This window comes from Pseudovibrio sp. JE062 (genome assembly GCF_000156235.1).
GTDB lineage: Bacteria > Pseudomonadota > Alphaproteobacteria > Rhizobiales > Stappiaceae > Pseudovibrio.
This window is the reverse complement of record NZ_DS996809.1, coordinates 225,614-282,245: the sequence shown is the minus strand read 5'-3', so window position 1 is coordinate 282,245 and position 56,632 is coordinate 225,614. Positions and strand designations below refer to the sequence as shown.

Genomic DNA, 56,632 nt, shown 5'->3' with positions numbered 1-56,632 from the left:
TTTTTCCAGGTGAAGATCAGAGACCACAAGGGTCCGCTCTTCTGGCCACCACAGGGCTCCACTGTCGTGAAGGCCAACAAGTTCTCTTGCGAGAGACAAGTCGTGGCATACAGGAATAGGTTGACGATAACTCGGTTCTACTCGTGGCTGCAACTGACTGTTAAGTCTCACAATTGGGCCTCCAGTATCAAATCATCTGCTGCGTCCGCCAGCAGCGCTTCTGTCGCACTTCCAAATATAGGCTCTTTACCAATCTCAAGAAGAACCGGAACAGCCAATGGGGAAACACGACCCAAAGCACTATGCGTGATTCTTTTGTCGAAACGAGAAAGAAAGTGACCTAAACGAGAGATATCCAAAAGTCCTGTTGCTGCATCCGTCCATGTTGCTTGTAAAAGCAGATGGTCCGGCTCGTGTTCGTGCAGTACGTTATAAATAAGATCCGTATTTATAGTTATCTGCCGCCCGGTTTTCTCTTTACCGGGGTGGCGTCTTTCCACAAGACCAGAGATCATGGCACAATTTCTAAAGGTACGTTTCATCAAACTACTTTCAGCAAGCCACGCTTCAAGGTCGTCTCCAAGCATATCTTCTTCAAACAGCTCATCCAGCCGCAGGCGCCCGCTTTTAATCGCCAGCCCCATATCCCGCAGGCCCCAAAGGGCCAGTGAGTACTCCGTGGCCACAAACCCCAGCGGGTGCAGGCCAGCGCGCTCAAGGCGGCGTGTCAGCAGCATACCAAGCGTTTGGTGAGCCAATCTGCCTTCAAACGGATAGCACACCAGATAGTGTTTATCGTTCCGCGGAAAGGTCTCTACCAGTAGACGTTCATAATCTGGTAACTGTGATTTATCTTTTTGTAGCTCCAACCATTCGCGAACCTGACCGGGTAACGAAGACCAAGTGTTAGGATCAGAGGCAAAATGTCGAACGCCTTCAGCTAGATAAGTACTGAGGGGGAATTTGCCCCCCTGATAGCTGGGGATCTTCGGATCCTGTGAGGAACTGCGAGACACATAGGCCTCACTTTCCTTAAGGCCTTCAAACTTCAGCACTTGCCCGGCAAACACGAATGTATCACCCACCGCAAGCTGCTCAATGAACCACTCTTCAATCTCACCCAGCATCTTGCCGCCAAATCCCAAGGGGCGTTTGCTGTTGGGGCCACGCGGCTTCACCTGCCGCACTTTAAGCGTGGCCGCATCCAGAATTGTGCCGGAGTTAAGCCGGTACTGCTGGGCAAACTGTGGGTGAGAAACGCGAAACAGCCCCTCCTTGGTCGGGCGCAGCTTGGCGTATCTGTCGTAAGCCTTCAGCGCATAACCGCCAGTGGCCACAAACTCCACCGCCTTCACAAACAGATCATAGTCCAGATAGCGATAGGACTGACTGCTGATCACTTCCTCATAGAGCTTTTCAGGTTCAAACGGAGCTGCACAGGCAACGCACATGATGTGCTGGGCCAGAACATCCAGCCCGCCCTGCCGGAGGGGAGGGGTATCCTGCTCTCCAGCCTCTGAAGCTTCCAGCGCAGCCTGACACTCCAGAACCTCAAACCGGTTGGACGGCACGAGGATCGCCTTGGAGGCCTCATTCATACGGTGATTGGCGCGGCCAATGCGTTGTGCCAGACGACTGGCACCCTTGGGCGCGCCCACATTGATCACCAGATCGATATCACCCCAGTCAATGCCTAGGTCCAGCGAGGAGGTACAGACAACCGCCTTCAGCTGACCCGCTGCCATATGCGCTTCCACCTTGCGGCGCTGACCCACATCCAGCGAGCCATGGTGAAGAGCAATCGGCAGCGTCTCTTCATTGATGCGCCAAAGCTCCTGAAACAACCGCTCAGCCTGAGAGCGCGTGTTTACGAACACCAGCGTGGTGTTGTGGGCTTTGATCTCCTCATAGATCTCCGGCAGGGCATAAATGCAGGAGTGACCAGACCACGGCAAACGCTCCTGCGTTTCCAAAATGCTGATATGCGGCTTGGCTCCACCCTTGGCCTGCACAATCTCCGCGTGGTGGACCTGCTGCGACAGCGGTTGCTCCACCAGATAGGCCCGCAGATCATCCGGGTGTGCGATGGTTGCGGAAAGTCCGATACAGCGCAGGTTCGGCGCCAGCTTGCGCAAGCGGGTCAAAGCCAACGCCAACAGATCGCCGCGCTTGGAGGTCACCAACTCATGCAGCTCATCCAGAATGACATACTGCAGATCAGCAAACAGCCGCTCTGCGTTCTTGTCAGACAGCAGAAGCGAGATTTGCTCTGGCGTGGTCAGCAAGATGTCCGGCGGAATACGCTTCTGCCGCTGCTTCTTATGGCTTGGTGTATCACCGGAGCGGGTCTCCAGCTTGATGGAAAGACCCATCTCCTCAATCGGCACTTCCAGGTTCCGGTGAATGTCTGTCGCCAAAGCTTTGAGGGGAGACATGTAAAGCGTGTGCAATCCGCCTGAACCTGAGGACACAGCTGCCCCCGGCTTTCGCTTGTCAGCCTTCGTGCGCTGGTGCAGATCCACCAGACTAGGCAGAAAACCCGCAAGGGTCTTGCCGCCACCGGTGGGCGCGATCAAAAGCGCTGAGTTGCCAGAGGTCACCTTCTCAAACAACTCCAGCTGGTGCGCACGTGGCGCCCAGCCACGGCTGTCAAACCAGTTGGTGAAGACGGAAGGAAGGTGAGAGGTATCTGCCAACAACGAAATGTCCGATCCTGAAAACAGTTGAGCGCACTTTGCCACCAATGATCACATGTGCCAATCAGAAATGGGGCAAACCAAGAACATATTCAGTGTATCTCCGAAAAGTGGGCACCGGTTTTCGGATAAAGATACGCGTGAAACAACAGCTAAAGCAGCTCAAATGGTTAGGTTTTAAGGAGAGCTACTTTAGCGCAAGCCCGCGGGGAGGGGGATAAATCGATCCTGCTCAACTTAGGACTGTCAAACCATGAGATTTATTCTGTGATGTGGTTGGGAAACCGGCATAAAAAGCGGAAAATACCCATGAATTTTGTTTCCTTCTGAAAAAAGGACTGGCAAACTAAGCCCTATCCACGGCATATAAGGGAAAACGGGCTCCAGAGCCCGACCTACGTGAAAAATGCTGGCACATCAATAAGCTGGGAAAAGGGGCAGTCACTATGAGTGTTCAGGACGAAACAGAACTAATGCTCTCCGAGTTGTTTGATAGCTATGCAGATGCCTATGAGGACTATGACGCCGGGCAGATCGCAGATTGCTTCGCATTTCCATGCGTGATCTGGCAGCTGGAAGAAGGCCACGTCTTCAACGACAAGGCCGAACTCTGCGAGAACATCGAAGCGCTCCTTGAAGTGCACCGCGAGCATTATGTGACCTCTTCCATCTACGAAGTGGTGTCCTCTCATATCTCCGGTTCCACCGCGAGCGTCAGCCTCGATTGGCAGCAGGAAGATGACGAAGGCGAAACCATCTTCGATTTCACCTGCCATTACCTGCTCATCAACATCGAAGGCCAGTGGAAGATCGCAAGCATCGTGAACGAGCCTGCCTGATTGAATTCCTCTCAGGAATGAAGAATGAAGCTCCCATCCTTCAGGTTTGGGGGCTTTTTTGCATTTGAACGCACCAAAACCATAAAGAACGCAAACCAACGCACAAAAGAACGCAAACGGGATTAGGAGTGTGCAAACGGATATTTGCAGGCCTCATACGTAATGCGCGTTTTTGTGAACGCTTGTGCAGGGCTTACCCATTGAAATCCGGCTTTTTTTGCAACAGGATAAGCTCGACTGTATACAGTGGGGAACAATCATGACAGCACAGATCGATTACTTTTACACGCACCTGTCACCATGGGCATTTCTGGGTCATCAGGAGTTCCTGCGCATTGCGGAAAAGTATGATGTCACCGTGACCTTTCGCCCGGTCAACCTTGCTGTGTTGTTCCCGCTCACCGGTGGCCTGCCACTGGGCAAGCGTCATCCTGCCCGCCAGAAGTACCGCTTCATCGAGCTTCAGCGCTGGGCGGAAAAGCGTGGCGTGACAATGAATTATAAGCCAGCCCATTTCCCAACGGACATCGCATTGGCAGACGCCATCGCAATTCTGTTGCAGGAGCAGGGCGGCCCGGTTGGCGCTTATTCCCAGAAAGTGTTCGAAGCCGTCTGGCAAAAAGACCTTGATGCTGCCGGGGAGAACGTGCTCTCTGACATCCTCAAAGAGCTTGGCCTTGACGCGGATAACTTACTCGAAGGGGCCAAGTCCGCTGATATGCTCGAAGCCTACACCGTCAACTCCCGCATGGCAGAAAAGGCAAATGCCGTCGGTTCCCCAACCTATCTGCTCAACTCCGAGCCATTTTGGGGACAGGATCGTCTCGAACTTCTGGAAGATGCGTTGAAAAGTGGTCGCGGCCCTTACGAAAGCCTCGAGTAGTCCCCATTTCACTCCTATGTCTGATCGGATGGTCAAGGCGCTCTGATTGCTGCTAAACTGAAAGCCATACCTGCCAGCAGGTGTAGCACTGCAAGCATCTGACACCTTAACTCATTGATTTGAAACAGAGATGGGAAGAAGTCGTGAAACAGTCTTATCTGGCCAGTGGAATACTCGCCCTCGCAATCGCGACGGGTGCACCAAGCGCATTTGCCGAAAGTGAGCCGGAAGTCCCCGTTCGCTTCGAAATGCAGGAGACGGATAAAGGACTGCTGCGGCTCGACACCCGCACGGGGATAGTTTCCCTATGCTCCAACAAAGGCGCCAAGCTTGTCTGTCAGCCCTCCATAGATGGCATCAAGGTTTATGAGGACGAAATTACCCGTCTGGAATCCGAAAACGACAAGATGCGTCAGGAGCTTAGACGCATCTCTGAAGCACTTGCTACCCTGACCGAAGACGCCAGCATCGCCGCTATCAAACCCGAAGCCGGCCTCGACCTCTCCCTCGCCAAACCCCAGGAAGAAGGTTGGTTCGGTAAAGAGGAAGAGCAAAAGCTCAATGAAGCGCTGGAGTTCACCGAAAACGCCATGCGCCGTTTCTTCTCTGTTGTCGAAGAAATGAAGGATGATTTCCAAAAAAATGAGCAATCCGGCTCTGCCAACTGAGCGGGCATAAAAAAACCGCCTTCACAAGAAGGCGGTTTCTAATTCCTTGATCACAAAGCTTATTGGCTCTGCAATGCCACCAAAGCAGTGCGGAAATCTTCAGTCAGCGGAACAGTCTTGCGGCTGTTCAGGTCCATGCTGATGGACACCTGATCACACACCGCAGCCAGTCGCTTAGTCCGCGCTTCAAACAAATGATGACGGATTGTAAACGTGTTTTCCTGCACGCTGGTCAGCGTAGAAATCACCTGCACCATATCACCCAGCTTCAACGGGCTGATCCAGGAAAGCTTCTGCTCCAGCGCAACACGGCCATATTCGTTCTCATCCAGCCACGCCGTATTCATCGGCGTCCGCTCCCAAACATGGGCAGCAGCATCAGAGAAGCAAGAAAGTGCAAACGCATCTTCCGCTTTCTGCTCAGCGTTCAGATGACGCGGCAGAACAGTAGAGCGACCAGTAATCATCGCACCGCTTTTCAGCAAATCATCAATGGTCGGCTTCCCGGAAAATGGGCTAGGAGAGATACCACGTGGAACCGCTGGCTTGGAGATATTCTCTTCAACATCTTTAAAGCGAGCACGAAGCTGCTTTGCAGAGGAAGGGTTTGGCGTGTAGCCGTCAATCGCGGTCGCGCAGATTTCCCCGGTTGAGCCTTCAATCATTTCATGCACAACGGAGAGCATGTGAGGACCATCGAAAGCCACGTATGACTTAACTGTAATCAACGATGCAGCAACCAACTCTGCATGATAACGCACATGCCGAACCCGGCGTGCACCAACCAGTGCTTCGCTAAATCCGGTCAGCATTCTAAATTGACGGTCAGCTTCTTCAAACTTGGAGAAGTAAAACTGCACGTTCAGATGGTCGTTCTCGTCGCATTCCCATGTATTCACAAACGAGAGAAGTGTTTCTAAGCTTGCCATATCCAACCCTTTGTGCAGCCTCGGTCCATAAGCGCTACTGCGATACCCCACTAATTATTAACAATTAGCTCAGGTCGAACCGAATTTCGTCCGAAAAAAACTATCTATCCTTTGGGTGCTCAGCTTGGCAAGAGCAAGATCAAAACTTTGAAAAACATGACATCCATGGGGATAAACCTCAAGTGAGGCGTCCACTCCAGCCGATTTCAACCTAGACGCGAGAAAACAAGTATCATCCAGTAGGGGATCTTCTGTACCTACACTTAACAGCGTCGGCGGCATTCCTTCCAGCCGGGCATAGAGCGGGGAAATCTGAGGATCTTCAGGGCTTTCCTCTCCCATCAAGAAGTGCTTTCCAAACATCCGCATATCACGCGTGGTCGGAAATAGAACTTCATTTCCCCACAAACGAGCAGAGGGTGTGAGGCCGATATCATACCATCCTGCTAGTAAAACCAATGCTTTAAAGGGAACCATACCGTGTTTATCACGCAGTCGCAATGCGGTTATCAGAGCCAGAGTTGCTCCCGCACTTTCTCCTGTCAGGCCAAAGCTACTCCATCCAAATCTGCTTGCCCCTTCATTCAAAATCCAATGACAAGCTGCCTCACAGTCATCCGGTCCCTGCGGAAAAGGACACTCCGGTGCAAGCCGATACTCAACGGAAACCACGTCTAAACCTGTGTTTTTTGCCATCTCTTCAAGATAGGGATCCTGAAAAGCGGCTGAACCAAAAACAAATCCGCCACCATGGAAATGAACAACAACGCCCTTTGATGAATTTTCGTCAGCTCTGAACAAGCGCAGTGAGATTGGCCCGTGCGGTCCTTCAATCTCCAGCTCCTCTGCATTCTCAGAGTAGGTGGGAATCGGAAAGGCGCCCAGCCCTTGCAGGCGGCGCTCACGGGTAACAGAAGGGGGAAAACTCCATTGATCAGGGAGCGCTCTCAGCTGCTCCGTCATTTCCTTGTTAAATGCCTTTGCTTCTGCGGCAGCCTCTTGACTTATCGACAGAGGGGCGAAATTCTCAGCCATGTAGTTTCTCCGGAATCGACAATAAACAGTTGCCAATATGTTTGTTATAGAAGTTGTCGCGCAATCTCGCGTCAAAGACAACGACACGATCTTAATTAACTAATAATAAGGGGATGGGTTTCCAGCATGTCGGGTTGGTCGAAAACAAAGAATAGCTGCGAAGTCTGGACCATTGACAGCGGCCAGACGCAACTCTCCCAGTCCATGGGAAGACTGGTCTTCATGACACAAGGTCTCGGCTTTTATGAAGTTACCAACGAGATCCGCGAGTGGGCGAAGTCCGTCCAGCTCAAGGATGGCCTGCTCACCTTGTTTGTCCGCCACACCTCTGCATCCGTCACCATACAGGAAAACGCCGACCCAACCGTCTTGCAGGACCTGCAAAAGGCCCTTGCAAACGTGGCTCCGGAGAATGGTGGCTGGCTTCATTCCTATGAAGGCCCAGATGATATGCCCGCCCACATCAAAACCATGCTGACCGGAGTTTCCTTGCAAATTCCAGTGGTTGATGGGGATCTGGATCTGGGCACCTGGCAGGGTATTTATCTCATCGAGCATAGAAGAGCGCCACACAGACGCTCAATGACCCTGCATTATCATGGCTCATAACCCCAGTTTCAGATCAATCTGAGAAACTGGCAACAACGCTGACAAACCAAAGCCCCAAAGCAACCACCATCGCGCGCTTGGAATACTCATGGTAGGCCGTGCGCAATGCATCGCTGTGCAGTCTGTTGGGGTCTTGGCTGCTGTTGTCCTGGCTTTTGATCAGAGCCCACGCATCATCGCCATCATTCTTGTTGAACGGCATGTTCCAGGCTTTATAAACAAGAGCAGCACTCAAAGCGATTGCAAGCATGGCGCCTGCGCGAAATGAACTGGCCGGATCAAAGCTGAGCGCAGCCATAATGAAAAGCACGCCAAGGCAGTAAAATCCGCAAATACGGGCAACGCTGGCACGGGCAGCACGTTGTAAAGCGTCCATAGGTTTCTCCTAGGCTTCTATTGGAGATAAACTATAAACGCAGCTCTATTGAATTCGACTTATCGCAAGTTGCAAACTGGAATTGGCGTAAATGGACTGCAAACGCCCTCTAGTAGTTGTAATGGTTTGATTAGAACTTTCTGAAAATTACGTCTTAATCTCTATGAGTTCTTCTGGTTCATCCTCGTCAGAATTGTCAGGGATATCTATCGTAAGATCTCGCTCATCTGGTTGCTCAAGCAAACTTGCCAGATGAAAATGGCGTTCATCTTCAGAAAAAGTGACGTAACTAAGCGAAATGCCAACCACAAAACTTAAGAAGGCAGCAAGCAAACCGCCCATCTCCGCTGGGAAGCCAAACCAGAACCCTGTCGATCCGCTCTTAACTGCAATTGCATAAAGCACAGTCGCCAGACTACCTGCCAGCATTGCACTGTAAGCCGCGGTCGCATGGAAGCGGCTCCACCAGCATGAGAGGATCAGAACCGGGAAGAAGGTCGCGGCTGCAAGTGACAACGCAAAAGCCAACATATCCAGGAAGAGTAGGCTTTGGCTGTACGTAAGATAGGTGACAATGGCACAGACACCCAGCACCACAAGGCGCGCCAGCACGATTTTCTGGCTCAATGAAGCTTTTGGCAAAGCAAAGGTTTCAATCAGATCTCTGGAGATGCTGGTGGACAGAGCCATCAGCAACGCAGAACTGGCTGCCAATGCCGCCGCGACAATGCCAGATCGGATCAAAGCTGCGATCAGACCGCTCTGACTGCCTTGATCAAGCGCATTGGGACCAAGCAGGCTTTGCAACCGTTCATCAGCCAAAAGCAGGAAGTAGGCCGAGCCGATCACCATCAGCAGAAGGAGGAAAGAAAGGGAATATCCGGCAGCTCTCCTCGAGTCCGATGAGCTCTCCGTACCCTGAAACTTGCTGAGCAGATGCGGTAAGCTCGCCATTCCAACAGCAAAGAACAGCGCTGTACCGATCAGAGGCCACAAGCCACCTGCATAGGGGCCTTGGGTCAAAAACCAACCAATACTGGTGTTTTCTATGTCAATAATTGCAGCGAGTTGAGTGTTCAGCGATGTTCCAACGACACTCGTAAACTCAGCCCCCTCCGCCACAAGAGGAGCGGTGAGCTGATCCAGAACAAGCAGGATGACAGGGGACAGGCAGGCAAACACCATCAGCACGCCCTGAAGTGCCTGTGTCCACACAGCGGCGCTAACACCACCCAAGACCACTGAGATCAGTAGCACAGCTGCAAAGAGGAGAATGCCGGTTGTTGCTGTTGCTCCAAGAGAGGTGGCAAGCACTTGGCCCCCGATAAGCATTTCAGCACATAGTAAAGGAACAGCCACCAGAACAAGCAGTCCACTTGCAACCAATCGAACCAGATTGCTTTGCAAGCGTACACCCAGAAACTCAGGAATGGTCGCAGAACCAAACTTTCTGAGCGGCGATGCAAACAAGATCGCGCACAGAACCAGACTGCTCACCCACCCGAGAATGATTGGAAAGCTCACATATTCCGGCAAGAAAATCAGGGAGAGAAAGAGCGGAAAGAAACTCCCACCAACAAAACAAGCTGCCAAAGTAATGCCGGTCAGCCCTGCGGGTACATTTTTACCACCCCAGTGAAACTCAGTGAGCTTCATGGTTCTGGCAAGGATACCAACCATGGCAAACACCAGCAAAGGCAGCAGGGCCATAAACGCTTCGATTAGCACCACGACAACACCAGCCTTCTCCATCACGGCGAGAAGACCTGTCAGCAGGAACAGGGCCAGAGCAAAAAGGGAAAGTGCAAGCGGAATGCCTTTGTATTGCGAGGGGTGAGGATCAAGACTTGAAAGACTCATGACTTGCCTCCAGGACGTTTGGAAGCGCCGGTGCTGTCTTCAGCAAGCCGATCTTGTGCACCACAGAACCAGGAGATCAGAATGCTGGCGACGAAAAACAGGATGCATCCCCACACATAGCTGTTTGAGAGAGAACCAAAAAGTCCATTCAAAGCCTCTTGAGATGCACCTTGCCCCAAAGATGGAGCGCCGTAGTAAATCGCCAGACAGAAGAAGATGAGCCAGAGTGTGAGGGTTGCGGCCATGAGCGCACGGGTTTTGGTCCAATAGGCGACTCTATTTGGTGTACGCACTCCCACCTCCAGTAATGCTTACTCAACGTATACATACTCTACAGTGCCCAAAGCGAACCGCTAGACTAAAATTCTACTACCTAATACTAATCCCCAATCCTCGAAGCACTGAAAGCAGAAAAACATCGACAATTTGCGACCCATACTTTGGGCGCAACTATTGAGATCTGTGCATGCCTTCTTGCAATATCTTAATGATTACTGGTTGTTTTGTCGTAAAAGTGCATGAGATGGGTGAAAACAATCAACTTCATGCTTGCCAGCACCTCCTTGTTTCGCATAATGCTTTTGTATAGGGGGTTGCGATCAATGAGACTCTGCGGAGTTCACTGGTTGTGAAAAATCTATCGTGGCGTTTTGGGAGAGCTGCGAAATTCTCGCTCATGCTCCTGAGGCGTCGAAAACTGTATGTCTGATGATCGTATTTCGATGAGACGGATCGAAGACCATTGGAAACAGTCCACGACAAGAAATGGAGGAGCACAGCGTGCACAACGCGGTCCACCGCTTTATTATCGCTGATGACCACCCGCTGTTCCGTGGTGCAATGCGTCAAACAATCGAGAAGCAATTCGCGTCGGTAAAGATTATTGAGGCTGGGAGCCTTGATGAAGTTACCGCAGCTCTCGATCGGGAGGAAGACGTAGACATGATCCTTCTGGATCTGTCCATGCCGGGCATGCGAGGGTTCTCTGGTTTAATGTACTTGCGTGCTCAATATGTGGGTGTGCCAATTGTCGTCGTTTCAGGAACAGAAGATCCGACCACAATTCGCAGTGCCATTGAGTTTGGTGCGTCCGGGTATATTCCAAAGTCACTTGGTATTGATGTTATTCAGGATGGTGTTTCTGTTGTTCTGGAGGGAGGCGTTTGGATTCCACCGGACATCGACCTGAACACCGTTGATGAAGCAACCAAAATGGCTCAGCGTCTTGCATCGCTGACACCGCAGCAGGTGCGCGTGTTGATGATGCTTTCGCAAGGTTTGCTTAACAAGCAGATCGCCTACGAACTGTCCGTATCTGAAGCGACTGTCAAAGCACACGTTTCTGCGATCTTGCAGAAGCTGGGCGTTGAAAGCCGTACGCAGGCAGTGATCGCAGCGGCGAAGATTGAAGCTGGTCAGTGGCAAAGTATTGCTGGCTAATCAGGCTTTGATATGAATTACGAAAAAAGGCGCTCCCCGGAGCGCCTTTTTTGTTGAGCCAATGATAGAAACGATCACGGATCAGCTATCCCCAAGCGCCGCTTTACAGCGCATTAGATGAGCTCGAAGCACTGCAGGTTTTAATGGCTTATGGATCATCTCCATATCCTTGTCAGTTGCTTCTGCGCGAACCTCGGCTGTTCTGTCTGCTGTGATCAGCATAGCAGGGAAGTGGACACCAAACTTCCAGCGCAAATGCACCACTGCTTCAATACCGGTGCCTTGATCCAGATGGTAATCCGCCAAAATGATGTCCGGCTGTGTTTTGCTGGAGTAGATCACCTTAGCTGCTTCTTGCGCATTCGGAGCCGTAACCACGTTACACTTCCACGTACGCAGCAAGGACTCCATGCCCTCCAGAATCTGCGGTTCATTGTCGATAGCCAGAACATTGAGCCCGGCCAGCTGGCTGACGATAGCCCGCGGCTGTGCCTGCTTCTCAGCCACCGGTACGCTCATTGCTTCTTTTATGGCGACAGAGAAACGGGAGCCTTTGCCATCTTGTGACTTGAGCGCAACGTTCAAACCCAGCACCTTGCTGATCCGCTCAACAATAGAGAGGCCAAGGCCGAGGCCGGATGCAATGCGAGCACCATCATCAAGACGGCGGAATTCCTTAAAGATCAGCTCCTGCTGTTTCTCCGGAATACCGATGCCGCTGTCATAGACCTCGATGTTGGCCATGTTGTTCTTGGTCTTGCGAACTCCAACGACTACGCCACCTTTCGTGGAGTACTTCAAGCCGTTGGAGATCAGGTTCTGCAACAAACGACGCAACAGGCGTCGATCAGAGCGGACACAGACATCCGTACTTCTGATCTTGAGCTTCAGGCCCTTCTCTTTCGCAATTGGCGTAAATTCGACCCGCAGCGGATTGAGAATGTCATCAAGACGGAAAGTCGAAATCTCTGGTTTGAACGCCCGCGTATCAAGCCGCGAGATATCCAGCACAGCACCGATGATCTCTTCCACGGACTCAAGAGAGGCCTCAATATTGCTGACCAGTTTCCGGTCTTCTGGATCACCATCTGTAAACCGATCAGTGAGGGTCGAAGAGTAAAGCCGTGCAGCATTGAGCGGTTGCAGAATGTCGTGGCTGGCAGAAGCGAGGAAGCGAGTTTTATCCTGATAGGCCAGCTCCGCAGTTTTCTTGGCTGCTTCCAACTGCTCATTCACCTTGGTCAGCTCTTCGGTACGATCCCGAACGCGCTGCTCCAGGTTCTCATTTGCCCGTGCTAGAGCTTCTTCCGCCAACACGCGCTCTGTGATGTCCGTGTAGCTGGTCACCAAGCCGCCGTAGGGCATTGGGCTTGTCCGAACTTCCAGAACGGTACCAGCACTGACCAGATGCTCCTGATAGGTCTCCTGCCGGTTGATGAAGTTGTGCATGCGCAGGCCGACAATTTCATCGACATCACCGTCCCCAAACTCTCCAGCCTCGGCGATATGCCGGATCATTTCCTCAAGCGAGGTGCCCACTTGCCCAAATTTGGCTGGCAACATAAGCATCTCACGATACTGCCGGTTCCAGCAGATCAGGCGGAGATCCTTGTCATAAACGGAGATACCCTGACGCACCTGATCTAGTGCGATCTGGAGAAGGTCACGGTTATATTGAATGGCTTCAGTCGCATCATCGAGCAGTTTGATCGCTTCCTGAGTGCCCGGATCACGGCGTTTAAGCAGCAAGGACAAGACAAGGCGGGCAGAGGCAGACCCAATCGCACTGGCCAGCAACTGCTCGGAGAACCTAAGAATGACAGCATCCGCTTCTTCTTTACTGTCGATCGTGATGCGGTGTTCAGCGGCGTATGTATCAAAGGAGCGCTGCGTCCGTTCTTCGCCCACATAGCGGGAGATAGTCGCCTGAAGGTCACCAACAGTGATAGTCGTGCGTAGCTTCCGCAGGGCAGGGGCCTGTGTGATGCCGGTTGGCACAAAAGTATTCGCCTGAATGCGCTCAATGGCGGTTGGCTGACGGGTCAGAGAGAAGACCACATAAAATACAAGACCAGCGACAAGGCTCCACAGCACACCGTGAACGAATGGATCTACATCCAGATAAAGCAGCGCTTCAGGTTTGAGGATCTCTATACCAAACGGTCCATTGTTCAAAATGGCAGCGCCAAAGATGTTCTCCCGAGCAAACACCGGCAGCAGCAAGGTGTAAAACCAAACTGTGAAGCCAGCGATCATGCTCGCAATTGCTCCACGCGCATTTGCTCTGCGCCAGATCAGTCCACCAATGAAAGAAGGCGCAAACTGCGCGATGGCTGCGAATGAAAGCAAACCAATGCTGGAAAGAGCAGCACTGTCACCGGCAACGCGGTAGTAGACATAGCTTCCAAGAATGACGAGGAAGATGGACATACGCCGAATGCCCAGCACCAACTGGCTCATATCCTCACCAGAGGTGGAGATGATCTCATCTTCACTGCGCCGCCTTAGAATGATCGGCATCACCAGATCGTTGGAAACCATAATCGACAGTGCAACTGTGGTTACAATCACCATGGCCGTTGCAGCTGACAGACCACCAATGAACACAAGCAAGGTCAGCCAGTCAGCATCATATGCACGAGGCAGAGCCAGCACGAACATGTCCGGATCAACTGTGTTGCCCAGAATGGTCAGGCCAGCAAGAGCGATAGGAACAACAAACAGGTTGATGGCGATCAGGTAGCTTGGAAACAGCCACGTTGCCCGCTTCAATTCCGCTTCGCTGTTGTATTCAGTCACCGTCACATGGAACTGGCGCGGCAGCAGAACTATAGAGAATAAAGAGAGCAGCGTGATCACCGCCCACTTGCTGGCATTGATGTTCGTGAACAGATCCTGAGAGCTGTTGGTGTTGGCAAAAGAAGCGTGCAGCAGATCCCATGGGCCATCAAAGAGCATGAAGGTGACCCAAATACCAATTGCAAGGAAAGCCACCAACTTAACGACCGCTTCTGTCGCAATGGAAAGCATCAGGCCTTCCTGGTGTTCAGTCGCATCAATATGGCGGGTACCAAACAACCAGGTGAACACCGCCATGAAGATGGCGATCATCAGTGTCTCATCGCCAAAGATGGAGATCTCAGCATCATCCAGCGAAAGCAATGGGTGTAGCACTATGGTGCCCACAGAAAGGTCCAGTGCTTTCAGCTGCAACGCGATGTAGGGGATCATGCCGATGAAGGCGATCAGCGTAACGATCGCACCAACCATCGGGTTCTTGCCATAACGAGCAGCGATGAAGTCAGCAACGGAAGTGATCTTCTCCGCCTTTGCCAGCTGGATGACCCGCAGGATCAACGGGTACCCGAAGGCAAACATCAAAATGGGGCCGAGGTAGATGGCAATAAACTCGAAACCATTTCGGGAAGCAGATCCGACGGATCCAAAAAATGTCCATGATGTACAGTAGACCGACAGCGAGAGGGCATAGATCAGTGGCCGCCCTCTGGTCTTCTTAACGCGGGTTTTTGCGACTTTGTCACCGTAGCTCGCGATAACAAATAAGAGCAGTATGTATGCCAAAGCGACAAGGACTACGATCCAACCTTGAAGCATGCTTCCCCCGCCGGACTGGTGCGTCCGTTACTTCCATTAAATGTTTTTTGTCTCTCAATATTGCACAGTTGACCGATCTTTTGCGAAAGGCAAGAGTTCAATACGAGTTATTGCGTCTTTGTAACTGTAGAATTTTCTGACCTCGACGAAAGGCTATGAGTTGGGACAACAACGCAATTCTACAAAAGAGAACAGGCAAGGGGCCTTTGAAAATATTGAGAAAGTTTCTCTCGATAATCCAAGCTGGCTGAAGCGCCTTTACGCGTTCTTCTTTTATAGATCCGACCTTGATACCCTCGATAAATTAAAGGGGTATTTAGGGCGCAGTGCGGCCTACCTCACACATAAGAATGTTCAGGAATATTCACGTTCTCGTGCCGGTGTTCATTGGAAAGCTTTGTTGGACGAGGAAGAGTTCCAACAAGCCTTGGAAAGTTCCCGCTGGAACTCGTTTTCAATCACTGTCGAACTGGTTGGTGAGATGGCACTCATCGTGCTGCGCCAGAAAACCAGAATAGATCCGCAGGATTTGGCTGGAATGATTGGGCAGTTGCTCAAAGAGATCATCGTGGAGCATCAGGAAGTCTCGGCTTGCTCATCGCAGGAGTGGAATGCGGCAGCACTCAACATGCAAACCAAAATGCGAACAGACGCCCTAGTGCCTTCCAGAAACGTTGCGGACATTGCAGCAATGCATGTTTCGAAGGTTTTCTGCAGTCTTCCGATCCATAAACGGCTGCATGGTCATGATGAGCTGCTGCTGCTGAATGGTTTGCGTTTGAACCTGCTACAGCTGCAACATGAGTTTTCTATCCGCGCAAACTGCAAGGCACTTTCAGAACTGGCGAAAAACCACCAGATGCGCTCTCCAGATCCTGATTTATGATCAGCGAAATATTATTTCAAACAGCGCTGACGACTCAAACTACTACCTTCGATACCGTGTGTTTTGGAATGAAAACCGCCTGCATCGGTGGAAAACCTAGGCTTTGGGGAAGATATATCCTGCGACATATACGCGCCGTATAGGTGAACACGCTTACTACTTTTGGTTTACTCTATTTAGTCTTATTCCAAATTTGGCAATGATTTTGCGCGAGCACCTGAGAATTGTAAAATAATATTTTCCGTAAACTAACCTAAGGGTTCTCAGGGTTTTGTAGCGCTTGTAAGGCCAATCGGTAGGCATGCATGCTGTGTTTGAGACCTCTTACAGCTCTAAGTTTGCACGCCTAGGTTTAGAGAACGCATGTCTCCTACTTAATATATCAACAAATTTAAGGGAATTAATCGTTAAATCAGTCGCAGGCTAGGTGATTGACCTAGCTTAGGCCATGGGATAGCTGATTAGTCAAAATACCCATCTAGATACCCGTTTAGATAAGCGTGCGGGTACGCTTACAACAACTAGGAAACTACTATGGTCTCCTCTTCATGCTTGCACAGTGTTCTGGATACAGCCGTTAATGGCATCATTGTCATTGATGATAACGGAACGATCCTGATCTACAACCGTGCTTGCGAGAACATGTTTGGCTACAAGAGCGCCGAAGTGGTTGGCAAGAATGTCAATACGCTGATGCCGAGCGCCGTTGCTGAACAGCATGACCAGTACATCCAGAATTACCTGAAATCCGGTGATGCGAAGGTTGTTGGTATTGGTCGTGAAGTTGTCGGGCGCCATAAGAACGGCACCGAAATTCCAATAGAGCTCTCTGTTGGCGAAGCGCAGACGGAAAGTGGGCACCAGTTCATTGGTGTTCTGAAGGATCTTCGCGCCACGAAAGAATATGAAGAACGCCTTCGCGTGCTTCAGTCCAACCTGGTGACGATGACCCGTGTGAATGCCCTCGATGAAATGGGCGCTGCAATTGCGCACGAAGTCAACCAGCCTCTCACTGCTCTGATGCTCTATCTGCAAACCGCCGCTCGCAGAGCACGCGCAGCAGAGCAGCCAGATGATGCCATGATCAGCTTGATGGATAAGGCAGTCGTTGAAGCGGAGCGGGCTGGGCAGATCATCCAGCGCATGCGTAACTTTGTTGAACGGCAGGCTCCGCAATGCATCGGAACCGGGCTGGCAACACTGATTGATGATTGTCTTGAGTTGGTTCGTGTGGGCCATGAAGCTGATGATGTCGAGTTCATCTCTACTTTCGTGGACTACGATTACCAGCTTGAGTTGGACTCCGTACAAATACAACAGATTCTTGTAAACTTGATCCGAAATGCAGGGGAAGCCGTAAAGGATCAGCCTGTTAAGCAAGTAGTTGTCTCTGTCGAACGCGACGAGGACAATGTGTTTGTTAAGGTTACGGATACTGGACCAGGCCTGGATGAGGAAGCAGTGTCGCACCTTTTCAAGGCCTTTACTGGGACAAAGCGGCGCGGTTTGGGTATTGGACTTGCGATTTCTCGTAGTATAGCCCAAAACCATGGTGGCGATTTACTTGTAGAACCATATGAGGAAGGTAAAGGTGCAACCTTCACTTTGCGGCTCCCGGTAAACTCAAAAGCAACGAGCTGAGCTGAAGCTGTTGTTTAGAACAACAAGAATAAGGACCTGAGCAATCATGACAATGCCGTCTGTGATCCATATTGTTGACGATGACCCAGCGGTTCGCGACGCGCTTTCTCTACTGTTTGAAACAGAAGGGTTTCGCGTAAAATCCTTTGCGAACGCTGAAGAGTTTCTTGGTGGGGTAGAAGAAGAGACGCCAAACTGCGTACTTCTTGATGTTCATATGCCAGGACGGTCAGGTATTGATATTCTGAAAAGCCTGAACGGCGAGAACTTCCCAGCACCGATCTTTATTATTTCCGGTCAGGGCGATATTCCAATGGCTGTTGAGGCGATCAAGTCTGGCGCCTACGACTTTATTGAAAAGCCATTCGACGTAGAATCCATCATCTCTCGCGTTCGTGAAGCAGTTTCCAGAACTGCACAGGCGAGTGGTGCGAACACAATGACCTTCCCGGGTGCAGAAACTCTGACACCTCGTGAGCGTCAGGTTCTGACCGAAATCACAGCAGGATCTTCCAACAAGGAAGCTGGCAGAAACCTCAAGATTTCTCCACGTACTGTTGAAGTTCATCGTGCGCGCATCATGGAAAAACTTGGTGCACGTAATGCTGCGGACCTCGTTCGCATCGTCCTGACTGGTGAGCCTCCAGCTGCTTGATGTAGCGCAAACTAATAGGGAATGACCGGCTATACTTTCGGCCAATCTTGTTATTCCCGCGTGTTACTACGCATTACAAGACCCCGGCGCTTGTTTATGGTGGCTGGTGAGACAAAGTGCTGCACCTATTGTGCTTTGTCTCTCGAGCTACGAGAACAACGCTGGGGTTTGTTGTGATCTATATCGTTGAAGATGATGTATCTGTACGCGATGCAATTGCGGAAATGTTTGAGAGCCTTGATCTCACATGCACCGCGTTTGCAGACGGAGAATCGTTTCTCTCAGATGCATCACCGCGTGTAGATGACACCGTTTTCGTTGACCTGCACCTGCCTGGACTCGCTGGATCTGACCTGATTGAGAAGGTTGCCGCTTTGGATGAGGCGCCACAAATTGTCGCAATCAGCGGTCAGCCACTTTGGAAGATCACGCGGGAACTGCCAAAAATTAGCTCAACGCCAGTTGTTCGTAAGCCATTGAAAGAACAGGATTTATTGGATTACGTGTAAACTTGATCTAACGCAAAAATTCATTTGTTTCAGATCAAATTACTGAAATATGAACCTGCTCCATAAGTTTTAATGCGTATTTAGACGTTGCATTCTAATCAGTAAATCTGCATCAACAGGTCAGGCAAGCAATGACGGATGCTTGTCATGGCCAAGAGGCATTTAGAGAATAAACGAATAGTTCTCGCTACTTGCCCAGGCACGATGTTTGCGGAGGTATCCGCGAGGAGGGATTATGGTATCGGCCACATTGACAAAGCTTAGCGACCTTGATGGCCAGGCACCATTCAACGGTTGTCAGGAAAACTTCAGGCAGCCAGAAGTAATGGAAAAGCACTTGGGTCGTAAGCAGCGCTTGTCCGCGCACGATGTACTTTTCTATGAAGGTGACAAGGCAGAGCGCCTCTATGAAGTCGTTCGTGGAGTGATGATGCTCTACAAACTACTTCCGGATGGTCGCCGCCAGGTGGTCTACATTCTGCGCGAAGGGGATATGCTCGGTTTCTCCAACCGCGACTTCTTTGATTGCACCGCAGAAGCTCTGACCGAAGTTGAGCTTCAGGTCTTTGAAAGCCGTGAGATCTCTACTTCTCCGATGATGCAGCACTACGTAAACCGTTGTCTGCTCTCTCAGATGGAAATCCTCCACGAGCATACCGTTCTGCTGGGCCGTAAGTCCGCACTGGAGCGTGTTTCTACCTTCCTGATGAGCTTGGTGCCAAACCGTGGTGGACACGGCTGCACAGGCCCAAATGAAGAAGGTAAGCCAGATACCAAAACCGTTGCTCTGTCCATGACCCGTCAGGAGATTGCAGATTACCTTGGTCTGACCATCGAAACCGTGAGCCGCGTGATTTCTCAGCTGAAGCGTCGTGGTTTGATCAAAGTCGAAAAGCAGGACAGCATCCACATCACCAACATCTGTGGCATCTGTCAGCTGACCGGTATGCACTAAGCTGAGCTTAGGTGCAGGGCGCTCACCATAGAGCGTCGATAATAAGATAAGGAAACAGGCGCTGCACTCTCAGCGCCTTTTTTGTTGTCAGCATCTCTGCATAAAAGAAAAGCGGCCCGTGAAGGCCGCTTCTTTCATTCTGGTATGTCGTCGCTTTTAAACTGCGACAGAGTGCCGTGCCTGCTGGGTGGCTAGGTAAGTGTCAAACGCGGCAGCAACCACGCGTACATACCGTCGGCCTGCATCTGTCACAGTCACAACAGTGCCTTCCAACGTTGCCACACCGTCTGCAATCATCTCCTGCATGTCCGCTGGGATGCTGGCGAACTCGCTAACTGGCAGGCCATGCTTTTCAGCGGTAGCTGCGTAATCAACCTCATAGTAGGTCATCAGCTGCATAATGATCTCTGCGCGGCACAGATCTACCTTGTCGACAGCAATGCCTTTCTTGATCGGCAGAACATCATCAACCACCATACGCTCCCATTCGCGAGCAGATGGAGTTGTCTGAATGTAGCCCTGTGGCAGGAAGCCAATGGAGCTGCAGCCAAAACCGATCAGAGTGTCAGCAGTATCTGTTGTATAGCCTTGGAAGTTACGGCGCAGACGGCCTTCTTTCAAGGCAATTGCCATTTCGTCAGTTGGCAGAGCAAAGTGGTCCAGACCGATCACTTCATAGCCAGCTTCAACGAGTGCATCGCGGGAAACGTCAGAAAGGCGGATGCGTTCATTTGCACCCGGCAGGTTCTCTTCTTTAATCAGCTGCTGGTGCTTCTTGAACCACGGAACGTGCGCATAACCGAACAGAGCAACACGGCCAGGTGCAAGTTCCTTGGTGTATTCAACTGTCTCGCGGATCGTCTTTTCAGACTGTCCCGGCAGACCATACATCAGGTCGAAGTTGATATCGTGCAGCCCAACATTGCGAAGGGCAGTCACGGCCTTCTTCACTGTGTTGTAAGGCTGGATACGACCGATCTGTTTCTGGACGTCTTCATCGAAGTCCTGAACACCCAGACTGGTGCGTGTGATGCCAGCCATCTTGAGGGTTTCAGCCAGATAGTCGCCAACTGTTCTTGGGTCGAGTTCGATTGCGTGCTCAATATCCTCTGAGAAGACAAAGTTGGCTTTCAGCTTGTCGACGATCTTCAGAAAAGCTTCACGAGGGACAAGGCTTGGTGTGCCGCCACCCCAATGGATATGGTGAACCTCACGACCTGTGCCCAAACGCTTCAGCACAAGGTCAATCTCTTTGAGCATCAACTCCACATACGCAAGCACCGGCGCCATCTTGCGCGTCGCCTTGGTGTTACATCCGCAGTAATGGCACATTTCCTGACAAAACGGCACGTGCAGATACAGCGACAGTGGGGTGTCACGAGGAATACTCTCCAGCCATTCTCCATAAAGAGATGGCGTCACTGCTTCACTGAAGTGAGGGGCAGTTGGGTAGGAGGTATAACGAGGTACGTTCAAAGACGCATATTTTTGCTCTAGATCGGTCATGACGCTACCATACGCAAATGGACTAATTGAACTTTGATCCCTGTCAACATCACTGAGTTTTTAAAAAACTCAAGTCCCTTCAAGCAATTCGCAGCTGTTTGCGAACAGTTCTAAACTCTATGATTGAAATGATATATTGATTGATTGAATCAAGATTGATCATATGAATTTCGCTTTGTACCTCTTCTGTAATGACCCACGCTGAGAGGTAAGCTAGTGAGTAAAAACGACATTCTGACATTACTAGGTGTTTTGGCGCTCGGCGGAGCGGGAGCTGCTGCGTTTGAAGCGCTGTCACTTCCTGCCGGTTTTCTTGCCGGACCGATGGTAACAGTCGTTCTCGCCAAATCTATTTCTCTTCCCTTGCTCAAAGATAATAGCTTCACATTCCCAAGCGGCCTGATCTCTACGAACTTAATCTTCATCGGTGCTGCAATGGGATCTGCTGTCTCACCTGACTTCTGGGCGGGGGCTGCCTTATGGCCGCTCTCCATGTTGGCGCTAGTCGCTGTTGTGAGTGGCATTACGTCCTGCGTTTACCTCTACACCTATAAGAAATGTAGGTGGGGTCGGGATGAAGCCTTCTTTGCAGGTCTGCCCGGTGCGTTAGGAATGACTGCCGCTCTCGCACAGGAGAGGGGAGCGCCTATGGATCGCATCATGATCGTCCAACTCGTGCGCCTTTTTCTCCTGATCGCAGTCCTACCTCTGATCATCTCCAGTGTCGTTGGGGGCAAAGAGGTTATCTTCACGGAGGCGAATGATGCAATGAGCCTGAGAGATGGGCTCTATCTTGTCCTCGCAGTGCTGATCTGCGCAGTCTGCGGGTATGCTGCTCTCAAGCTAAAAGCGCCAGCGGGAATGCTGACCGGTGCCTTTTTCGCCAGTGCCGCTCTCAACTCAACGGGTATGCTAGAGTTCGCGCTTCCGGTATGGCTAGCGACGCCCTGCTATATACTAATGGGCACCAATGTTGGCCTCTACATCGGCAAAATGGATCGCAACACCTTAAAGCCAATGCTCGGCACCTCTCTTGTCGTGTTCGCTATCAGCCTCTCAGTCGCTTTGGGTGGAGCTGTAGTCACCTCTTGGGCCCTCGAGATCTCCTTCGATAAGGTCTTTCTGTCTTTTGCACCCGGTGGCATGGAGGCCATGCTTCTCATCTCGATCCTACTGGATATAGATCCGGTGTTTGTGGCCACCCATCAGTTGGCCCGCTTCATGGGCCTTCTGGCCTTCATGCCGATCGTCACAAGATATGTACTGGGGCCTGTTTCTGCTGGTCAGGCAGATGAGGCGAGGGCGCAGAGTGCGACCTAAGACGCATATCGCAGCGGTGCTTTTGTGCGCTGCAGAATATCGCGAGGAACTTATCCAGCTCACCATGATTCTATGTATGCGTGCCTACGCTGATTTACCTATCAAAATACGCTAATTTATACCGAGCTCGCCAAAACACGCTTCAAGCTGCGCCAAAACAACGCATCTTGGGCTAATTATATGTAATATATGACGAAAACCCCAAAATAAGGGGTGTACTTGCGAATTAGAGTAATTTTATTTTTTTTGTTCGAGTTCTTTTTGACATGTATCAAGGGCGGGGCAATTTGCCACCCATAGAACTACGGTCAGGTAGTCCTATCTGGACGAACTTGTTTACTTTATATGGGGCGAACATCATGGGTGAGCGGAAAGTCAGATATCTGTCGCTCGAGGAAGGCGGATTTTCCCTCCTTCTTCTCGCGGTAGCGATTTTCTGTCTGGTCATTGCAGGGAAAACCTGGGATCAGGTCTTGGCATTTCATACCGCATTGATTGCACTAGCATCATTGGCCGGTATTTTCTTCATTTTTCGCCGATACTTCGACGGAAACAACACGCCTGCACCGCTGGAAATTAACGGTAAGCCAAACTACAATATGGCTCCTGTTAAATTTGCAACGTGGGCATCTGTTTTCTGGGGTATCGCGGGCTTCCTGGTAGGTGTGATCATTGCATCTCAGCTGGCATTCCCAGCTTTGAACTTTGACCTACCATGGATCAATTTCGGGCGTCTTCGTCCGCTGCATACTTCAGCTGTTATTTTTGCATTCGGCGGTAACGTTCTTATCGCGTCTTCATTCTACGTTGTGCAGCGCACCTGTCAGGCCCGTTTGCCTGGTACAATCGCCCCATGGTTTGTAGTCCTCGGTTACAACCTCTTTATCGTTGTTGCAGGTACCGGTTACCTCCTCGGCGTAACTCAGGGTAAAGAATACGCTGAGCCAGAGTGGTATGCAGACTGGCTGCTGACCATCGTTTGGGTCGGCTATCTGCTCACCTTCCTCGGCTCCATCTGGCGTCGTAAAGAGTCCCACATCTATGTGGCGAACTGGTTCTACCTTGCGTTCATCGTAACAATTGCAGTTCTGCACCTGTTCAACAACGCATCCCTGCCAGTAAGCATCTACTCCACTAAGTCTTACATCGTTTGGGCTGGTGTTCAGGATGCGATGGTTCAGTGGTGGTACGGCCACAACGCAGTGGGCTTCTTCCTGACAGCTGGCTTCCTGGCGATCATGTACTACTTCATTCCGAAGCGTGCTGAGCGTCCGGTATACTCTTACCGTCTGTCCATCGTTCACTTCTGGGCACTGATCTTCCTGTACATCTGGGCTGGTCCTCACCACTTGCACTACACCTCACTGCCACAGTGGGCGTCTACTCTTGGTATGACCTTCTCCATCATCCTCTGGATGCCGTCCTGGGGTGGTATGATCAACGGTCTGATGACCCTGTCCGGTGCTTGGGACAAGCTGCGTACTGACCCTGTTCTGCGTATGATGGTTGTGTCTGTAGCGTTCTACGGCATGGCGACCTTCGAAGGTCCTCTCATGTCCATCCGCGCTGTGAACGGCCTGTCACACTACACTGACTGGACTGTTGGTCACGTACACGCTGGTGCGCTCGGCTGGGTTGGCTACATCTCCTTCGGTGCTCTGTATTGCCTGGTTCCTTGGCTCTACAACAAGAAGGCTCTGTACTCTCTGCGTCTCGTTAACTGGCACTTCTGGATCTCTACTCTGGGCATCGTGTTCTACATCTGCTCTATGTGGGTATCCGGTATCATGCAGGGCCTGATGTGGCGTGCCTACGATGAGCTGGGCTTCCTTGAGTACTCCTTCATCGAAACAGTGGATGCGATGTATCCGTTCTACGTCATGCGTGCATTCGGTGGTCTTCTCTTCCTCTCTGGTGCTCTCATCATGGTTTACAACCTCGTGATGACAGTCCGTGCAGGCGAAGAAGTTGAAACCGAAGCTGCAGGCCAGCCTGCAATGGCGCCAGCGGAATAATCGGGAGATCACGAATGTCTGCTTGGAAAAAACACCAAATCTTCGAGAAAAACTCGCTGATCCTGATTATTGGCATCGTCATCATGATCTCAATCGGCGGTCTCGTTGAAATCGTTCCTCTTTACTACCTGAAGAGCACGATCGAAAAAACTGAGGGTATGCGCCCTTACACCCCGCTTGAGCTTGTTGGACGTAACATCTACGTGCGTGAAGGCTGCTACGCTTGTCACTCACAGCAGATCCGTCCAATGCGTGATGAGCTGCAGCGTTACGGCAACTACTCCCTGGCAGCGGAATCCATGTACGATCGCCCATTCCAGTGGGGGTCTAAGCGTACTGGTCCCGACCTCGCTCGCGTAGGTGGCAAGTACTCTGATGAGTGGCAGCGTGATCACCTGGTTGATCCACGTTCCGTATCTCCGACTTCTGTAATGCCTGGCTACCCATTCCTGATGGACGCTAAGCTTTCTACAATCGAGATCGAAAACCACCTCAAAGTGAATGCACTCTACGGTGTTCCTTACACTGAAGAGCAGATCGCAAGCGCTAAAGTAGACCTCATGGCTCAGGCTCAGCCTGACAGCGATGCGGCAGAAGGCTTCGAAGAGCGTTACCCAGGTGCTCTCATCCGTGACTTCGATGGCAATGCTAAAGAAGTGACTGAGATGGACGCACTGGTGGCTTACCTTCAGATGCTTGGCACACTCGTAGACTTTAGCCTCTACGACGAAAAAGCAAACTTGCGCTAAGGAGGCGATGATGGACGCGACTTACACCGCCCTCGCACACTTCGCGCAAACTGGTGGTCTCCTCTATTTCATGGCCATTTTTGCAGGCGTAATTCTTTACGCTTGCTGGCCAAGCAATGGGGAGCGCTTTAACGATGCTTCACAGATCCCGCTTCGGGAGGACGACTAATGGCTGAACATAAAAAGGAAATTGACCAGGTATCGGGTGTCGAAACCACAGGTCACGAATGGGATGGCCTGAAAGAGCTGAACAACCCGCTTCCGAAGTGGTGGCTCTACATGTTCTACGGCAGCATCGTGTGGTCAGTGATCTATTGGGTCCTGATGCCAAGCTGGCCGCTGGTTAACGGTTACACAAAGGGTCTTCTGGATTACAGCCAGCGTGCTGTTGCGACTGAAGAGTTCAATGTAGCTGCTGCAGAACGCGCCGAAACCGGTAAGATGCTTCTTGAAGCGTCTCTGGATGAGATCCTCAACACACCAGAACTGCTCGAGTATGCGAGTGCTCAGGGTAAAGTGGCATTCGGTGACAACTGCGCACCTTGTCATGGCACCGGCGCAACTGGCTTTGAAGGCTATCCAAACCTTCAGGACGACAGCTGGATCTGGGGTGGCGATCTGGACACTCTGGCAACCACCATCTCTTACGGTGTTCGTTCAGAACATGACGAATCCCGCTTTGCAGAAATGCCCGCATTCGGTCGTGATGAACTGCTCGAAAAAGAAGAGATCGTTCAGGTTGCCAACTATGTTGGTTCAGTTGCAGGTCTTCCAACGCAAGACGGCGTAGATCTGGAAGCTGGTAAAGTTATCTATGAAGAGAACTGTGCAGCTTGTCATATGGACAATCTTAAGGGTGATATAGAAACAGGATCTCCAAACCTGACGGCACCTACTTATCTCTATGGCAAATCTGTAGATGACATCATTGCGCAGGTAAATGCACCGCGCCACGGTGTGATGCCTGCATGGATCGATCGTCTGGGTGAAACAACAGTCAAGTCTCTGGCTGTGTACGTTCACTCTCTCGGCGGCGGTCAGTAAACTCTCTTTATTCGCTAAAATAAAAAACAAGCGAGGACGCGCAAGTGCCCTCGCTTCACTTGCACAAATACATCGCCAACTGAGGAAGACGTTATGTCTAGCCAAGTTGAACCCATCGATAACGAAGAGGATGAGTCCTGGTTTGCGTCAGCTGCCAAAGTTTACCCCATGGAGGTAAAAGGCCGTTTTCGTAAAATCAAATGGGCAATTCTCTTTATTACCCTTGGAATTTATTACTTTACCCCCTTCATTCGTTGGGACCGGGGACCTTTGCTCCCGGATCAGGCTGTTCTGGTCGATTTCGAACGTAAAAGAGGTTACTTCTTCTTTCTCGAAATCTGGCCTCAGGAAGTCTATTACCTTGCCGGATTGCTTATCATTGCATCTGTTGCCTTGTTTCTGATGAACGCAATCGCTGGTCGCCTCTGGTGTGGCTACCTCTGCCCACAGACGGTCTGGACCGACCTTTTCTTCCGCGTAGAAAGCATGATTGAAGGCGATCGCCGCAAACGGATCGCACTGGACAAGCAGCCTTGGAATGCTGAAAAGATTCTCAAAAAGGGAACGAAGCATTTTATCTGGCTGATGATTGCCTGGTGGACCGGCGGGGCGTGGGTTCTTTATTTCGCTGACGCACCAACCCTTGTTTATGATCTGGCAACCGGACAGGCAGCGATGTCTGCGTATGTCTGGATCGGCATTCTGACCTTCACCACCTATTCGCTGGCAGGTCACATGCGTGAGCAGGTCTGTGTCTACATGTGCCCTTGGCCACGTATTCAGGCCGCTCTGACTGATGAGCATGCGTTGAACGTAACTTATCGTTACGACCGTGGTGAGCCACGTGGACACCTCAAAGAAAGCAAGAAACGTCTGGCAGAAGGTTTGCCAGCTGGTGACTGTATCGACTGTAACCAGTGCTTCTACGCTTGCCCAACCGGTGTTGACATTCGTAAGGGCGCGCAGCTCGACTGTATTCAGTGTGGCCTGTGTATCGATGCCTGTGACTCGATCATGACCAAGGTTGGCAAGCCAACTGGCCTGATTGCGTATGACACCGACATCAACATTGAGCGCCGTGAGAAAGGTGAAGAAGCAGTCTATCGCCTGATCCGTCCACGTACCGTGATCTACACCGCAATCATTGCTGCGATCGCCGGTGTGATGCTGTACATGCAGCTCAACCGCTCTATGACAGACCTGTCCGTCGTGCACGACCGTAACCCGCTCTACGTTCAGCAGAGTGATGGCGGCTTCAGAAACGGCTATGCACTCCGTCTTCTGAACAAGCACAACAAGGAACAGGCGTTCACTCTAAGCGTTGAAGGCATGCCAGCAGGCACAACACTTGAAGTGGTTGGCATTCATAAGAGTGCTGCAGACCTCACCAAGGACACGCAGATAACCCTGACGGTAGATGCGGACACCACGCGTTCTGTTCGTGCTCTTGTGTTCTCACCTGCAGGTGTTGAACTTCCAGGTTCCAAGCCGATGAGCTTCAAGCTGATCGATAGCGAAACCGGTGAAACCACTGTTGTGAGCGACTTCTTCCGGGCACCGGGCAAATAGAAGTCCTTTGAGGTAAAGCTACCTATTTAAACTTGCGTGATGAGGGGTACGCCCCTTATCACTTAAATGGTCATAATGGCGAGACTCTCCCCATCATTAGAGCCGCCAAGAAGGAGCTAGGATATGACAATGGCTGTAGACCACAAGTCTCCGCGCAAACCTCGGCAGATTACTGGCCGCACGGTTCTGTTCAGCCTCATCGCATTCTTTGGTGCAATTGCTGCTATGAATGCCGTGATGATCTATATCGCGATCGATACATTTCCTGGGCTGGAAGTAGATAGCTCCTACAAAGTAAGCCAACGCTACAACAAAGAAATTGCCAAGGCGAAAGCTCAGGCCGCACTCAACTGGAGCGTAGATGCCGTCATTGAGCGCAATGGTGATGGCTCCGCACACATCCGGGTAATTGCAAAAGACAAGGCTGGCGCACCAATCACTGGCGAAGCCGTCACCGTAAAACTGCATCGCCCAACAATCACCGCTGCTGATCAGGATCTCGTTTTGTCCGAGCGTTCAGCGGGTGAATATGTCGCCAACGCATCTGGTGTAGGCGCTGGCCATTGGAACGTCATCGTAGAAATCGCAGACCGAAATGATAAAGCACTGCCGATTTTCCGTTCCAAAAACAAGACTTTCTTCGCTGAGTAAGGCGGTATTGCTATGTCTGCGCCTGAGAGGGATTGGGCTGCATTCGTCACAAATACGGACGATGGCAAGGCTCATATGGACCTTGCTGTCGACGGTATTACGTGTGCTGCATGTATGTACGAAATTGAACGCGGCCTTCAGAAGCTGGATGGCGTTGAAAAAGCACGCGTAAACCTGTCATCACATCGACTTTCCGTAGATTGGGATGAGGACAAGACCAACCCGTCTCCCATCGTCGATATGCTGCAGAAGCTCGGGTACAAGGCATATCCCTTTGATCCGGCACAGGTAAAATCCCGCGGTGATGCTGTTGGTAAAGAGATCCTGCGAGCCCTCGCGGTCTCCGGCTTTGCTGCAATGAACATCATGTTGCTATCGATCTCCGTCTGGTCCGGCAATGCCTCTGATATCGATCATGAGACCCGCGCTTTCTTCCATTGGATCTCAGCACTGATCGCGCTGCCAACGGTGGTTTACTCCGGACGTATTTTCTTCCGCAGTGCTTATATGGCAATCAAGACCAGCCGCCTGAACATGGACGTGCCGATCACGATCGGAGTGTTGCTCGCAACGGGTCTTTCAGTTTGGCAAACCATTTCAGAAGCCGAGCACGCATACTTCGATAGTGCTGTGATGCTCCTGTTCTTCCTGCTGGTGGGCCGTTACTGCGATCATTTGATGCGCAGAAAAACGCGTTCTTTTGCAGAAAACCTCGCGACTTTGAAAGCAGAGAGTGCTGCGAAGATCCAGGAAGACGGCAGCACGCTCGATGTACCGCTCTCCAAACTGACTGTTGGTGATCGTGTTCTTGTCCGCGCTGGTGAGCGCATCTCCGTAGATGGCCGGATTGCGACAGGCACTTCTGAAGTGGACCAGAGCCTCGTAACAGGTGAAACCTTGCTGCAAGCTGTTGGGGAAGGGGATCTCGTCTACGCAGGTACCATGAACACATATGGTGTTCTGGAGATTGAAGTCACCGCAGCCGCGAAAGGCACATTGCTGGATGAAGTGAACAAACTTCTTGAAACAGCAATGGAAGGCCGTTCCAAGTACGTTCACATTGCAGATCGTGCCTCTCAGCTCTATGCGCCTGTGGTTCATGCAGCCGCATTGTTGACGCTGATCGGCTGGATCATGCTCGGCATGGCATGGCAGCCAGCGCTGGTCATCGCCATCTCGGTTCTGATTATCACATGCCCATGTGCACTCGGCCTTGCGATCCCCGCAGTACAAGTTGTTGCCAGTGGGCTGTTCTTCAATGAACGCGTCTTGCTGAATGCTGGCGACGCCATCGAGCGCCTCGCAAGTGTCGACACCATCGTATTCGACAAGACCGGTACCCTAACCCTTCCAGAAGCATCGCTCTCACAAAAGCATGGGCTCTCAGCGGAGCAGTTGGAGCTAGCTGGACGTCTGGCTCTGTCTTCTTCACATCCGCTGTCTCAAGCTATTGCAAGGGCCACCGGCGCGCAGCAAAGCTTGCCAGATGCGAAGGAGCTTGCGGGTAAAGGTGTTGAAGCACAGATCGACGGCCTGCAAATGAAGCTCGGCTCTCCCGCATTCTGCGGTGTTTCAGAAGAGCAACTCGCTCAGGCGAAAGAGCAACATCCGGATGCATCCTTCGTTGCGTTTCAGATGGGAGATGAAACAGCTCATCTTCTCCCTGTCGGCCAGTTTATGCGGGAAGGGGCAGTTGAGACCATTCAGAAGCTGAAAGACGCTGGCTTTGCGATTGAGATCCTCAGCGGTGACCATGCAGGTGCAGTAAAACATGCTGCTGATCTACTCGATGTTGAGAGCTGGAAAGCAGGTCTGAAGCCTCAGGACAAAATTGACCGCATTGAAGAGCTGAAAGCGCAAGGCAAGAAGGTGCTGATGGTCGGCGACGGCCTTAACGATGCGCCATCCCTGGCAGCTGCAAACGTCTCCATCTCACCGGTATCTGCTGTCCATGTCAGTCAGGCCGCAGCTGATGCTGTGTTCCTGGGGGATAGCCTTGCACCCGTCATGAGTGCTCTGCAAATCTCCCAGAAAGCGCGCTGGGTAATGAACCAGAATCTTGCCATCTCTGTCATCTATAACCTGATTGCAGTGCCGTTTGCGGTGCTAGGTTTTGTCACACCTCTCGTTGCAGCCTTGGCTATGTCGGGTTCTTCGATTATCGTGACGCTAAATGCAGTACGCCTGAGAATGATTGCAGGCACATCATCCCAGCCGAGCCAGGAGGCCTAAGCAGCACTATGGAAGTCTTAATCTACCTTATCCCGGTTGCGTTGGTTCTTGGTGGCGCAGGTTTGGTAGCGTTCCTATGGTCTCTACGAGCAGGGCAATACGATGACATGGAAGGGCCGAAGTGGCGTATTCTGGATGACGGTGATTTGCAGGAAAACAGCACACCTGTGGAAGCCGCCAAGCGCAAGGCCTCCTAACAGTCATCAACTGTATTTAGCAAAAAGAACAGATCAATGAGAGGCTTGTGAGCGATCCGCTTCAGGTCTCTTTTTTATTGGTGGGTGAGGGCAACAAAAAAGGCCGACGAAAGCGCCGGCCTTTTGATGTTTCTATGCGTTGGCGCTTAGCCGCCAGCAAACTGATAAACAGCCTGACCTTGTGCAGCGTCCAGCTCTTCTTCTGCTGGAGCGTCAGTGAATGGCAACTCAAGGGTTTGCCATACATCAACCAGTGCATCGCGCAGATGATCAATCAGGGCATCATTATGGACTGGGCCCGGAGTGATGCGCAGGCGTTCTGTGCCGCGTGGTACGGTTGGATAGTTGATTGGCTGGATGTAGATGCCATGCTTATCGAGCAGAAGGTCGGTTGCCTGCTTACACAGATCTGGATCAGCCACGAGGACTGGAATGATGTGTGTGTCAGAAGGCATCACAGGCAGGCCTGCTGCTTTCAGTACGTCCTTGGTACGCTGTGCTTGACGCTGCTGGCCTTCACGCTCAACACCAGATTCTTTCAGGTGCTTGATGGAAGCTGTTGCAGCTGCAGCAAGTCCTGGAGGAATAGCAGTGGTAAAGATAAAGCCCGGAGCATAAGAGCGAACCGCATCAATGATGGTCTGAGAAGCGGTGATGTAACCACCCATCACACCAAATGCTTTCGCTAGTGTACCTTCGATGATGTCGATGCGATCCATCACACCATCACGCTCAGCAATACCTGCACCGCGTGGGCCGTACATGCCAACAGCATGCACTTCGTCGATGTAAGTCATCGCATTGTACTTGTCGGCAAGGTCACAGATGCGCTCGATCGGTGCGATATCGCCATCCATGGAGTACACGGATTCGAACACGATCAATTTTGCGCGGTCGTTGCCAGCAGCCTTGAGCAGGTCTTCAAGGTGCTCAAGATCGTTGTGGCGCCATACCTTCTTGGACGTACCTGCGCCGCGAACACCCGCAATCATGGAAGCGTGGTTCAGCTGGTCGGACAGGATCAGACAATCAGGCAGCAGTTTTGCAATGGTGGAGATGGATGCTTCGTTGGAAACGAAACCACTTGAGAACACCAGAGCGCCTTCTTTGCCGTGCAGGTCAGCGAGTTCTTCCTCAAGCTGTACCAGAGGGTAGTTCGTGCCCGAGATGTTACGCGTACCGCCTGCGCCTGCTCCCATGCGCTGAACGGTTTCTGTCATGGCTTCAATCACTTTAGGGTGTTGACCCATACCCAGGTAGTCGTTCGAACACCAAATGACGATTTCACGGAGGTTTTGATTTTCTTTACGCCAGAGTGCGTGTGGGTGACGCCCTGCAATGCGCTCGAGATTAGCAAATACGCGGTACCGTTTTTCATCCTTCAAAGAAGCAATCGCCTCATTGAAGATATTTTGGTAGTCCATTTTTTGCCCCTTATATTGCGGCGGTATTATTCGGCGATACTTTAGAGTTAGCCTAAACTTAGCGATAATCCTTATCCCTGTCGAAGGACACATTGACGCGGTCCATGGAATTGCGGATTTATCAAAGGATATTTTCACCTAACGCATATCAGCCTATCTATATCGCAGAGACAGTCTTTGACATAGAACTATAATTGGGCAGTCTTGCAATTTGTTATGTTCTCTGCCACACCTTGTAACTAATAACTGAATTTCTGTTCTAATTAAATTGGGTTGCGTCAAGTGACCGGGGCATGACTGCGTGAGTATAGACCTCTCATCCTTATCATTTCTGGTGGTTGAAGATAGTGCGTACATGCGCACGATTCTGCGGACAATGCTCCAGGGGTTTGGTGCCCGTAAGATCGTAGAGGCGGAAGACGGTGCGTCAGGCCTTGAGGCGATGGATCGCGCGAACCCGGATATCCTGATTCTCGACTGGGTTATGCCAATCCTCGATGGCGCGGATATGGTTCGTATGATCCGTACTCAGAACAATCCATACGCCTATATCCCAATCATTATGGTCACCGCGCACACAGAGCGCAGCCGTATTATTGAAGCCAGAAAACTGGGTATACATGAGTTGCTCTGCAAGCCGATCTCGGCAAAAGCACTCTACCAGCGCATCGCTTCAATCATCCTGCAGCCAAGAGACTTTGTGAAAACAGCTGGTTACTTCGGTCCAGCTCCGCGTGAGATCCGCGGGCATAAGAAAAACTGGGATGGAAACAAAGTTCTGACAGACGCAAACTCTGCAATGGTCTGATCAGCTTTTCCAAGTAATCTATGAGATTGGAGTGCCTCCTCGGAGGCGTCAGCCTGCCTCCAAGGTGGGTAGCCTGTTATGCGATCCATATACCCCTGACAGCAAACTCCGATATTCGGAGAGGGGTAGATGTGCGCTAAGGCCGGATGTGCAGCGCGTATAAAGAAATGAACGCAAAGAGCATTAAAGCGAGGAGAGGACCTCGACTGCCTTTTCCCATTTTTCTGAGGGTAGGCTGGAAACCAGTCGAATAAGTTGCGCGAACTCTGCTTCTTCGAGCTGGTAGCGGAGCATCTGCAGCTCTGCCTCAGTAAACTTGCCGGTTGCAGCTGCGGGAACATCCGCTTCGATGACTGCCTGATCCATTTTCACCTCCTGTAACTCCAACAAAATGAAAATCAGTGGACACTTGCACAAGAGCTCGCGCAAGTGCGCTTGGGAGGCATATCCTCTTCCCCGGTTCCGCAAAACAGATGTTGGAAAACTACCCCAATACGCCCCCAAGACCACAGAAACGTCGCAGGACCGCCGCTATATGTAAACCAACCCCAAGATGAAATTTGGTAGAATTGTGGCACGTTGTATCTGAGACACAGTGCCGTTGAGGCAGTCAGGGTGCAACTGCGTACAGTGGAATTTTATTTCTATACGGTGATATTTAAGTCTCCTGCAAAGTTCAAATATTTCGCAGGGCCTTTGGATTATCGATGGATTAGCGTTGATAAGTGCTAGTGCGTATCTGGAAGACTTATGCGGATAGCAGCATCTGCTCACGGCAGAGTTGCAAGCTGTTCTAAAAATCTGTGATTTTTTAAAATCTGATTTCTCGTTTTGGAGAAATGCAAAATCAAGACGCAGCGACTTTAGCGCGTAAAATCTAACAATGTAGAAGAGAAATGGTGCTGCCGGAGAGATTTGAACTCTCGACCTCTCCCTTACCAAGGGAGTGCTCTACCCCTGAGCTACGGCAGCGCGCCGAATGTGTACATCGCCTTTAGAAGAATGGTGCTGCCGGAGAGATTTGAACTCTCGACCTCTCCCTTACCAAGGGAGTGCTCTACCCCTGAGCTACGGCAGCATCGCATAAATATGAAGCAGTTAAGCGCTTCTTGTATCTTCCAAACCAGCGTTTTTTGCAACGAGGTAAGTGCTCCGTGGGCGCTGCCCTCGGAACGAGGAGGCTTATGTCATAACCTTTTTAAACCTGCAAGAGGTTTTATTGGCAGTTCTGTGGAAACTGAATAACACAGCGAAATGAGAGCATTGCCATGCACTTGTCGTATATTAGGGCACTTGGCTTCATTCCCGACCTCGTGTACCTGTTGCGCATGACAGATTCAAAGAAAACAGAAGGCGAGGATAAGGCGGTAAAGTCTGCATCCAAGCCAAAAAACGATCCGAAGGCTGATCGGTTGGCTGAAGCCTTGCGCGCAAATCTGCGCCGCAGAAAACAAGCTGCAAAGCGAAGCGCTGACGAAGATTGAGCTTGCTCGCCATGCGCGTTGGGGCGTGAAAAAGGGCGTTAAGCAAAAATCTAGCATTTTTCGCTAAATTAGAAATACATGTAAAACTCGTCAGAAACTGAAGGGTTTTGACGAGGTAAGACGCCGCGGAATTCGTATATCCTGCTAATTGCGAAATATCAGTAGGATCTATTGGGGAAAACCGTTGGGGAAGCAGCAGGGCGAAAGTGACGCCTTGTTTATGCCATAGCGCTGATGTTAGTGGGCACAATCAATTCCTCTTCAAATTTGCGTTTCCCTCTGCGGGCTTTATTGGGGTTATGAAATATGGACAAAATTCGTATTGTTGGTGGTAATCAGCTAAATGGTGTTATTCCGATCTCAGGCGCGAAGAATGCTGCGCTGCCTTTGATGATCGCGTCATTGCTCTGCGAAGATACACTGACACTCGAGAATGTGCCCCGCCTGCGCGATGTCGCGCTTCTCACACAGATTCTTTCCAATCATGGCGTTGATTATTCTGTAGATGGCAAGCGCGCTGGTCAGGACACAATGACCGGCCAGACCATTCACCTGAATGCAAGCAACATTGTCGACACCACCGCTCCTTACGAGCTGGTCTCCAAAATGCGTGCAAGCTTCTGGGTCATCGGTCCATTGCTCGCCCGCATGCACAGCGCGCGCGTTTCGCTACCAGGTGGCTGCGCAATCGGTACCCGTCCGGTAGACTTCTTTATCGATGGCCTGAAAGCACTCGGCGCTGATATTGAGATGGACCGCGGTTATGTTCAGGCCGAAGCAAAAGGCGGCCTGAAGGGTGGTCGTGTTGTCTTCCCTAAAGTGTCCGTTGGCGCAACCCACACAGTTATGATGGCTGCGACACTGGCAAAAGGCGAGAGCGTGATCGAAAACGCGGCTCAGGAGCCAGAAGTTACAGATCTAGCAAACTGCCTGATTGGTATGGGCGCTAAGATCGAAGGCGCTGGAACAGACACCATTCATATTCAGGGCGTGGATAGCCTCGGTGCACATCGTCACCCGGTTATTCCTGACCGCATTGAAACAGGCACCTACGCAATGGCTGTTGCGATGACCGGCGGTGAAGTCACGCTGGAAGGTGCGCGCGGCGATCTGCTGGAAAGCGCATTGGACGTTCTGCGTCAGACCGGTACTGAGATCACTGAAACCAACATGGGTCTCAAAGTACGCCGCAACGGTGCAGGCATCAGCCCGGTTGATATCTCCACAGAACCGTTCCCAGGCTTCCCAACGGACCTGCAGGCACAGTTCATGGCGCTCATGACACGCTCCAAAGGCGTGAGCAAGATCACCGAGAATATCTTCGAAAACCGCTTCATGCACGTTCAGGAGCTGGCACGTCTTGGTGCCAAGATCACTCTGGACGGGCAGGTCGCTTCCATCGAGGGCGTAGAAACTCTGCGCGGTGCTCAGGTTATGGCAACCGATCTGCGCGCATCCGTTTCTCTCGTGATCGCAGGCCTAGCTGCTGAAGGTGAGACCACAGTTAGCCGTGTCTATCACCTTGATCGTGGCTTTGAACGTCTGGAAGACAAGCTCTCCCGCTGCGGCGCAGTCATTGAGCGCATCTCTGCTTAAAACTCAGAGCGCAAAAGATGTAAGCCCGGTCTGTTTCAGGCCGGGTTTTTTCATGGAGAATTTCTCAAAGAAGACAGGCCGTACCTTCAAGCTTGAAATCTGCTGCGTTCATTCATAGATGTTTTTCTGTAAATTGTTGTAATAGTAAGGATGTCTCGCGCTTAGTACGGTGTGCGAGCCTAGGAAATTCTGCAAGGGATCGATATGGAACAGGTAAAGCCGATGAAGCTGATGGCACTGGATCAGGAAGACTTGCAAGTCATCTCTTCCATGGTGCAGGACAGTGTTCTGAAACTCGCGGATATCAAGTACTTACCTGGCGAACGTCGTCTGGTTTTCACAATGAATCGGTACCTTTGGGAAACGGACGCAAACAACCAGAAGAGACGTATGCGTGCACGTTCTGTGCTCTCCATCTCTCGTGTTGATGCTGTCAAAGCACAAAAAATCAACCAGACAAACAAAGACATGGTCCTGTCTTTGCTTTGTGTGTTGTTTGAAGAGACAAATGCGCCGGCTGGTCAGTTGAAGCTTGAGTTTTCCGGTGGGGCTGCTATTGCAGCAAACATCGAATGCATCGAAGCACAGCTTGCTGATCTGGGCTCTGTCTGGGAAACCGATAACAGACCCGAACATCATCTGGAAGGCTAGTTGGAAAGCGCGGGATAGTTTCGTAAAATCCCGGCACAACTTAAAGGCTTGGACCGCAATTCGAAAAAAATGGAACATCACCTCAGAGGCAGTAGTTCTCTGAGAACAAAAGTAAATTGGGAACGATAACGTGGCGATAAAGCTCTCCTCAAAGTCTGAAGGTTTCGAAGAAGAAATTCGTGCCCTGCTTGGAAGCAAGCGGGAAACTTCAGAGGATGTGGATCATATCGTGCGCGACATCCTACATGATGTCGAAACGCGCGGTGATGCGGCCGTGCTCGAGTACACCAACAAGTTTGACCGTATGTCGGCCAAATCAATGGACGAGCTAAAAGTAACTGAAGCGGAGATCGAAGCAGCTGTTGCTCAGATCCCTGCTGAAATACTGGAAGCATTGCAGCTTGCCCATGATCGTATTCGTTCCCATCATCAAAAGCAGCTGCCGGAAAGCTACACCTATAAAGACGCAATCGGCGTAGAGCTAGGTGCCATCTGGACTGCAGTGGAAGCTGTTGGCGTGTACGTACCAGGTGGCCTTGCCAGCTATCCATCCTCCGTTCTCATGAACGTTGTTCCTGCAAAGGTAGCGGGCGTTGAGCGGATCGTGATGGTAGTTCCAAGCCCGGACAACGTGCTGAACCCACTTGTGCTGGCTGCTGCCAAAATGTCTGGCGTCTCTGAGATTTACCGCATCGGTGGTGCTCAGGCTGTTGGTGCGCTGGCATATGGCACGGAAACAATCGCGCCGGTCTCCAAGATCGTTGGCCCAGGCAACGCATTCGTTTCCGCAGCAAAGCGTCGTGTGTTCGGCACCGTCGGCATTGATATGATCGCTGGTCCTTCAGAGATCCTCGTGGTTGCAGACAAAGACAACAACCCGGACTGGGTTGCAGTCGATCTGCTGTCTCAGGCTGAACACGATCCGGTCGCGCAGTCCATTCTCATCACAGACAGTGAAGAGCTGGCACAAGCCGTTGAGGAAGCTGTTGAGCGTCAGCTGACCACGCTGCCACGGGCAGATGTGGCCCGTCAGAGCTGGAATGACTTCGGCGCCATCATCACCGTCGATAATCTGGATGATGCCATGGTGCTGTCCAACCGCTTCGCACCAGAGCACCTTGAGCTCTGCGTTGATGATCCGGATGCGCTTCTGCCGAAGATGAGAAACGCTGGCGCTGTGTTTGTTGGTCGTTACACACCTGAAGCAATCGGCGATTATGTCGGCGGCTCCAACCACGTGTTGCCAACGGCACGCTCTGCTCGCTTCTCCTCTGGCCTTTCCACGCTGGAGTTTGTGAAAAGAACATCGCTCCTGCGCTGTAATCCGGAAAATCTGGCGCAGATCGGCCCGGCTGCCGTCACCCTTGCAGAGGTGGAGGGCTTGCAGGCACATGGACGTTCAGTCTCAATTCGCTTAAATCACTAGTCACTTGATCCAGTAGGGAAAAGATCGCTCGATGAACAAGGAAGTCCCTGTAAACGAAGAACAGAGACAACAAGGAGGAGAACGCCTCTTTGAGGTGGTTCTTGACCGGGATTCGATTGTGCGCGCCGACAAGGATGTCGAGCGCGAGCGGAAAATTGCGATCTTTGATCTGGTAGAGGAAAACATGTTTTCTCCGGTCGGGCCCGATCTGGGCCCGTACCGACTGGATCTGGCGATGATCAAGCGCAAGCTTGTGCTTGGAATTCGCGATGAAATGGGCAGTGAAATCGCAACCCATATCCTCTCGCTCACGCCTTTCCGGAAGATCATCAAAGATTACTTCATGATCTGTGAGAGCTACTACGATGCCATTCGAAGTGCCTCTCCCAAACAGATTGAAGCCATCGATATGGGGCGCCGTGGACTACACGACGATGGTGCCTGCATATTGGAAGAGCGCCTGAAGGGGAAAATCACCATCGACCATCAAACCGCCCGACGCCTGTTTACGCTTATTTGCGCCTTGCAGCATCGGGGGTAAGGATGGCCGAGTTTATGTCACGGCCAAGTTCCATCCTGTTTATCTGCAGAATGAACGCCGTACGCTCCCCGATGGCAGAGGGGCTGACCAAGCTGCTGTATCCAAAACAGGTCTACACCCGTTCTTGCGGCGTCTTCGCAGGCGAGCGAGATCCCTTCGTGGACTCTGTGATGGACGAGCTGGGTATGGATCTGAGCAACCATCATCCCAAAACCTTTGAGGATCTGGCGGAGGAGGGGTTCGACCTCATCGTGACGTTGGCACCGGAAGCTCACCACATGGCATTGGAGCTGACACGCACCCAGCACGTTGATGTTGAGTACTGGCCCACAATCGACCCGACAGTGGCAACAGGCAGCCGCGCACAGATCATGGACGCCTATCGCGCGGTGCGTGACACACTGAAGCGGAAGATTGAACAGCGCATGCAATAAGCTGCTGAAAACGCTCTACGCGTGGCCTTTGCATGTGTTTTCCACCCAAAAACAAGAAATATGCGGTAAAACTCGTGAAACTGCCCTCCAAGAAATGGAGGTAGCCTGTTCACTTTTGACGAGTTATCCGGTAGGTTCCGCGAAAATTCCATTTAACAAATCAGGAATCCTAATGGCTAAAGAAGAAATGCTGGAGTTTCCAGGCGTCGTCGTCGAACTCCTTCCTAATGCGACTTTTCGTGTGAAACTTGAAAACGATCACGAAATCATCGCTCACACTGCTGGTCGTATGCGCAAAAACCGTATCCGCGTTCTGGCTGGCGATAAAGTGCTCGTGGAAATGACACCATATGACCTGACAAAGGGTCGTATCACCTATCGCTACAAATAAGCGATCCACTGAGCGCGGGTTCATGATGAGCCTGCCTTGGTTGAGCTCTGGTCTGTAATTCTATTGGGGAACTGGCATATGACCAAAGAACTGCCGCTAGTATTGGCCTCCGGGTCACCGCGTCGTCTGGCGTTACTTCAGCAGATTGGTATTGAACCGGATTTCCTCTTACCTGCAGACATTGATGAGACGCCTGTGCGTGGGGAAAGCCCGCGCGCGCTGGCGCAAAGACTTGCACGCGGCAAAGCCGCCGCTGCTCGTGTCCTGATCGACCGGGATGAAGAAAAAGCACATTCCATCATCCTGGGGTCTGACACCGTAGTAGCCGTCGGGCGCCGTATCCTTCCTAAAGCCGAGAGCAAAGAGCAGGCCAGTGTCTGCCTTCAGTTGCTGTCTGGCCGTATGCACAAAGTCTACACCGGCGTATGCGTGAACATGCCGGACGGCGTGGTCCGCACCAAGCTGGTTGAAACCCGCGTCCGTTTCCGCCGTCTGTCTGCAAATGACACGGACAAATACCTTGCTTCTGGTGAGTGGCGCGGGAAAGCAGGCGGATACGCGATTCAGGGGCTCGCAGGCGCGTTTATCGCCCGTGTGATTGGCTCATACCCGAGCGTGGTAGGATTGCCGCTGCTGGAGACCGCAAACCTTCTGCAGTCCGCTGGCTATCCAACCCAGAAGACCTGGGATGAAGACGCCGTACCTGCTGCCTAAACAGCAAGGCTAACGCGCAAACCCTCCGACAGTCTGCACATATCGCGGTGAAAGGCTCGCAAGTGCGTTTCGCAGCTCCTGTGTTGGCTTGCCATAAACGGTCATGCCAGTTGGATGCAGCGTGTCCATGAACTGCTTGGCGTAGGTGTTCGAAAACCACGTCAGATGCAGCAGGGCAGAGTTGCTGTCCTTGAAGCTTGTAAAAATCTCGCAGGATTGCCCGTCCTCACACAGGTACCAGACATAGGCTGTGGTATCACCTTGCATCTGCTGGACGGATTTTACCATCTCAACCATCAGTCCTTCAAAGACCTTTGGTTCTGCAGTGGCCAGGCGCGCTGTAAGGATCCAAGAAACTTCGTTATTCATTATACGCTTCCCCGGTTTTCGCGAGATACCTTCAAATAGATAAAGAACTCATGGCGTACCCCGACAAAGTGCTTCCGGTTGTTGGGCAAGGATACGCGCATACTTAAAAGTGCCTGCCTATGAGTAATCTTAGTCCGAACTTTAGCAGCTGCAAAGTTGTTTGCATCTAAACTGATTAACACCTTAAATTTAGGAGATAATTTGCAGTTGTGAAGAGGTCGCGAGGCCGTCTTTATTCCGAAATCGACAAAACCTCGGAAGTGACCTGACTTTATCTCTTGATGTCCCTGCAAATTCTGGCTAGAGGCACTGGCAGATACTCCGCTGAGCCGAAGAGGCAACCAGCCATATCTGCGAAGACCCAAACCAGCAGTTGAGAGAGATGATGAAGAAGCCATCCGCAAAATGCCCGATCTGCGAAAAGCCGACGCAGGAAGCGACGAAGCCGTTTTGCTCAGACAGGTGCAAGCAAGTGGATCTCAACAAGTGGTTGAGTGGTCATTATTCCGTACCTGCAGTTGAGGAAGAGTTCAGTGAATCTGATATCTCTGACCTAGAAGATCCACGTATTCTGCACTGAGGATTTGGGGATAAATATTTCGAAAAATTGAAGATTTTTTCGACAATTTTTACGTATTTTCGGTGTTTTCTACCTCTGATTTGTTGAGCCAAGAAGTTGATATATTAAAAGGATTCTCAACAATCCTACCCCTTGCAACAGGTGCCGGATAGGTAAGCGATAAAAAAGTCAGGCTCTGAATTTTTTTTCAATTAGATGGCGAAATATATCTGCTTTAGTCTTGTGCCTGTCACAGTTATGGGCAATTGTACCGAGCGTGTTCTTGGGAGGTTTGCGCGGATATAGAGATTCTCGCGTAGCCGTCTCGTTAAATTGCTTGGGGCAATTGAAAAAAGGCAAGACCTATGAAAAAGCATCTCTTGGGCGCAACTGCGCTTTTGTTGTCTTTTGGCGTTTCTGCGCCGGCTATGGCAGAATTTGATCTTACAATTTTGCATACGAATGACATTCATTCGCGCATTGAGCCAATCACCAAGTATGACTCTGGCTGTAAAGAAGAAGACAACGCGGCAGGCAAGTGCTTTGGGGGTATCGCCCGCGTTGCGACGGCAATTAAAGATCGCCGTGCAGCACATGAAAACACAATCCTTCTGGACGCTGGTGACCAGTTCCAGGGTTCTCTGTTCTATTCCTACTACAAAGGTCAGGCTGCTGCTGAGTTCGTAAACGCTCTGGGTTACGAAGCAATGGCTGTTGGCAACCACGAATTTGACGATGGCCCAGAAGCTCTTCGTAAGTTCATGGATGCAACCAACCTGCCTGTTCTGCTGGCAAACGCTGAAGTTTCCAAAGACGAACACCTCGCAGGTCAGCTGATCTCTACAACCATCATCGAAGTTGCTGGCGAAAAAATTGGCGTTATCGGCGTTCTGGCTGAAGACACTGACGAAACCTCCAGCCCAGGTGAAAACGTACACTTCACTTCCACAGTAGAAGCTGCAAAAGCTGAAGCTGCTAAGCTGGAAGCAGAAGGTATCAACAAGATCATCCTTCTCTCCCACGTTGGTATCACTCAGGATAAAGTGCTTGCTGCAGAAGTTCCTGGTGTTGACGTGATCGTTGGTGGTCACTCCCACACTCTGCTGTCCAACACTCAGAAGCGTGCGAAGGGTCCTTACCCAACATGGATCGATGGTCCAGAAGGTAAGCCAACTCCAATCGTTCAGGCATACGCCTACGGTAAGTTCCTTGGTGAGCTGAAAGTTAAGTTTGACGACGACGGTAACCTGCTTGAAGCTGTTGGTGAGCCAATCCTGCTCGACGCAAGCGTTGCTGAAGACGCAGAAATCAAAGCTCGCGTGAAAGAACTGGCTGTTCCGCTTGACGAAATCCGCAATGCTGTAATCGGCTCTTCTTCTGAAGCTATCGATGGTTCCCGCACCACCTGCCGCGCGCAGGAATGTCAGATGGGTAACCTCGTTGCAGACGCAATCTTCGCTGCTACCAAAGATCAGGGCATCGAGATCGTGATCCAGAACGGTGGTGGTCTGCGTGCATCTATCGATGCCGGTGACGTCACTATGGGTGAAGTTCTGACTGTACTGCCATTCAAAAACACTCTGGCAACCTTCGAAATGGAAGGTAAGTACATCAAAGAAGCGCTTGAAAACGGTCTGTCCAAGCTTGAAGAAGGCGCTGGTCGCTTCCCTCAGGTTGGTGGTCTGAAGTACTCCTTCGATGCATCCAAGCCAGCTGGTGAGCGCGTTGTTGAGCTGACACTGACAGACGGTTCTGCAGTTGATGCAGACAAGGTCTACAAAGTAGCAACCAACAACTACATGCGTGGCGGCGGCGACGGTTACAAGATCTTCGCTGAAAAAGGCATGAACGCATACGACTACGGCCCAGGCCTTGAAGTTGTTGTTGCGGACTACCTGAAAGCACAGGGTGGCGCATACAAGCCATACGTTGATGGCCGCATCACCGAAGTAACTGCAAAATAAGCAGATCTTGCTTAGCAGATGATTTGAAGCCGGAGGTTCTGCCTCCGGCTTTTTTCATGCCATCCTTTCCGGCATCAGAACCACCATTCTCTGCTGCGCTTCCTATTGTTCTTTGCAAACAGGGACTTGCATGAAGCAGCGGGAAGCCCTTACAACTATGTGGGTTCCAAATCTCAAGAGGCGCGTGGACGTGGGCAATCTAGAGCAAGAGCAGCAAAAGCTCATCGACAGGTTCCATGCGCAAAAGCCAATCCGCTCATGGTCTATGATCATCTCCATCTTTGGCGACTGCGTTGCTCAACGCGGCGGAGAGCTCTGGATGGGCAACATCACCGAGATCATGCAGATGATCGGCATAAACTCCGGTGTCGTCCGCACAGCCATGTCACGCCTTGCCTCCGATGGTTGGCTGGAACGCACCCGCATAGGCCGCAACTCCTTCTACCGCCTCACCAAAATGGGCCGCGAAGCCTTTGGCCAAGCCACCCCGCGCATTTACGCCCGAGGCCCAGCCAAGGGGAATGGCAGCTGGATCACTGCGATTCTGAGCGAAGGTGATGACCGCGCAGACCGCCGTGAGCAGCTGATAGAGCAAGGCTACGGCGTCATTGCACCCAATGTGCTGATCAAACCGGACAATGGGCAAGGTGCTCCCAAGTCCTCCAGCAAGATCGTCTACATGCAGTCAAAAGCCCCGGCAGACAAAGCGCTGCAATTGGCTCGACAAGCCTGGAACCTGGATAGCCTGCAACAAGGTTATAGTGAGTTCATCGAGAACTACCACGGTCTCCACGCATGCCTCTCAGAAGCTTCAGGAAGCGAGCCGGTCATCTCGCCAGAAGATGCGCTGGTCATCCGCATCATGCTCATCCACGACCTGCGAAGGCTCGTTCTAAGAGACCCTGAGCTGCCTCTTCAGGCCTTGCCAGACAATTGGGCAGGAAGCATCGCCCGGGAGCTGGCGGCAGGCATCTACAGCGCATTGAGAGACCGCGGTGAGATCTGGCTTGATTCTTACGCCAAGAATGCAGAGGGCACTTTGCCGCCTCCTGAGCCTGCTTTTTTTGAACGGTTCCAACCTTTGTAATCATTAGTGAATTTAGAATTGTCCTAAAATGCACCCTTAAATGTTACAGAAAAAACTTGTGAGAATGATATTCTGTGACATATTGAAGCGGAGACGAACATTGGTGTGCTCTTGGGAGGGACGTAACCTATGTACACGCAAGCATTGAACAACCCAGCTGTCGAAGCCGAGGTTGAGGACGAAGAGAAGCTTGCTGCTTTTCAAGCCCGTATTGATCGCGAAGAGAAGATTGAACCCAACGACTGGATGCCAGCAGCCTACCGCAAGACGCTGGTCCGCCAGATCTCTCAGCACGCGCATTCTGAAGTGGTTGGCATGTTGCCGGAAGGAAACTGGGTCACTCGCGCTCCATCCCTGAAGCGCAAAGCCATCCTGCTTGCCAAAATTCAGGACGAGGGTGGCCACGGCCTATACCTCTATTCCGCCGCAGAAACCCTGGGTGTTTCACGCGAGGAACTGGTGGATCAACTGCTCAGCGGTAAGGCCAAGTACTCTTCCATCTTCAACTACCCAACTCTCAACTGGGCGGATGTTGGGGCTGTTGGCTGGCTGGTGGATGGTGCGGCCATCATGAACCAGATCCCGCTCTGTCGTTGTTCTTTCGGACCTTACTCCCGTGCGATGATCCGCATCTGTAAGGAAGAAAGCTTCCACCAGCGTCAGGGCTACGATCTTCTCGTCGCCATGATGAAAGGCACCGCAGAACAGCAGGAGATGGTGCAAGACGCCGTTAATCGCCTGTGGTGGCCAGCGCTGATGATGTTTGGCCCCTCCGACAAGGACAGCAAGCACTCTGCAGCCAGCATGAAGTGGAAAATCAAGCGCTTCACCAACGATGAGCTACGCCAGAAGTTCGTGGATGCGACCGTGCCACAGGCAAAGGTTCTGGGCATCACGCTGCCGGATCCGGACCTCAAGTTCAATGAGGAAACAGGCCATTGGGAACACGGCCAACCGGACTGGGACGAGTTTTACAACACCATTCAAGGCAATGGCATCTGCAACAAGCAGCGGATGAAAGACCGCATCAAGGCGCATGAGGACGGTGCCTGGGTGCGTGAGGCTGCGCAGGCGTACGCTGCAAAGCAAGCCGCAAAGAAATCAGCTGCTTAAGGGAGGGCGGAACATGAGCGAACAAGCAACACCACTTTGGGAAGTATTTATCAGAGCGCGCAATGGCATGTCTCACCGGCATGCGGGCTCAGTCCACGCAGCAGATGCAGAGATGGCACTTCAAGCTGCGCGGGATGTATACACCCGCCGCGGCGAAGGCCTCTCCATCTGGGTTGTGCCGTCCGCAGAGATCGTAGCAAACGATCCGGATGAGAAGGGCGAGATGTTTGAGCCAACAGCCTCAAAGATCTACCGCCACCCAACGTTCTATGAGCTCCCTGACGAAGTCGCGAATATGTAAGGAGGCCATGATGAAAGATCCGGCACTATTTACATACTGCATGCGACTGGCAGACGATTCCGCAATCCTGAGCCAGCGTTTGAGCGAATGGTGTGGCCATGCTTCTCACCTGGAAGAAGACATCGCACTCACCAACGTTGCACTCGACCTGATCGGTCATGCCCGCGAGTTGTACACCTATGCAGGGCAGATCGAAGGTAAGGGCCGCGACGAAGATGCCCTGTGTTTCCATAGGGTTGAGCGCGAGTTCACCAACCTTCTGCTTGTTGAGCAGCCTAATGATGACTTTGCTTATGCCATCATGCGCCAGTTCCTGTTCTCCGCGTTCATGCATCCTTTCTGGGAAGCCATGATGAAATCGGAAGACGAGCTGCTAGCCGGTCTGGCAGCCAAGGCAGAAAAAGAAGCAGCCTACCATCTGCGCCATTCTGCCGAGTGGGTGATCCGTCTGGGCGACGGCACCGAGGAAAGCCACAACCGCATCACTGATGCGTTGGAGTTCCTCTGGATGTACACCGGCGAGATGTTCGAGTGTGACGAAGTTGTATCATTGCTTGTCGCAAAAGGCATTGCCGTAGATCCCATGTCTATCAAGCACTTATGGGATGAGACAGTGAACACCGTGCTGGTCCGGGCCAATCTGGAACGTCCAACTGAAAGCTGGATGCAAACCGGTGGCCGCAAGGGCGAACACAGCGAGCATCTGGGGCATATCCTGTCGCCAATGCAGTACCTGCAGCGCTCGTTCCCGCAAGCCCAGTGGTGATCGGGAGCTAACCCATGGCAGTTGCAGCGAAAATTCTGAGATCTGAACTGGACCAAAAAGCCTGGGATGCGGTGTGCGATGTACCGGATCCCGAGGTGCCGGTTCTGACCATTGAGGACCTTGGTGTTCTGCGCGATGTGCGCGTGCAGGCGGATGGCTCTGTGCAAGTGACCATCACACCAACCTACACCGGTTGTCCGGCCATGGGCATGTTCGCTTTCGATATTGAAGCAGCTCTGCTCAACGCTGGATTTGACAAGGTGGAGGTGAAAACCGTCCTCAATCCGGCCTGGACCACAGATTGGCTCTCAGAAAAAGCGCGTGAAAAGCTAAGGGCTTACGGAATTGCACCACCCAATGGCAAGGCCTCGCGTCGGGCTTTGTTCGGGGAGGAGCATGTCCGTTGCCCCAAGTGCAACTCTGCCAACACCAGTCGTATTTCCGAATTTGGCTCAACCGCTTGCAAGGCACTGTATCGCTGCAACGATTGCTCTGAGCCTTTTGATTATTTCAAGTGCATCTGACCGGTTCAGGTGCAAGGGAGGAAACCATGTCGCCACGGTTTCATAGATTGAAGATCAAGTCAGTCCATCAGGAAACGGAGGAGGCTGTCTCCATCGCCTTCGAGATACCTGCGGACCTGAAGGAAGATTACTCTTTTATTCCAGGGCAGTACCTCACACTGCGCGAATTTATCAACGGTGAAGACACCCGCCGTTCTTACTCTGTTTGCTCCTCTCCAAAGGACGATGACATCCGCGTTGCGATCAAGAAAGTGGAGGGGGGCCGCTTCTCAAGTTTCGCGCTCGACCATGTGGCTGTTGGCAACGAGATTGACGTGATGACCCCAATGGGCCGTTTCAATCTGCCACGAGGAACCACTGAAGATGCAAGGGTTTACGCCGCTTTCGCAGCAGGGTCCGGCATCACGCCGATCATGTCCATGGTGCAGGCGGTGCTGGAAGATGAGCCGAACAGCCATTTCTTCCTGTTCTATGGCAACAAGAACTCTCAGAGCGTGATTTTCAAGGACCAGCTGGACGACCTGAAGGACCGCTTCCTTGATCGCCTGAGTGTCTATCATGTTCTGTCCCGCGAAGAGCAGGAACTGAACCTCTTCAATGGTCGTTTAACATCTGAAAAGATTGAGGAATTCATCACCAAGACTGTCGGTGAAAACAGCATCGACCACGTGTTCCTCTGCGGTCCCGGCGACATGATTGAGGCAGCCAAGCAGACCTGCCAGAACCACGGCATCCCGCTGGATCACATCCATAACGAGCTGTTCGTTCCAGCAGACGGCGGCGATCCACACGCAGCCCATAAAGCCAAGGATTCCAGCGCTGTAGACCACAACGCCAAAGTCTCCATGATTGTCGACGGAGCCCGTCACGACATCACGTTGGAGCCGGGCGAGACCATCATTGACGGCGCTCTGCGCGCAGGCATTGAGGCACCATTCTCCTGTAAGGGCGGAATGTGCTGCACCTGCCGTGCGAAGGTCGTTTCTGGCGAAGTGGACATGGCCGTGAACTATTCTCTGGAACCATGGGAAATCGAAGCAGGCTACGTGCTCACCTGCCAATCCAGACCAAAAACAGATGATGTCACAGTCGATTACGACGACATCTGATCAGACAAACCACCTGTTTGCGTTGGTTTGAAAGGAAAAGCCGGAATTTGCGTTATTCCGGCTTTTCTTGCGTTTATATGTCAGCGTCGTGCTTTCAGGCCGCCTCTGTCGTTGGCACCGGGAACACCAGATCGTAAGCCCAGTTGTAGACGAAGGCGTAAACCAGAAAGAACACCGCAAAGCCGATATCAAGCAGCAATGCCTGAATGAAATTCATCTGCAACCACCACATGATTGCAACGATGCCGAAGCCGAGCAGTCCGGCTTCAAACAGGATCGCATGCACAACGCGCAGGGCGATGGTTCTTGGCTGGGTACCACGGTTGGCCACATACCAATTGTCGAAGAGCCAGTTGTAAACAAAGTTCCAGCCCATGGCGATCAGGGACATGATCAGTCCGAGAACACCGATCTCTGCGAGAGAATGACCCGTAATCCAGCTTCCGAACACCGCAACGATTGAAAGAGCAATCCCTTCAAACAGCACGGAGTGCCGAACTCTGTCCCAGAAACTTCTCATGCCACACCTATCTATCTAAGTAGCTTTCTGGATAGATATATTCAAACTATCTTTCTGGCAAGGTTTAATTTAGAAAACCGGTAGAGTTGTGATGAGGATCTCATGTCAAAAGCCTACCCAATGGGCAAAGCCCTTGAGCTAATGCGCCAGAACTGGCCGGAAGCTGTCTCCGTTGAAACCGAGCTGTTTCTCAGCATGAACCGCTTCGCCGAAATCCTTGACCAGAACTGCACAAAAGAATTGGAAGTCTACGGCCTGACCAACGGCGCCTTTGAAGTGCTGGTAGCCCTGCGTGGCCGCCCAGAGCCCTGGGAAATGTCCCCCAGTGATCTGTACCGCGCACTGCTGATGACATCAGGTGGCATGACTAAAATTCTCAAGCAATTGGAAGCAGATGGCCTTATCACGCGCATCGACCACGACACCGACAAACGCAGCAAAATCGTGCGCCTGACAGAAGCGGGCAAAGCCACCGTCGAAAAAGCCATGGACAGCGTCATGGCCGGCGACCGCCGCGTGATCTACCAGAACCTCACCAAAGAAGAAGTCCAATCCCTCCGCGACACACTCCTCAACGTAGTCGTGAAGCTGGGGGTGTAGGGGGGCAAAGATATCCCTCGTCATGCTGTTCATGGAAAATTAAGCGCGATAGCTTTCTGGCCTGTTTACCTCAAGACATCTGGCATAAACCTAAAATTGTTTATTAAGTCATTTTGGGATTACGCATGTCAAAACTCTCCCGTTTTGGGATCGCAATTTTATTTGTAGTAATTGCCGTTCCCATTTTCATTGCAACGCCTTACGGCGCACGCCATGTGAACACGTTGGCTGCGAGAAGCGTGACAAACGGAAACTACACGGTACCGTTTTATGTTTTTCGGTATTTGAGTGTCTTCAATAATTTGGATGCGCTGAATAATTTGGGTGTGCTTCACATCCGAGGGCTTGGAGTTAAGCGGAACCGCCAAACTGCACAGTACTATTTCACAAAAGCAGAAGCACGAGGCCACGTCGTTGCAAGGTTCAATTTAGCGAAGACCCTTCCGTCGCGTTCCAAAACCCTAGAACACATCCTACGTGCGAAAATTCATCTCCTGTTGGCAAATGTGAGTTTGGGAGATATCCCCTCGCATCTACTTCTCGCTGATACTTTGTATTTTGTGAGGGTGGAGAAGATACTGGCAAACCACAAACAGAAGAAATTGGAAGTTCTGAAAGTTGCGGCTGAGACCGATGATCCGGACTATTTGCGCCAGTATGCTGAAGAACTGGAAGTTCAGGGTTTCGTGCTAGAGGATGCCGCAATGATTGCCAATGCAATCAAAATGTATAAGCAAGCATATCAGCGCGGATCCATAGTGGCAGCGGAACGGCTCGGTAGCGTTAGAAACATAAGAGATTGGGATTATCCCGTAAGTCGTGCAGATCTACTGGAGTATCCTAAAGCTGAGTGGACACGTATAGCTGCAAAGAAGGGAAGAATTGCTGCAGTTTGTAAAGCAGGCTTAACTGGCTTTGGGCCTATGAGAAAACTCATCTCTCAAATGAAGCCATCTGCATTTCTCAACTCTTCAGATAACCAGATGGCGTCATTTCTTGAGGCTACTGATGCAGGAGTGTTGAGAGAAAGTCTGATTTTTTTTGATTGAGTGCGGAAAAGCAAAGAAACTCTCTTTTCCCCCAAACCCTCCTTTCGGAAGCCCTGCGCTTTATATCCGGAAAATACGTGGAAGTGTTCCAAGTCTCTTGGATAGCCCTAAACAAGCAAATCTGATGCTAGGTGTAATGTACGGGCTTGGTATCTATGTTGAGAAAGATTTGGAACTTGCTAGGAACTACCTAGGGAAACTAGGTGGCCTTGAAAACTGGGAGGCTGCTCAGTTTTGGACCGAAAGTTTTGCAGAGTAAAAACCGGCATCATCAATGAGAAATGCCATGCATAGGCAAAGACCCCGCAAGCAAGCAGCTAAATGCGAGGCCCTTAAGTTCGAACACCTAACTTGATACCAGCTACAACCTACCCAGTACCACCCGGACCATCCTTCGCATAGTTGATCAGGGTCAGGGCCTGATCTGCGGAGAGGCGGGTGGTGGGGTTGAGTTTGAGCAGGCCGATGATGGCTTCCTTCATGTTTTGTGGAACACCTGCCAGATGCCGTTCCAGCAGAATGCGCAACTGGTTGGAATCTGTGTTGGCACCATTGCGGAAGTCCGTCAGGTCCTCTTTGAGAAGATTTGCAGTGCGGCTCCCGGCAACAGCTGTCACCAGCAAGATTCCAGCGGACCACGCGTCGATCTTCTCGCTCAGGTTTTCCTTGTTGGGGCCGGGGTTCTTGGCTTCCGGCGGCATGATATCCGGGGTGCCGCTCAGGTCGAACCCATCAGGTTCGCCTTCACCTGTACCGGTTGCCACGCCTTCATGGGCGGTGGCAAGGTCATAGTCGATGATGACCGGCACCTCATCACCTTCCTCGCGGAACATGATGTTGTCGGGCTTCAGGTCCTGATGGACGATGTTGCGCTTATGCAGGAAGGACAGACCATTCAGCAGCCCGTTAGCGAACGCTTCGGCCTGTTCCTCAGGCATACCACGTTCCTCTGGGATACGCTCTGTCAGGTTTCCGCCTTTTAGCTTCTCCATCACCATGTAGGGCTCTTCCTGTTCGGTGATGCCGGTGCCTTTGATCTGAGGGATGTTTTCGTAGCCCTTTGCTTCATCAAAATCTGCCAGTGCCGTCAGGATTTTCGCTTCATGTAAAAGCTGCGGAATGCCGATATAGGTCAGTGGCTCTCCCGCTTCCACCTGCACCGCATTGGGTCGCTTCAAAACCGCATTTTCCATCTCTGGGAAGTCTTGAAGCACACCTGTTGCACCATGGGCAAGAACACCCGGTTGATCGTGTTCCCCATCAACGATAGGGGGCGGAACATGTTGGTTCATGCGCAGGCTGTGCCGTGTTGCGCGATAGCGGTTGCCATACTGGCGGGCATCTCGTCCGCGCTGAGGCACCATCTCAATGCCTGTTGGCACACTGTCCGGTTCAATCACCAAAGTGCCATTGCGTTTTCTCTGAACGCGAATAGGGCTGCCTTCCTTGGGCTCGTCGCTATAGACCGGTTCCGGCTCCTGTGGCTCCGGCTCTTGCGGCTGCGGCTGCGGCTGCGGCTGCGGCTGTGGCTCTGGTTCCTGTACCTGAGGCTGCTCTTCCGGCACAAAGTTCGGGTTGTTCTGCTGCATCAGCGCAAGAGCCTGCTCAGCTGTCAGGCGCTCGCCCACCTCAACCCGCATCATGCCTTTGATGGCCATTTTGATGTGCTCAGGCGCAGTGCCTAACCGACGATCCAGAGCTTCATCAACAACAGCCTGATTTCCCTCGGCCTGTCTGGCTTCCTGCACCAATGCCTGCTGGCTTTGCTTGCCAATCACTGCCGCTGCCAGACAAAGCCCGCCAGTCCATGAATCTGCCTTTGGCGTGATCTTGGCCAGATTGATCTGCTGGCCTTGCTTTTCCGGAGGCTGGATGTTTGGTTCGCCATCCCGCTCGTAGCGGAACTCCTCATAATCATCCGTTGCTGCCGCAATCCCCTCTGTGGCTGAGGCCGCGTTGAAGTCGATGATTACCGGCTCAACACTGCCCTGATCACGGAACATGATATTGTCGATCTTCAGATCCTGATGGATCACATTGCGGTTCTGCAGGAAGGAAATACCGGAAAGCAGCCCTTCCGCAAACTGATCAAGCTGCTCTGGAGGCAGACCTTCATTGGCAATACGATCATCCAGCGTACCGCCTTTCAGGTTCTCCATAATCACGAAGGGCTCGCCGCCACCGGTCACGCCAGAACCTTTCACCTTGATGATGTTCTCAACGCCTTTGGCACCTTCAAACTCCCCAAGAGCAGACAGGATAGTCGTTTCGTGGATGATCGACTCCATGCCAAGGAACTGCTGGTTCTCTCCCTCACCAAAACTGTAAGGGCGCTTGATGACAGCGTCTTCTATGTCGGGGTAGGTCTGCAGATATCCCGTACCACCACGGCCTAAAGCTTGCTGTGCCAGAGCATCCCCCTGAAGCGGCGGTGTGATCTTGCCTTCCACATCGGTTGAGTATCTGGTCGGCGCGTAAACGGCGTGACGCACACCATCCAGCCCTGCACCATGAGCTGTGGCGATGGTGCGAGGCACGGAGTAGGGATCAATGACCATGGTGCCATTGTCCTTGTACTCCACCTGCATCCGGCTGCCTGCCTTAGGCTGCTCATTGGGGCGGTTCTGCATGGGAACAGCCAGCGGCGGCATCATGGGCTGGCCCGGTTGAGGGGGCTGCTGTACATCGGCATCGTTGACCCGCACCTCTGGTGGGGCCTGGTTCTCTGGTTGTCCAACGGGTCTCTCACCTGCCAGATCCGCTGGATCAAACTGCAGGTTCAACTCCTGCCCCATGGCCTGTATCCAGTTTTCATGGTCTGGAGCAGGGTTTTCATTGGGCTGTTGTTCGTTATTGTTGCCAGGAGCCATAAGCTTGCCCTTCTTGCCGACAATCTTAATCAACTAGCCAATTATGACTCGCAGCGCTCACTGCAGAAATAATAAAACCAAGGAACACGATCTATTGTTATCAGCCCGATAACGCAGGCAGCGACTATCGATTCAAGTTTGCATCTGATCTGAGATGTATCGCATGCGATAGGTGCTGTATTAGGCCATGAGGGAAGGGAGTAGGAATGCTGGAAACACCTATCCAAACACCCCGCTGCATCCTCGCCAAACCAACACCCGCCGATAAACCAGATCTCATAAAGCTGTTCTCTAACGAGAAAACCAGAGAGTTTCTGGGCGGAACGCAAAGCGATGCAGCAATTGAAGCTCGCTGTTCAAGCGTAATGGGTGCAACGGAAGTGTATCATGCAATCGTGTATGCCAGAGCTACAAACAACTTCCTCGGCCTGCTCACGCTGGGCTCCTATCATGACCGCGCGTACCACGAGATCTCCTATGAGTTCCTGCCGGAGCACTGGGGGCAGGGATACGCAGAAGAAGCCCTCAAAGCCTTCCTCCCCATCGCTATGGAAAACCTGAAGCTCACAACCATCCTCGCCGAAACCCAACTCCAAAACACCCGCTCTATCCATCTGCTCCAAAAACTCGGCATGAAGAAAATCCGGCAACTGGAACGGTTTGGTGAACTGCAGGGTGTTTATGGGTTTGACAGTCGTTCAACAAGCAGTTCACGAACTGCCTCTTCCGAATGTTGAAAAGCGGAACTGTCTCTTGCTAAGCGGAGAAGGGATTTCTATTCTCAGCGGACGGCTCAGTCCAAGCCTCCGCCCTCCAGTTCGGGAAGCATCGCACATGTAGGACTTCAGGATCAGAACCAATCTGTTCGGGCAAGTGCATAAGGAGGGGTTGCAGTTTGTGCTCTGAAGAGAGGGTTCTTCAATGAAACTGTCCAGTCCTGTTCATCAGCTTAAAAGACAAGCAAAGTTAAACGCCCGGGCCACCGGTATTCCGTTGCATCTGGCGTTGGATGAGCTCGCTCAAAAGGAAGGCTACAGCAGCTGGAGCCATCTGTCCGTCTCTGGTTCACGCTCAACGCGTGCGCAGCAGTTTCTTCGCCAGTTGGATGCTGGTGATCTGGCACTGATCGCTGCAAGGCCGGGACAGGGCAAAACCTTGTTTGGGTTGGAGCTGGCTATTCAAGCCAACAAAGCAGGGCAAGAAAGCCACTTCTTTACGCTTGAGTATACGCCCGCAGATGTTTTGAAGCGTGTTTCCCAGCTTGGTTACAATCCAACAGCTAAAGACACAGCGTTCCAGCTAGATTGTTCCGATGATATTTGCGCCAGCTATATCGTGAATAAGCTTAAATCTGCACGTCCAAACACACTCGTGATCATCGATTACCTGCAGCTGCTGGATCAGAAGCGGCAAAATCCAGAACTCGCCACACAGCTTGTGGAGCTCAGAGAGTTTGCTCAAAAAACAGGTGTCATCATTGCTTTGATTTCACAAGTCCAAAGGGATTTTGATCTTTCAATGAAAGCCTTACCGGACCTTGCAGACGTGCGTCTTCCCAATCCGGTTGATCTGACCAGCTTCACCAGGACGTGCTTTCTCCATAACGGTGAAATCGCGTTCTAAGACCTAGGCTACACCGCATCACAATGCAAAGCAGCTGCCTCAAACATAAAGCGGCAGCTGCCTTCAATCGTGTTGGAGACTACCCCAGCATCCCGGCTGCTTTCACGGCCTTCACGGAATCCCGTTCTTCCATCAGTTTCTGGAATGCGTGGAACTTTGGAAACGGCGTGATGTCGACCTGATCGCCTTTGAGCCAGGTGCTGACCACGTAAAGGTAGGCGTCGGCGATGCTGAAGGTCTCGCCAAGCACGTAAGGGCCGGTGACGATGTTCTCTTCCACATATGCGCAGCAGGCTGTCATGGTTTCCGGCACTTTGGCGCGCATGTCATCCCAGCTGGATTCCTTATCCGCCCAACGGGCACCGCGCAGCTTGTGGGCGTGGTTCACGTGCATGGTGGACGCCAGATAGTACATGGCCTCGCGCATCTTGGCGGCCTTGTAAGGATCAGAGGGCTTCAGGCTCGCATCCGGTGCAAGGTCGGCAACGTAATCCAGCAGAGCACCAGCTTCCGTCAGAATACCATGGTCTGTCACCAGAACAGGCACACGGCCTTTCGGGTTCACCTCCAACAGCTGCGGACGGCTGACCTCCGGGTTCTTGAAGTCGATTTTGTGCGTGGTGTACGGCACGCCGGATTCTTCAAGGGCAATGGCAACGGCAATCGAGATGGTGCCGGGAGCGTAAAACAGTTTCATAGATCACTTGCTTGGCTGAAATGATAGGATGCTTGCACACTATACGTAGCATCCCCAACCTGCAATTGAGGTTATTGTGACCAGCACTTAAGCTGGCATCCTTTAGAGCGTATTCCCGAAAAGTGGTTCCGGTTTTCGGATAAGAATACGCGTTAAAACAAAAGGTTAGAGCTGGATGCGTGAATGCAGATGAACGCAACCTGCTCTAGCGTCGATAAAGCTCGCCCTGCATATCTGGCCGCAAATCCATCAGCGCATCTGCCAGAAAGTCCACAAAGCGGCGGATACGCACGGTCTTGCGCAAATCAGCATGCAGCACGATCCAGAGAGTTTGCCCGAATTCCAGCGGCGTACCGGGCACACGGTACAGGTCAGGAAAGTACTTCTCAAACACCACCGGCATTGGTGAGATGCCACAACCTTCCCGAAGCATCTGTAGCCGCATGTATCCATCAGAAACGCTATGCCGCACATCTGCCTGAGGAAAGGCGGACTGCGAGATCCAGTTGCTGAACGGGCCATTCTCCGGCCATCCTATCCACGATAGACCTGCACCTTGTGGGCCAGCCTTTGCAAACGTAGTGTCGATGTAAGCCTTGCTGGCATAAATGCCCATCGCCATAGGATAGAGCTTGCGGGCAACCACGTCGCCGCTCACATCATAGGCGGCTCGCAGTGACACATCCGTCTCGTCCTTGTTGATGTTCTCAACCGCAGAGGTCAGTCGCAGCGCCACCTGAATATCCGGATAAGCTTCCTGAAAGCGACTGATGATCGGTGTAATCACATCATAGGCAAATGTGGGTGTAACGGAAAAGCGAAGCGTTCCGGCCTCGGTCTTGTCCAGCCCTTCAACCCGTTTACGCGCATTGATGATCACCTGCTCGGCCTGTTCAGCAAACGGCAGCACAGCCTCGCCAGCCTCTGTCAGCTTGAAGCCCTTGGTGGAACGCACAAACAACGCCACACCATAACTCGCTTCCAGCGCCTGAATATTGCGGTTGACTGTGCCGTAATTGGTGTGAAGCAGCTCTGCCCCGGCCCGCAAACTGCCAGCCCGCGCCACGGCGAGAAAGGCGGGCATCAGTTCCCAATCAGATGACTTCATGAATGCTCTACTGTTCCTCTCAAGT

Annotated in this window: 56 protein-coding genes and 2 tRNA genes (1 of these 58 only partly in view); 40 read left to right on the top strand and 18 right to left on the bottom strand. The window is 51.8% G+C overall.

The window, feature by feature from the left end:
- Window positions 1–99, bottom strand: partial view of a ligase-associated DNA damage response endonuclease PdeM gene (pdeM, locus tag PJE062_RS13710; protein WP_198136867.1) — the beginning only. It extends 573 nt beyond the left edge of the window; 99 of the gene's 672 nt are visible here — the first part of the coding sequence; its start codon is at window positions 97–99; its stop codon lies off the left edge, out of view.
- 68 nt (window positions 100–167) lie between these two features.
- Entirely contained in the window at window positions 168–2,696 is a 2,529-nt protein-coding gene (locus tag PJE062_RS13705) for a ligase-associated DNA damage response DEXH box helicase (protein WP_008549745.1), read from the bottom strand.
- A 446-nt stretch (window positions 2,697–3,142) separates the two neighbouring features.
- On the opposite strand from PJE062_RS13705, the gene PJE062_RS13700 reads away from it, so the two are divergent.
- From PJE062_RS13700 to PJE062_RS13690, 3 genes are all read left to right on the top strand, one after another.
- On the top strand, window positions 3,143–3,535 hold the full coding sequence (locus PJE062_RS13700) for a DUF4440 domain-containing protein (protein WP_008549914.1): 393 nt from the start codon (window positions 3,143–3,145) through the stop codon (window positions 3,533–3,535).
- A gap of 259 nt (window positions 3,536–3,794) precedes the next feature.
- Entirely contained in the window at window positions 3,795–4,418 is a 624-nt protein-coding gene (locus PJE062_RS13695) for a 2-hydroxychromene-2-carboxylate isomerase (RefSeq protein ID WP_008549689.1), read from the top strand.
- 143 nt (window positions 4,419–4,561) lie between these two features.
- Window positions 4,562–5,086, top strand: coding sequence for a hypothetical protein (locus tag PJE062_RS13690; RefSeq protein ID WP_008549711.1), 525 nt, complete (start codon window positions 4,562–4,564; stop codon window positions 5,084–5,086).
- A gap of 59 nt (window positions 5,087–5,145) precedes the next feature.
- Here PJE062_RS13690 and PJE062_RS13685 read toward each other — a convergent pair whose 3' ends face one another.
- Both PJE062_RS13685 and PJE062_RS13680 read right to left on the bottom strand, forming a co-directional pair.
- Window positions 5,146–6,015 carry a thioesterase family protein gene (locus PJE062_RS13685; RefSeq protein ID WP_008549971.1) on the bottom strand — a complete coding sequence of 290 codons (870 nt, stop codon included), beginning with the start codon at window positions 6,013–6,015 and terminating at the stop codon, window positions 5,146–5,148.
- A 69-nt stretch (window positions 6,016–6,084) separates the two neighbouring features.
- Complete coding sequence (locus tag PJE062_RS13680; RefSeq protein ID WP_008549917.1) at window positions 6,085–7,050, bottom strand: alpha/beta hydrolase; 966 nt, start codon at window positions 7,048–7,050, stop codon at window positions 6,085–6,087.
- 204 nt (window positions 7,051–7,254) lie between these two features.
- Here PJE062_RS13680 and PJE062_RS13675 point away from each other — a divergent pair, with 204 nt between their 5' ends.
- Window positions 7,255–7,659 (top strand): secondary thiamine-phosphate synthase enzyme YjbQ, encoded by a 405-nt coding sequence (locus PJE062_RS13675; RefSeq protein WP_157039176.1) that lies wholly within the window; start codon window positions 7,255–7,257, stop codon window positions 7,657–7,659.
- Between the two features lie 13 nt (window positions 7,660–7,672).
- Here the strand turns inward: PJE062_RS13675 and PJE062_RS13670 are convergent, their stop codons facing one another.
- The 3 genes from PJE062_RS13670 to PJE062_RS13660 all read right to left on the bottom strand — a co-directional run bounded on the left by PJE062_RS13670 (window position 7,673) and on the right by PJE062_RS13660 (window position 10,188).
- Window positions 7,673–8,035 (bottom strand): hypothetical protein, encoded by a 363-nt coding sequence (locus PJE062_RS13670; protein WP_008549898.1) that lies wholly within the window; start codon window positions 8,033–8,035, stop codon window positions 7,673–7,675.
- Between the two features lie 147 nt (window positions 8,036–8,182).
- A complete protein-coding gene (locus tag PJE062_RS13665; RefSeq protein ID WP_008549569.1) occupies window positions 8,183–9,895 on the bottom strand; it encodes a sodium:solute symporter in 1,713 nt (570 codons plus the stop codon).
- Window positions 9,892–10,188, bottom strand: a complete 297-nt coding sequence (locus PJE062_RS13660; protein ID WP_008549912.1) for a hypothetical protein — start codon at window positions 10,186–10,188, stop codon at window positions 9,892–9,894. Before PJE062_RS13660 ends, PJE062_RS13665 begins: the two co-directional genes overlap by 4 nt.
- Before the next feature lie 472 nt (window positions 10,189–10,660).
- On the opposite strand from PJE062_RS13660, the gene PJE062_RS13655 reads away from it, so the two are divergent.
- Window positions 10,661–11,335 carry a response regulator transcription factor gene (locus PJE062_RS13655; protein WP_014284470.1) on the top strand — a complete coding sequence of 225 codons (675 nt, stop codon included), beginning with the start codon at window positions 10,661–10,663 and terminating at the stop codon, window positions 11,333–11,335.
- Between the two features lie 81 nt (window positions 11,336–11,416).
- Here the strand turns inward: PJE062_RS13655 and PJE062_RS13650 are convergent, their stop codons facing one another.
- On the bottom strand, window positions 11,417–14,950 hold the full coding sequence (locus PJE062_RS13650) for a PAS domain-containing hybrid sensor histidine kinase/response regulator (RefSeq protein WP_208982309.1): 3,534 nt from the start codon (window positions 14,948–14,950) through the stop codon (window positions 11,417–11,419).
- 400 nt (window positions 14,951–15,350) lie between these two features.
- Here PJE062_RS13650 and PJE062_RS13645 point away from each other — a divergent pair, with 400 nt between their 5' ends.
- The 5 genes from PJE062_RS13645 (at window position 15,351) to PJE062_RS13625 (ending at window position 19,596) form a co-directional block, all read left to right on the top strand.
- Window positions 15,351–15,836 carry a hypothetical protein gene (locus tag PJE062_RS13645; protein ID WP_208982308.1) on the top strand — a complete coding sequence of 162 codons (486 nt, stop codon included), beginning with the start codon at window positions 15,351–15,353 and terminating at the stop codon, window positions 15,834–15,836.
- A gap of 534 nt (window positions 15,837–16,370) precedes the next feature.
- Window positions 16,371–17,477, top strand: a complete 1,107-nt coding sequence (locus tag PJE062_RS13640) for a nitrogen regulation protein NR(II) (RefSeq protein WP_008549791.1) — start codon at window positions 16,371–16,373, stop codon at window positions 17,475–17,477.
- A 52-nt stretch (window positions 17,478–17,529) separates the two neighbouring features.
- Window positions 17,530–18,132 (top strand): response regulator transcription factor, encoded by a 603-nt coding sequence (locus PJE062_RS13635; protein ID WP_014284474.1) that lies wholly within the window; start codon window positions 17,530–17,532, stop codon window positions 18,130–18,132.
- 173 nt (window positions 18,133–18,305) lie between these two features.
- Window positions 18,306–18,641 (top strand): response regulator, encoded by a 336-nt coding sequence (locus tag PJE062_RS13630; protein WP_008549773.1) that lies wholly within the window; start codon window positions 18,306–18,308, stop codon window positions 18,639–18,641.
- Between the two features lie 235 nt (window positions 18,642–18,876).
- The gene (locus PJE062_RS13625; protein ID WP_008549988.1) at window positions 18,877–19,596 is read left to right on the top strand and encodes a Crp/Fnr family transcriptional regulator; all 720 of its coding nucleotides are present in this window, start codon (window positions 18,877–18,879) and stop codon (window positions 19,594–19,596) included.
- A 156-nt stretch (window positions 19,597–19,752) separates the two neighbouring features.
- Here the strand turns inward: PJE062_RS13625 and hemN are convergent, their stop codons facing one another.
- Window positions 19,753–21,102, bottom strand: a complete 1,350-nt coding sequence (gene hemN / locus PJE062_RS13620) for an oxygen-independent coproporphyrinogen III oxidase (protein ID WP_008549883.1) — start codon at window positions 21,100–21,102, stop codon at window positions 19,753–19,755.
- A 216-nt stretch (window positions 21,103–21,318) separates the two neighbouring features.
- On the opposite strand from hemN, the gene PJE062_RS13615 reads away from it, so the two are divergent.
- The 9 genes from PJE062_RS13615 to ccoS all read left to right on the top strand — a co-directional run bounded on the left by PJE062_RS13615 (window position 21,319) and on the right by ccoS (window position 30,879).
- The gene (locus PJE062_RS13615; protein ID WP_008549873.1) at window positions 21,319–22,422 is read left to right on the top strand and encodes an AbrB family transcriptional regulator; all 1,104 of its coding nucleotides are present in this window, start codon (window positions 21,319–21,321) and stop codon (window positions 22,420–22,422) included.
- A gap of 359 nt (window positions 22,423–22,781) precedes the next feature.
- Window positions 22,782–24,437, top strand: coding sequence for a cytochrome-c oxidase, cbb3-type subunit I (gene ccoN, locus PJE062_RS13610; RefSeq protein ID WP_008549666.1), 1,656 nt, complete (start codon window positions 22,782–22,784; stop codon window positions 24,435–24,437).
- A 14-nt stretch (window positions 24,438–24,451) separates the two neighbouring features.
- On the top strand, window positions 24,452–25,186 hold the full coding sequence (gene ccoO, locus PJE062_RS13605; RefSeq protein WP_008549544.1) for a cytochrome-c oxidase, cbb3-type subunit II: 735 nt from the start codon (window positions 24,452–24,454) through the stop codon (window positions 25,184–25,186).
- Between the two features lie 10 nt (window positions 25,187–25,196).
- Complete coding sequence (locus tag PJE062_RS13600; protein ID WP_037037069.1) at window positions 25,197–25,355, top strand: cbb3-type cytochrome c oxidase subunit 3; 159 nt, start codon at window positions 25,197–25,199, stop codon at window positions 25,353–25,355.
- Window positions 25,355–26,230 (top strand): cytochrome-c oxidase, cbb3-type subunit III, encoded by an 876-nt coding sequence (gene ccoP / locus PJE062_RS13595; RefSeq protein WP_008550041.1) that lies wholly within the window; start codon window positions 25,355–25,357, stop codon window positions 26,228–26,230. Before PJE062_RS13600 ends, ccoP begins: the two co-directional genes overlap by 1 nt.
- 168 nt (window positions 26,231–26,398) lie before the next feature.
- Window positions 26,399–27,799 carry a cytochrome c oxidase accessory protein CcoG gene (ccoG, locus tag PJE062_RS13590; protein ID WP_008549705.1) on the top strand — a complete coding sequence of 467 codons (1,401 nt, stop codon included), beginning with the start codon at window positions 26,399–26,401 and terminating at the stop codon, window positions 27,797–27,799.
- Between the two features lie 123 nt (window positions 27,800–27,922).
- On the top strand, window positions 27,923–28,450 hold the full coding sequence (locus tag PJE062_RS13585) for a FixH family protein (protein ID WP_008549714.1): 528 nt from the start codon (window positions 27,923–27,925) through the stop codon (window positions 28,448–28,450).
- A 12-nt stretch (window positions 28,451–28,462) separates the two neighbouring features.
- Window positions 28,463–30,682, top strand: coding sequence for a cation-translocating P-type ATPase (locus PJE062_RS13580; RefSeq protein WP_008549662.1), 2,220 nt, complete (start codon window positions 28,463–28,465; stop codon window positions 30,680–30,682).
- An 8-nt stretch (window positions 30,683–30,690) separates the two neighbouring features.
- Complete coding sequence (gene ccoS, locus PJE062_RS13575; RefSeq protein ID WP_008550004.1) at window positions 30,691–30,879, top strand: cbb3-type cytochrome oxidase assembly protein CcoS; 189 nt, start codon at window positions 30,691–30,693, stop codon at window positions 30,877–30,879.
- A gap of 146 nt (window positions 30,880–31,025) precedes the next feature.
- On the opposite strand, the gene hemA is transcribed toward ccoS, so the two are convergent.
- Window positions 31,026–32,303 (bottom strand): 5-aminolevulinate synthase, encoded by a 1,278-nt coding sequence (gene hemA, locus PJE062_RS13570; protein WP_008550049.1) that lies wholly within the window; start codon window positions 32,301–32,303, stop codon window positions 31,026–31,028.
- A 334-nt stretch (window positions 32,304–32,637) separates the two neighbouring features.
- Here hemA and PJE062_RS13565 point away from each other — a divergent pair, with 334 nt between their 5' ends.
- A complete protein-coding gene (locus tag PJE062_RS13565; RefSeq protein WP_014284480.1) occupies window positions 32,638–33,111 on the top strand; it encodes a response regulator in 474 nt (157 codons plus the stop codon).
- A gap of 183 nt (window positions 33,112–33,294) precedes the next feature.
- On the opposite strand, the gene PJE062_RS13560 is transcribed toward PJE062_RS13565, so the two are convergent.
- The 3 genes from PJE062_RS13560 to PJE062_RS13550 form a co-directional block, all read right to left on the bottom strand.
- On the bottom strand, window positions 33,295–33,477 hold the full coding sequence (locus PJE062_RS13560) for a hypothetical protein (protein WP_008549677.1): 183 nt from the start codon (window positions 33,475–33,477) through the stop codon (window positions 33,295–33,297).
- Window positions 33,478–34,008: 531 nt separating this feature from the next.
- A tRNA-Thr gene (locus PJE062_RS13555) sits at window positions 34,009–34,083 on the bottom strand.
- 31 nt (window positions 34,084–34,114) lie between these two features.
- Window positions 34,115–34,189: transfer RNA gene (locus tag PJE062_RS13550), tRNA-Thr, on the bottom strand.
- Window positions 34,190–34,379: 190 nt separating this feature from the next.
- Here PJE062_RS13550 and PJE062_RS13545 point away from each other — a divergent pair.
- The 8 genes from PJE062_RS13545 to PJE062_RS13510 all read left to right on the top strand — a co-directional run bounded on the left by PJE062_RS13545 (window position 34,380) and on the right by PJE062_RS13510 (window position 40,348).
- Window positions 34,380–34,595 carry a hypothetical protein gene (locus PJE062_RS13545; protein ID WP_037036925.1) on the top strand — a complete coding sequence of 72 codons (216 nt, stop codon included), beginning with the start codon at window positions 34,380–34,382 and terminating at the stop codon, window positions 34,593–34,595.
- Between the two features lie 306 nt (window positions 34,596–34,901).
- Window positions 34,902–36,191 carry a UDP-N-acetylglucosamine 1-carboxyvinyltransferase gene (murA, locus tag PJE062_RS13540; RefSeq protein WP_008549851.1) on the top strand — a complete coding sequence of 430 codons (1,290 nt, stop codon included), beginning with the start codon at window positions 34,902–34,904 and terminating at the stop codon, window positions 36,189–36,191.
- 204 nt (window positions 36,192–36,395) lie between these two features.
- Complete coding sequence (locus PJE062_RS13535) at window positions 36,396–36,842, top strand: DUF2948 family protein (protein WP_008549731.1); 447 nt, start codon at window positions 36,396–36,398, stop codon at window positions 36,840–36,842.
- A gap of 130 nt (window positions 36,843–36,972) precedes the next feature.
- Entirely contained in the window at window positions 36,973–38,268 is a 1,296-nt protein-coding gene (gene hisD / locus PJE062_RS13530; RefSeq protein ID WP_008549540.1) for a histidinol dehydrogenase, read from the top strand.
- A 31-nt stretch (window positions 38,269–38,299) separates the two neighbouring features.
- Window positions 38,300–38,809: a UPF0262 family protein gene (locus tag PJE062_RS13525; RefSeq protein ID WP_008549968.1), complete on the top strand. Its 510-nt coding sequence runs from the start codon at window positions 38,300–38,302 to the stop codon at window positions 38,807–38,809.
- Between the two features lie 14 nt (window positions 38,810–38,823).
- Window positions 38,824–39,243: a low molecular weight phosphatase family protein gene (locus PJE062_RS13520; RefSeq protein ID WP_008550077.1), complete on the top strand. Its 420-nt coding sequence runs from the start codon at window positions 38,824–38,826 to the stop codon at window positions 39,241–39,243.
- Window positions 39,244–39,415: 172 nt separating this feature from the next.
- Entirely contained in the window at window positions 39,416–39,634 is a 219-nt protein-coding gene (gene infA, locus PJE062_RS13515) for a translation initiation factor IF-1 (protein WP_008549604.1), read from the top strand.
- A 78-nt stretch (window positions 39,635–39,712) separates the two neighbouring features.
- On the top strand, window positions 39,713–40,348 hold the full coding sequence (locus PJE062_RS13510; RefSeq protein WP_008549727.1) for a Maf family nucleotide pyrophosphatase: 636 nt from the start codon (window positions 39,713–39,715) through the stop codon (window positions 40,346–40,348).
- Between the two features lie 9 nt (window positions 40,349–40,357).
- On the opposite strand, the gene PJE062_RS13505 is transcribed toward PJE062_RS13510, so the two are convergent.
- Window positions 40,358–40,717, bottom strand: a complete 360-nt coding sequence (locus PJE062_RS13505) for a hypothetical protein (protein WP_008549628.1) — start codon at window positions 40,715–40,717, stop codon at window positions 40,358–40,360.
- A gap of 382 nt (window positions 40,718–41,099) precedes the next feature.
- Between PJE062_RS13505 and yacG the strand changes: the two genes are divergently transcribed.
- The 8 genes from yacG (at window position 41,100) to paaE (ending at window position 48,140) form a co-directional block, all read left to right on the top strand.
- Window positions 41,100–41,297, top strand: coding sequence for a DNA gyrase inhibitor YacG (gene yacG / locus PJE062_RS13500; RefSeq protein WP_008549890.1), 198 nt, complete (start codon window positions 41,100–41,102; stop codon window positions 41,295–41,297).
- Window positions 41,298–41,641: 344 nt separating this feature from the next.
- Window positions 41,642–43,240 (top strand): bifunctional UDP-sugar hydrolase/5'-nucleotidase, encoded by a 1,599-nt coding sequence (locus tag PJE062_RS13495; RefSeq protein ID WP_008550091.1) that lies wholly within the window; start codon window positions 41,642–41,644, stop codon window positions 43,238–43,240.
- 130 nt (window positions 43,241–43,370) lie between these two features.
- Window positions 43,371–44,327, top strand: a complete 957-nt coding sequence (locus PJE062_RS13490) for a PaaX family transcriptional regulator C-terminal domain-containing protein (RefSeq protein ID WP_208982305.1) — start codon at window positions 43,371–43,373, stop codon at window positions 44,325–44,327.
- Between the two features lie 129 nt (window positions 44,328–44,456).
- Window positions 44,457–45,440, top strand: coding sequence for a 1,2-phenylacetyl-CoA epoxidase subunit PaaA (paaA, locus tag PJE062_RS13485; RefSeq protein ID WP_008549981.1), 984 nt, complete (start codon window positions 44,457–44,459; stop codon window positions 45,438–45,440).
- A gap of 13 nt (window positions 45,441–45,453) precedes the next feature.
- Entirely contained in the window at window positions 45,454–45,741 is a 288-nt protein-coding gene (paaB, locus tag PJE062_RS13480; RefSeq protein ID WP_008549827.1) for a 1,2-phenylacetyl-CoA epoxidase subunit PaaB, read from the top strand.
- 7 nt (window positions 45,742–45,748) lie between these two features.
- Window positions 45,749–46,507 carry a 1,2-phenylacetyl-CoA epoxidase subunit PaaC gene (gene paaC / locus PJE062_RS13475; protein WP_037036917.1) on the top strand — a complete coding sequence of 253 codons (759 nt, stop codon included), beginning with the start codon at window positions 45,749–45,751 and terminating at the stop codon, window positions 46,505–46,507.
- 14 nt (window positions 46,508–46,521) lie between these two features.
- A complete protein-coding gene (gene paaD / locus PJE062_RS13470; protein WP_008550025.1) occupies window positions 46,522–47,031 on the top strand; it encodes a 1,2-phenylacetyl-CoA epoxidase subunit PaaD in 510 nt (169 codons plus the stop codon).
- 26 nt (window positions 47,032–47,057) lie between these two features.
- Complete coding sequence (gene paaE / locus PJE062_RS13465) at window positions 47,058–48,140, top strand: 1,2-phenylacetyl-CoA epoxidase subunit PaaE (protein WP_008549932.1); 1,083 nt, start codon at window positions 47,058–47,060, stop codon at window positions 48,138–48,140.
- A 94-nt stretch (window positions 48,141–48,234) separates the two neighbouring features.
- On the opposite strand, the gene PJE062_RS13460 is transcribed toward paaE, so the two are convergent.
- Window positions 48,235–48,660: a PACE efflux transporter gene (locus tag PJE062_RS13460; protein ID WP_083417083.1), complete on the bottom strand. Its 426-nt coding sequence runs from the start codon at window positions 48,658–48,660 to the stop codon at window positions 48,235–48,237.
- Window positions 48,661–48,762: 102 nt separating this feature from the next.
- On the opposite strand from PJE062_RS13460, the gene PJE062_RS13455 reads away from it, so the two are divergent.
- Both PJE062_RS13455 and PJE062_RS13450 read left to right on the top strand, forming a co-directional pair.
- On the top strand, window positions 48,763–49,260 hold the full coding sequence (locus PJE062_RS13455) for a MarR family winged helix-turn-helix transcriptional regulator (protein ID WP_008549720.1): 498 nt from the start codon (window positions 48,763–48,765) through the stop codon (window positions 49,258–49,260).
- A 125-nt stretch (window positions 49,261–49,385) separates the two neighbouring features.
- Window positions 49,386–50,309: a sel1 repeat family protein gene (locus PJE062_RS13450; RefSeq protein WP_008549975.1), complete on the top strand. Its 924-nt coding sequence runs from the start codon at window positions 49,386–49,388 to the stop codon at window positions 50,307–50,309.
- Between the two features lie 368 nt (window positions 50,310–50,677).
- Here PJE062_RS13450 and PJE062_RS13440 read toward each other — a convergent pair whose 3' ends face one another.
- Complete coding sequence (locus tag PJE062_RS13440; RefSeq protein WP_157039164.1) at window positions 50,678–53,212, bottom strand: protein kinase; 2,535 nt, start codon at window positions 53,210–53,212, stop codon at window positions 50,678–50,680.
- A 173-nt stretch (window positions 53,213–53,385) separates the two neighbouring features.
- Here PJE062_RS13440 and PJE062_RS13435 point away from each other — a divergent pair, with 173 nt between their 5' ends.
- Window positions 53,386–53,916 (top strand): GNAT family N-acetyltransferase, encoded by a 531-nt coding sequence (locus tag PJE062_RS13435; protein WP_008549774.1) that lies wholly within the window; start codon window positions 53,386–53,388, stop codon window positions 53,914–53,916.
- Window positions 53,917–54,100: 184 nt separating this feature from the next.
- Window positions 54,101–54,802, top strand: a complete 702-nt coding sequence (locus tag PJE062_RS13430) for a DNA helicase (RefSeq protein WP_008550002.1) — start codon at window positions 54,101–54,103, stop codon at window positions 54,800–54,802.
- Between the two features lie 79 nt (window positions 54,803–54,881).
- Here PJE062_RS13430 and PJE062_RS13425 read toward each other — a convergent pair whose 3' ends face one another.
- Window positions 54,882–55,499 (bottom strand): glutathione S-transferase family protein, encoded by a 618-nt coding sequence (locus PJE062_RS13425; protein WP_008549929.1) that lies wholly within the window; start codon window positions 55,497–55,499, stop codon window positions 54,882–54,884.
- A gap of 205 nt (window positions 55,500–55,704) precedes the next feature.
- Window positions 55,705–56,607 carry a LysR family transcriptional regulator gene (locus PJE062_RS13420; RefSeq protein ID WP_037036910.1) on the bottom strand — a complete coding sequence of 301 codons (903 nt, stop codon included), beginning with the start codon at window positions 56,605–56,607 and terminating at the stop codon, window positions 55,705–55,707.
- Window positions 56,608–56,632 lie beyond the last annotated feature (25 nt).

What these genes read in the sequence shown, in the direction of transcription:
- ccoS (WP_008550004.1), top strand. Translation starts at nt 30,691, where the DNA reads ATGGAAGTCTTAATCTACCTTATCCCGGTTGCGTTGGTTCTTGGTGGC.
- PJE062_RS13600 (WP_037037069.1), top strand. Translation starts at nt 25,197, where the DNA reads ATGGACGCGACTTACACCGCCCTCGCACACTTCGCGCAAACTGGTGGT.
- PJE062_RS13665 (WP_008549569.1), bottom strand. Translation starts at nt 9,895, where the DNA reads ATGAGTCTTTCAAGTCTTGATCCTCACCCCTCGCAATACAAAGGCATT.
- PJE062_RS13430 (WP_008550002.1), top strand. Translation starts at nt 54,101, where the DNA reads ATGAAACTGTCCAGTCCTGTTCATCAGCTTAAAAGACAAGCAAAGTTA.
- PJE062_RS13535 (WP_008549731.1), top strand. Translation starts at nt 36,396, where the DNA reads ATGGAACAGGTAAAGCCGATGAAGCTGATGGCACTGGATCAGGAAGAC.
- ccoP (WP_008550041.1), top strand. Translation starts at nt 25,355, where the DNA reads ATGGCTGAACATAAAAAGGAAATTGACCAGGTATCGGGTGTCGAAACC.
- PJE062_RS13525 (WP_008549968.1), top strand. Translation starts at nt 38,300, where the DNA reads ATGAACAAGGAAGTCCCTGTAAACGAAGAACAGAGACAACAAGGAGGA.
- PJE062_RS13625 (WP_008549988.1), top strand. Translation starts at nt 18,877, where the DNA reads ATGGTATCGGCCACATTGACAAAGCTTAGCGACCTTGATGGCCAGGCA.
- PJE062_RS13455 (WP_008549720.1), top strand. Translation starts at nt 48,763, where the DNA reads ATGTCAAAAGCCTACCCAATGGGCAAAGCCCTTGAGCTAATGCGCCAG.
- hemN (WP_008549883.1), bottom strand. Translation starts at nt 21,102, where the DNA reads ATGACCGATCTAGAGCAAAAATATGCGTCTTTGAACGTACCTCGTTAT.
- PJE062_RS13545 (WP_037036925.1), top strand. Translation starts at nt 34,380, where the DNA reads ATGCACTTGTCGTATATTAGGGCACTTGGCTTCATTCCCGACCTCGTG.
- ccoG (WP_008549705.1), top strand. Translation starts at nt 26,399, where the DNA reads ATGGAGGTAAAAGGCCGTTTTCGTAAAATCAAATGGGCAATTCTCTTT.
- PJE062_RS13510 (WP_008549727.1), top strand. Translation starts at nt 39,713, where the DNA reads ATGACCAAAGAACTGCCGCTAGTATTGGCCTCCGGGTCACCGCGTCGT.
- PJE062_RS13560 (WP_008549677.1), bottom strand. Translation starts at nt 33,477, where the DNA reads ATGGATCAGGCAGTCATCGAAGCGGATGTTCCCGCAGCTGCAACCGGC.
- paaA (WP_008549981.1), top strand. Translation starts at nt 44,457, where the DNA reads ATGTACACGCAAGCATTGAACAACCCAGCTGTCGAAGCCGAGGTTGAG.
- PJE062_RS13520 (WP_008550077.1), top strand. Translation starts at nt 38,824, where the DNA reads ATGTCACGGCCAAGTTCCATCCTGTTTATCTGCAGAATGAACGCCGTA.
- PJE062_RS13675 (WP_157039176.1), top strand. Translation starts at nt 7,255, where the DNA reads ATGGGAAGACTGGTCTTCATGACACAAGGTCTCGGCTTTTATGAAGTT.
- paaD (WP_008550025.1), top strand. Translation starts at nt 46,522, where the DNA reads ATGGCAGTTGCAGCGAAAATTCTGAGATCTGAACTGGACCAAAAAGCC.
- PJE062_RS13490 (WP_208982305.1), top strand. Translation starts at nt 43,371, where the DNA reads ATGAAGCAGCGGGAAGCCCTTACAACTATGTGGGTTCCAAATCTCAAG.
- yacG (WP_008549890.1), top strand. Translation starts at nt 41,100, where the DNA reads ATGATGAAGAAGCCATCCGCAAAATGCCCGATCTGCGAAAAGCCGACG.
- murA (WP_008549851.1), top strand. Translation starts at nt 34,902, where the DNA reads ATGGACAAAATTCGTATTGTTGGTGGTAATCAGCTAAATGGTGTTATT.
- paaC (WP_037036917.1), top strand. Translation starts at nt 45,749, where the DNA reads ATGATGAAAGATCCGGCACTATTTACATACTGCATGCGACTGGCAGAC.
- PJE062_RS13685 (WP_008549971.1), bottom strand. Translation starts at nt 6,015, where the DNA reads ATGGCAAGCTTAGAAACACTTCTCTCGTTTGTGAATACATGGGAATGC.
- PJE062_RS13635 (WP_014284474.1), top strand. Translation starts at nt 17,530, where the DNA reads ATGCCGTCTGTGATCCATATTGTTGACGATGACCCAGCGGTTCGCGAC.
- PJE062_RS13700 (WP_008549914.1), top strand. Translation starts at nt 3,143, where the DNA reads ATGAGTGTTCAGGACGAAACAGAACTAATGCTCTCCGAGTTGTTTGAT.
- PJE062_RS13655 (WP_014284470.1), top strand. Translation starts at nt 10,661, where the DNA reads ATGGAGGAGCACAGCGTGCACAACGCGGTCCACCGCTTTATTATCGCT.
- PJE062_RS13585 (WP_008549714.1), top strand. Translation starts at nt 27,923, where the DNA reads ATGACAATGGCTGTAGACCACAAGTCTCCGCGCAAACCTCGGCAGATT.
- PJE062_RS13420 (WP_037036910.1), bottom strand. Translation starts at nt 56,607, where the DNA reads ATGAAGTCATCTGATTGGGAACTGATGCCCGCCTTTCTCGCCGTGGCG.
- paaE (WP_008549932.1), top strand. Translation starts at nt 47,058, where the DNA reads ATGTCGCCACGGTTTCATAGATTGAAGATCAAGTCAGTCCATCAGGAA.
- PJE062_RS13680 (WP_008549917.1), bottom strand. Translation starts at nt 7,050, where the DNA reads ATGGCTGAGAATTTCGCCCCTCTGTCGATAAGTCAAGAGGCTGCCGCA.
- PJE062_RS13695 (WP_008549689.1), top strand. Translation starts at nt 3,795, where the DNA reads ATGACAGCACAGATCGATTACTTTTACACGCACCTGTCACCATGGGCA.
- ccoN (WP_008549666.1), top strand. Translation starts at nt 22,782, where the DNA reads ATGGGTGAGCGGAAAGTCAGATATCTGTCGCTCGAGGAAGGCGGATTT.
- PJE062_RS13425 (WP_008549929.1), bottom strand. Translation starts at nt 55,499, where the DNA reads ATGAAACTGTTTTACGCTCCCGGCACCATCTCGATTGCCGTTGCCATT.
- PJE062_RS13640 (WP_008549791.1), top strand. Translation starts at nt 16,371, where the DNA reads ATGGTCTCCTCTTCATGCTTGCACAGTGTTCTGGATACAGCCGTTAAT.
- ccoO (WP_008549544.1), top strand. Translation starts at nt 24,452, where the DNA reads ATGTCTGCTTGGAAAAAACACCAAATCTTCGAGAAAAACTCGCTGATC.
- PJE062_RS13580 (WP_008549662.1), top strand. Translation starts at nt 28,463, where the DNA reads ATGTCTGCGCCTGAGAGGGATTGGGCTGCATTCGTCACAAATACGGAC.
- PJE062_RS13650 (WP_208982309.1), bottom strand. Translation starts at nt 14,950, where the DNA reads ATGCTTCAAGGTTGGATCGTAGTCCTTGTCGCTTTGGCATACATACTG.
- hemA (WP_008550049.1), bottom strand. Translation starts at nt 32,303, where the DNA reads ATGGACTACCAAAATATCTTCAATGAGGCGATTGCTTCTTTGAAGGAT.
- PJE062_RS13670 (WP_008549898.1), bottom strand. Translation starts at nt 8,035, where the DNA reads ATGGACGCTTTACAACGTGCTGCCCGTGCCAGCGTTGCCCGTATTTGC.
- PJE062_RS13505 (WP_008549628.1), bottom strand. Translation starts at nt 40,717, where the DNA reads ATGAATAACGAAGTTTCTTGGATCCTTACAGCGCGCCTGGCCACTGCA.
- PJE062_RS13460 (WP_083417083.1), bottom strand. Translation starts at nt 48,660, where the DNA reads ATGAGAAGTTTCTGGGACAGAGTTCGGCACTCCGTGCTGTTTGAAGGG.
- PJE062_RS13435 (WP_008549774.1), top strand. Translation starts at nt 53,386, where the DNA reads ATGCTGGAAACACCTATCCAAACACCCCGCTGCATCCTCGCCAAACCA.
- infA (WP_008549604.1), top strand. Translation starts at nt 39,416, where the DNA reads ATGGCTAAAGAAGAAATGCTGGAGTTTCCAGGCGTCGTCGTCGAACTC.
- PJE062_RS13495 (WP_008550091.1), top strand. Translation starts at nt 41,642, where the DNA reads ATGAAAAAGCATCTCTTGGGCGCAACTGCGCTTTTGTTGTCTTTTGGC.
- paaB (WP_008549827.1), top strand. Translation starts at nt 45,454, where the DNA reads ATGAGCGAACAAGCAACACCACTTTGGGAAGTATTTATCAGAGCGCGC.
- PJE062_RS13450 (WP_008549975.1), top strand. Translation starts at nt 49,386, where the DNA reads ATGTCAAAACTCTCCCGTTTTGGGATCGCAATTTTATTTGTAGTAATT.